38 protein-coding genes, 1 rRNA gene and 2 pseudogenes are annotated in these 44,336 nt (G+C 71.5%); 9 read left to right on the top strand and 32 right to left on the bottom strand.

Going from position 1 to position 44,336, the window contains the following annotated elements; all coding sequences use genetic code 11:
• Positions 1-92, bottom strand: a 16S ribosomal RNA gene (locus ACFRMQ_RS06055); the annotation flags it as partial.
• Between the two features lie 736 nt (positions 93-828).
• Here ACFRMQ_RS06055 and ACFRMQ_RS06050 point away from each other — a divergent pair.
• On the top strand, positions 829-1,323 hold the full coding sequence (locus ACFRMQ_RS06050) for a hypothetical protein (protein WP_380727415.1): 495 nt from the start codon (positions 829-831) through the stop codon (positions 1,321-1,323).
• Positions 1,324-1,349: 26 nt separating this feature from the next.
• Here the strand turns inward: ACFRMQ_RS06050 and ACFRMQ_RS06045 are convergent, their stop codons facing one another.
• Positions 1,350-2,771, bottom strand: a complete 1,422-nt coding sequence (locus ACFRMQ_RS06045; RefSeq protein WP_380727413.1) for a BTAD domain-containing putative transcriptional regulator — start codon at positions 2,769-2,771, stop codon at positions 1,350-1,352.
• A 133-nt stretch (positions 2,772-2,904) separates the two neighbouring features.
• On the opposite strand from ACFRMQ_RS06045, the gene ACFRMQ_RS06040 reads away from it, so the two are divergent.
• Positions 2,905-5,850 carry a BTAD domain-containing putative transcriptional regulator gene (locus ACFRMQ_RS06040; RefSeq protein WP_380727411.1) on the top strand — a complete coding sequence of 982 codons (2,946 nt, stop codon included), beginning with the start codon at positions 2,905-2,907 and terminating at the stop codon, positions 5,848-5,850.
• Between the two features lie 29 nt (positions 5,851-5,879).
• Here ACFRMQ_RS06040 and ACFRMQ_RS06035 read toward each other — a convergent pair whose 3' ends face one another.
• Positions 5,880-6,536 carry a TetR/AcrR family transcriptional regulator gene (locus ACFRMQ_RS06035; RefSeq protein ID WP_380727409.1) on the bottom strand — a complete coding sequence of 219 codons (657 nt, stop codon included), beginning with the start codon at positions 6,534-6,536 and terminating at the stop codon, positions 5,880-5,882.
• Positions 6,537-7,034: 498 nt separating this feature from the next.
• Between ACFRMQ_RS06035 and ACFRMQ_RS06030 the strand changes: the two genes are divergently transcribed.
• Both ACFRMQ_RS06030 and ACFRMQ_RS06025 read left to right on the top strand, forming a co-directional pair.
• Positions 7,035-7,361, top strand: a complete 327-nt coding sequence (locus ACFRMQ_RS06030; protein ID WP_380727407.1) for a DUF6542 domain-containing protein — start codon at positions 7,035-7,037, stop codon at positions 7,359-7,361.
• Positions 7,354-8,976: an LCP family protein gene (locus ACFRMQ_RS06025; RefSeq protein ID WP_380727405.1), complete on the top strand. Its 1,623-nt coding sequence runs from the start codon at positions 7,354-7,356 to the stop codon at positions 8,974-8,976. Before ACFRMQ_RS06030 ends, ACFRMQ_RS06025 begins: the two co-directional genes overlap by 8 nt.
• 96 nt (positions 8,977-9,072) lie before the next feature.
• Here the strand turns inward: ACFRMQ_RS06025 and ACFRMQ_RS06020 are convergent, their stop codons facing one another.
• The 4 genes from ACFRMQ_RS06020 to ACFRMQ_RS06005 are packed head-to-tail and all read right to left on the bottom strand — an operon-like array spanning position 9,073 to position 12,103.
• Positions 9,073-9,555: a hypothetical protein gene (locus tag ACFRMQ_RS06020; RefSeq protein WP_380727403.1), complete on the bottom strand. Its 483-nt coding sequence runs from the start codon at positions 9,553-9,555 to the stop codon at positions 9,073-9,075.
• Positions 9,556-9,567: 12 nt separating this feature from the next.
• Positions 9,568-10,161, bottom strand: a complete 594-nt coding sequence (locus ACFRMQ_RS06015) for a hypothetical protein (protein WP_380727401.1) — start codon at positions 10,159-10,161, stop codon at positions 9,568-9,570.
• 26 nt (positions 10,162-10,187) lie between these two features.
• Positions 10,188-11,780 carry a DUF2515 family protein gene (locus ACFRMQ_RS06010; protein ID WP_380727399.1) on the bottom strand — a complete coding sequence of 531 codons (1,593 nt, stop codon included), beginning with the start codon at positions 11,778-11,780 and terminating at the stop codon, positions 10,188-10,190.
• A gap of 26 nt (positions 11,781-11,806) precedes the next feature.
• On the bottom strand, positions 11,807-12,103 hold the full coding sequence (locus tag ACFRMQ_RS06005; RefSeq protein WP_380727397.1) for a type VII secretion target: 297 nt from the start codon (positions 12,101-12,103) through the stop codon (positions 11,807-11,809).
• Between the two features lie 180 nt (positions 12,104-12,283).
• Here ACFRMQ_RS06005 and ACFRMQ_RS06000 point away from each other — a divergent pair, with 180 nt between their 5' ends.
• Positions 12,284-12,670, top strand: a complete 387-nt coding sequence (locus tag ACFRMQ_RS06000) for a VOC family protein (RefSeq protein ID WP_380727395.1) — start codon at positions 12,284-12,286, stop codon at positions 12,668-12,670.
• Positions 12,671-12,739: 69 nt separating this feature from the next.
• Here ACFRMQ_RS06000 and ACFRMQ_RS05995 read toward each other — a convergent pair whose 3' ends face one another.
• The 19 genes and pseudogenes from ACFRMQ_RS05995 to ACFRMQ_RS05905 form a co-directional block, all read right to left on the bottom strand.
• Entirely contained in the window at positions 12,740-13,795 is a 1,056-nt protein-coding gene (locus tag ACFRMQ_RS05995) for a 2-oxoacid:ferredoxin oxidoreductase subunit beta (protein ID WP_380727393.1), read from the bottom strand.
• Positions 13,792-15,789, bottom strand: a complete 1,998-nt coding sequence (locus ACFRMQ_RS05990; protein ID WP_380727391.1) for a 2-oxoacid:acceptor oxidoreductase subunit alpha — start codon at positions 15,787-15,789, stop codon at positions 13,792-13,794. The genes ACFRMQ_RS05995 and ACFRMQ_RS05990 overlap by 4 nt, the downstream gene beginning before the upstream one ends.
• A 264-nt stretch (positions 15,790-16,053) precedes the next feature.
• On the bottom strand, positions 16,054-16,716 hold the full coding sequence (locus ACFRMQ_RS05985) for a response regulator (RefSeq protein WP_380727389.1): 663 nt from the start codon (positions 16,714-16,716) through the stop codon (positions 16,054-16,056).
• A gap of 113 nt (positions 16,717-16,829) precedes the next feature.
• Positions 16,830-17,840: a polyprenyl synthetase family protein gene (locus ACFRMQ_RS05980; RefSeq protein WP_380727387.1), complete on the bottom strand. Its 1,011-nt coding sequence runs from the start codon at positions 17,838-17,840 to the stop codon at positions 16,830-16,832.
• A 347-nt stretch (positions 17,841-18,187) separates the two neighbouring features.
• Positions 18,188-19,810 carry an NADH-quinone oxidoreductase subunit NuoN gene (gene nuoN / locus ACFRMQ_RS05975; protein WP_380727424.1) on the bottom strand — a complete coding sequence of 541 codons (1,623 nt, stop codon included), beginning with the start codon at positions 19,808-19,810 and terminating at the stop codon, positions 18,188-18,190.
• Between the two features lie 11 nt (positions 19,811-19,821).
• Complete coding sequence (locus ACFRMQ_RS05970) at positions 19,822-21,441, bottom strand: NADH-quinone oxidoreductase subunit M (RefSeq protein WP_380727385.1); 1,620 nt, start codon at positions 21,439-21,441, stop codon at positions 19,822-19,824.
• A 34-nt stretch (positions 21,442-21,475) separates the two neighbouring features.
• Positions 21,476-23,389 carry an NADH-quinone oxidoreductase subunit L gene (gene nuoL / locus ACFRMQ_RS05965; protein ID WP_380727383.1) on the bottom strand — a complete coding sequence of 638 codons (1,914 nt, stop codon included), beginning with the start codon at positions 23,387-23,389 and terminating at the stop codon, positions 21,476-21,478.
• 13 nt (positions 23,390-23,402) lie between these two features.
• A complete protein-coding gene (gene nuoK / locus ACFRMQ_RS05960; protein WP_380727381.1) occupies positions 23,403-23,702 on the bottom strand; it encodes an NADH-quinone oxidoreductase subunit NuoK in 300 nt (99 codons plus the stop codon).
• Positions 23,699-24,664 (bottom strand): NADH-quinone oxidoreductase subunit J, encoded by a 966-nt coding sequence (locus tag ACFRMQ_RS05955; RefSeq protein WP_380727422.1) that lies wholly within the window; start codon positions 24,662-24,664, stop codon positions 23,699-23,701. Before ACFRMQ_RS05955 ends, nuoK begins: the two co-directional genes overlap by 4 nt.
• Positions 24,664-25,272, bottom strand: a complete 609-nt coding sequence (gene nuoI / locus ACFRMQ_RS05950) for an NADH-quinone oxidoreductase subunit NuoI (protein ID WP_380727379.1) — start codon at positions 25,270-25,272, stop codon at positions 24,664-24,666. Before nuoI ends, ACFRMQ_RS05955 begins: the two co-directional genes overlap by 1 nt.
• A 6-nt stretch (positions 25,273-25,278) precedes the next feature.
• Positions 25,279-26,607, bottom strand: coding sequence for an NADH-quinone oxidoreductase subunit NuoH (gene nuoH / locus ACFRMQ_RS05945; protein WP_380727377.1), 1,329 nt, complete (start codon positions 26,605-26,607; stop codon positions 25,279-25,281).
• A gap of 146 nt (positions 26,608-26,753) precedes the next feature.
• Positions 26,754-29,210: pseudogene (locus ACFRMQ_RS05940) on the bottom strand (NADH-quinone oxidoreductase subunit G); the annotation flags it as partial.
• Entirely contained in the window at positions 29,207-30,568 is a 1,362-nt protein-coding gene (gene nuoF, locus ACFRMQ_RS05935; RefSeq protein WP_380727375.1) for an NADH-quinone oxidoreductase subunit NuoF, read from the bottom strand. The gene nuoF and the pseudogene ACFRMQ_RS05940, both read right to left, overlap by 4 nt.
• Positions 30,568-31,428 carry an NADH-quinone oxidoreductase subunit NuoE gene (gene nuoE, locus ACFRMQ_RS05930; RefSeq protein ID WP_380727373.1) on the bottom strand — a complete coding sequence of 287 codons (861 nt, stop codon included), beginning with the start codon at positions 31,426-31,428 and terminating at the stop codon, positions 30,568-30,570. The genes nuoF and nuoE overlap by 1 nt, the downstream gene beginning before the upstream one ends.
• Positions 31,425-32,765 (bottom strand): NADH-quinone oxidoreductase subunit D, encoded by a 1,341-nt coding sequence (locus tag ACFRMQ_RS05925; protein WP_380727371.1) that lies wholly within the window; start codon positions 32,763-32,765, stop codon positions 31,425-31,427. The genes nuoE and ACFRMQ_RS05925 overlap by 4 nt, the downstream gene beginning before the upstream one ends.
• Entirely contained in the window at positions 32,765-33,478 is a 714-nt protein-coding gene (locus ACFRMQ_RS05920) for an NADH-quinone oxidoreductase subunit C (RefSeq protein WP_380727369.1), read from the bottom strand. The genes ACFRMQ_RS05925 and ACFRMQ_RS05920 overlap by 1 nt, the downstream gene beginning before the upstream one ends.
• Complete coding sequence (locus tag ACFRMQ_RS05915; protein ID WP_380727367.1) at positions 33,475-34,029, bottom strand: NuoB/complex I 20 kDa subunit family protein; 555 nt, start codon at positions 34,027-34,029, stop codon at positions 33,475-33,477. Before ACFRMQ_RS05915 ends, ACFRMQ_RS05920 begins: the two co-directional genes overlap by 4 nt.
• A 128-nt stretch (positions 34,030-34,157) precedes the next feature.
• On the bottom strand, positions 34,158-34,517 hold the full coding sequence (locus ACFRMQ_RS05910) for an NADH-quinone oxidoreductase subunit A (protein WP_030060100.1): 360 nt from the start codon (positions 34,515-34,517) through the stop codon (positions 34,158-34,160).
• Between the two features lie 504 nt (positions 34,518-35,021).
• A pseudogene (locus ACFRMQ_RS05905) lies at positions 35,022-35,147 on the bottom strand (DNA-binding response regulator); the annotation flags it as partial.
• 84 nt (positions 35,148-35,231) lie between these two features.
• Between ACFRMQ_RS05905 and ACFRMQ_RS05900 the strand changes: the two are divergent.
• From ACFRMQ_RS05900 to ACFRMQ_RS05890, 3 genes are all read left to right on the top strand, one after another.
• The gene (locus ACFRMQ_RS05900) at positions 35,232-35,885 is read left to right on the top strand and encodes a TetR/AcrR family transcriptional regulator (RefSeq protein ID WP_380727365.1); all 654 of its coding nucleotides are present in this window, start codon (positions 35,232-35,234) and stop codon (positions 35,883-35,885) included.
• Positions 35,886-36,012: 127 nt separating this feature from the next.
• Positions 36,013-36,678, top strand: coding sequence for a peptidylprolyl isomerase (locus ACFRMQ_RS05895; protein WP_380727363.1), 666 nt, complete (start codon positions 36,013-36,015; stop codon positions 36,676-36,678).
• A gap of 113 nt (positions 36,679-36,791) precedes the next feature.
• Positions 36,792-37,205 carry a MazG-like family protein gene (locus ACFRMQ_RS05890; protein WP_380727361.1) on the top strand — a complete coding sequence of 138 codons (414 nt, stop codon included), beginning with the start codon at positions 36,792-36,794 and terminating at the stop codon, positions 37,203-37,205.
• On the opposite strand, the gene ACFRMQ_RS05885 is transcribed toward ACFRMQ_RS05890, so the two are convergent.
• The 6 genes from ACFRMQ_RS05885 to ACFRMQ_RS05860 form a co-directional block, all read right to left on the bottom strand.
• On the bottom strand, positions 37,202-38,491 hold the full coding sequence (locus tag ACFRMQ_RS05885) for a geranylgeranyl reductase family protein (RefSeq protein ID WP_380727420.1): 1,290 nt from the start codon (positions 38,489-38,491) through the stop codon (positions 37,202-37,204). The two genes, ACFRMQ_RS05890 and ACFRMQ_RS05885, sit on opposite strands and share 4 nt — an antisense overlap.
• Before the next feature lie 190 nt (positions 38,492-38,681).
• Complete coding sequence (locus ACFRMQ_RS05880; RefSeq protein WP_380727359.1) at positions 38,682-39,377, bottom strand: demethylmenaquinone methyltransferase; 696 nt, start codon at positions 39,375-39,377, stop codon at positions 38,682-38,684.
• 191 nt (positions 39,378-39,568) lie between these two features.
• The gene (locus ACFRMQ_RS05875; RefSeq protein WP_380727356.1) at positions 39,569-40,156 is read right to left on the bottom strand and encodes a hypothetical protein; all 588 of its coding nucleotides are present in this window, start codon (positions 40,154-40,156) and stop codon (positions 39,569-39,571) included.
• Between the two features lie 251 nt (positions 40,157-40,407).
• Entirely contained in the window at positions 40,408-41,112 is a 705-nt protein-coding gene (locus ACFRMQ_RS05870) for a hypothetical protein (protein WP_380727354.1), read from the bottom strand.
• Between the two features lie 5 nt (positions 41,113-41,117).
• On the bottom strand, positions 41,118-42,338 hold the full coding sequence (gene mqnC / locus ACFRMQ_RS05865) for a cyclic dehypoxanthinyl futalosine synthase (protein WP_380727352.1): 1,221 nt from the start codon (positions 42,336-42,338) through the stop codon (positions 41,118-41,120).
• Between the two features lie 249 nt (positions 42,339-42,587).
• A complete protein-coding gene (locus ACFRMQ_RS05860; RefSeq protein WP_380727417.1) occupies positions 42,588-43,424 on the bottom strand; it encodes a menaquinone biosynthetic enzyme MqnA/MqnD family protein in 837 nt (278 codons plus the stop codon).
• Between the two features lie 513 nt (positions 43,425-43,937).
• On the opposite strand from ACFRMQ_RS05860, the gene ACFRMQ_RS05855 reads away from it, so the two are divergent.
• Positions 43,938-44,141, top strand: a complete 204-nt coding sequence (locus ACFRMQ_RS05855; RefSeq protein ID WP_189920031.1) for a cold-shock protein — start codon at positions 43,938-43,940, stop codon at positions 44,139-44,141.
• Positions 44,142-44,336 lie beyond the last annotated feature (195 nt).

The raw sequence follows: 44,336 nt of genomic DNA, 5'->3' as shown, positions 1-44,336 counted from the left end.
CTGATCCACCCCGAAGGGCTTCACCGTTCGACTTGCATGTGTTAAGCACGCCGCCAGCGTTCGTCCTGAGCCAGGATCAAACTCTCCGTGAATGTTTACCCGACAGTGCTTAATGAAAAGCGCGGGTCCACACTCGCGTTGAGCGGCACGGCAACCACCGGAATAGGGCGGTCCCGCGCACTGCGTCCTCGCTAGTGTTTGTTTCAAAAGGAATCTCCAACCCCAGTCGCAATGACCGAGGCCGGGGATGTCAACATATCTGGCGTTGACTTTTGGCACGCTGTTGAGTTCTCAAGGAACGGACGCTTCCTTCGGACTGCCTTCCAGCAGGCCCTCCGGGCTTCGTTCTTTCGTGTTCCCAGCTTATCAGATGTTTTCCGCTCCGTTTCCGGGGCTTCGTTCATCCAACTCGCCGGTGTCTTCCGGGGCTTGACGCCCTGTCCGACGTTTCAAACTCTAGCCGATCCCCGCTCCGAAAAGCGAATCCGGCCGCAACCCAATAAAACGAGCACGCCGAATAAGCGCCAGGCCGCCACGCGAAAACGACGAAGCGACCCGGACCGAACCGGGAAGTGGTGTTTCAGAGGATTGGCCGCTCCGGGACCGTCCGCGCCGATGCGTGTCCGGTGCTCCCTGTCGAGCGACTAGAGAACAGTACTCCTCCGCCGGGCCCAAGCCAAACGGCCCGGGGAAGGCCGACCGCGCCAAGACGCGGCGTTCATCGTTTGTCTACCGCCGCCTCCCACCATCACTCCCATCGGACGCCACGGGGATCTCGTGGCCACCGACCGCACGAGCAGCACGAGCACAAGAGAGGGTTCACGGGGCATGAAGACCATGAAGACGATGAAGAAGGTCCGGCGACTGGCCGTCGGGACGGCGACCGCCGCGCTGGCGCTGACCGCGACGTTGGTCGGCGCGGGGAACGCGGCGGCCGACGGCTACCAGGAGGCCTGGATGAACGAACCGGGAATCCTCTACAAGAACCAGTGGCTCACCGCCGGCGACACCCAGCTGATCATGCAGGGCGACGGGAACCTGGTCCTGTACGTCACCGGCTCGAACGGCGTCACCACCGCCCCGTGGGCCACCCGCACGGCCGGCTGCGGCGACCGGGCGATCATGCAGGGCGACGGGAACTTCGTCGTCTACGGCGCCGGCAACAAGGTCTGCTGGACCAACAACGTCTTCAAGACCGGGCCCGGCGTGGCCTCCCTCCGCGTGCACAGCGGCGGCGGTCTCCACATCGAGCTGGGCCAGGGCAGCACCAACTTCTTCATGCACCAGCTCACCCTCCGGCTGGGCTCCTCGGACCCCTACTAAAGAGAGGCCCAAAGGAGAGGAAGCCCTCAGCCCCGCTCGGCGAGCCACCTGACGAGGTCGGCCACCGCCCAGCGCGGCCGGGCCGCGAGGCGCGTCGCCGCCGCTCGTAGCAGCACCGGCAGGTGGCCGCAGAGCGCGGCCACCTCCGCCACCGCGTCCGGCTCCTGCCGGACGCGTTCCGCGCCGACGATCCGGGCCAGCAGCTCGTAGGCGTCGTGAGGCTCCAGCGGTCCCACCGCCAGCCGCACGGCGTCCCCGGGCAGCGTGCCCGGTTCCGCTCCGGCGACCACCACCGCGCAACCCGCCGTGACGGGCAGCATCGGCCCGGGGTCCGCCACGCCGTCGAGCAGCACCAGCACCCGACGCCCGGCGAGCGCCTCCCGGTAGCGGGCGCCGAGTTCGTCGACGTCCGCGCCCGGCGCCGGCCGTTCCCCCAGCGCCCGCAGGAACCCGGCGAGCACCGCGCCCGTCCCGCCGCCGCCCGTGTACAGCTGTCCGTCCGGGAAGGCGTCCTGAACACTGTGCGCGACGTGTACCGCCAGCGCCGAGGCGCCGCTGCCCGCCGGCCCCGACAGCCCCAGTACCGGCGCACCGCCCGCCCGCAGCGCCCGCTCCGCCTCCCGCACCTGCGCCGCCCGCCCGACCAGGTCCGGGATGTCCGGCGGCAACTGTTGCGGCCTCGGCAGCCGCCGCAGGAGCACCGGTGCCTCGCCCCGCCTGATCCGCTCGGCCAGCTCGACCAGCGCCGGGGCGGGTTCCAGGCCCAGTTCCCCGTCCAGCCGCTCCCGCAGCGCCTCGTACCCCGCCAGAGCCTCCGCCGTCCGCCCGCAGCGGTGCAGCGCCAGCAGGTGCAGCCGGTGCACCTCCTCGTCCTGCGGGTGCGAGGCCGCCAGCCCGGCCAGCGGCTCCAGCGCCTCGGCGTGCCGGCCGAGCGCCAGGTCCAGGTCGAGCAGCGCCTTCACCGTCGCGAACCGCCCGGCCGCCAGCCGCTCCCGGACGCGCGCGGCGAACGCCCCGGGCACGCCGTCCAGCGCACGGGTCCCCTCCCAGGCCCCCAGCGCCCGTGCCAGCAGTTCGCGCGCCCGCTGCGGTTCCTGGTGACGCAGTGCGACGGCCTCCGTCACCTCGGCCTCGTGCCGGAAGAGGTCCACCGCCGTGCGCGGCACCTCCAGCCGGTATCCGCCGGACGCCCCGACCAGCAGCCCGGGTGCGCCCAGCGCACGTCGCAGCCGGTGGACGTGGGTGCCGATCTGCCCCACCGGATCCTTCGGCCAGCAGGTCTCGTCCGTCCCCCACAGGTCCTCGACCAGCCGATCCGTGGAAACCAGCTGCCCCGGCGGTATCAACAGCGCCGCGAGCACGGCCCGCTGCTGCGGTCGGCCGAGGTCGAGCTCCCGACCGTCGCACCGCGCCCGCAGCGGCCCCAGCAGGCTGAACACCAGGGCCACGGCCCACCCACTCCTCGAAGCCCGCCATCGGGTACACAATCCGTGACAGAGAATAGGCCGCCGGGGTACGGGGACCTCGCCGTCCGGACGGAAGTGGCGGGATCCCGGCGCAGAACGACTTTCGGGGACTGGCATGGGTGACATGGGGGGCACCGGACTGCGGTTCGGACTGCTGGGGCCGCTGCGGGCCTGGTACGGGGAGCGGGAACTGGAGTTGGGCAGACCGCAGCAGCGGGCCGTGCTCGCCGTGCTGCTGGACGCCGCCGGGCGGACGGTGGCCGTCCCGGTGCTGGTCGAGGGGGTGTGGGGCGGGGCCGCGCCGGCCGATCCGCGCAAGGCCGTCCAACTCGCCGTCTCCCGGCTGCGCAGCGCGTTCCGGCCGTACACCGGGGACGATCCCGACCGGATGCCGCTGGTCCGGATCGGCGACGGCTACGCGTTCAAGGCGGCCGGGGCCCGGCTGGACACGGCCGAGTGGGACGCCCTGCTCGCCGAAGCCGGACGGCTGCGCGAAGCGGACGCGCCGCCGCAGGAGGTCCGGGAGGTGCTGCGGCGCGCCCACCGGCTGTGGGTCGGCGAACCGCTGGCCGGGCTGCCCGGACCGCACGCCGAGGCCGTCCGCGCCCGCCTCACCGAGCAGCGGATCTCGGCCGACGAGACGGAACGGGAGCTGGACGCCGACCTCGGCGACCGCACCGACCTCACCGCGGCGATCGCCGCCTTCGCCCTGGAGCACCCCGGCCGCCCCCGGCTCACCGCCGTCCTGATGCGCGCCCTCTACCAGGCGGGCCGCAAGGCCGAGGCGCTCGCCGTGTACGAGGACGCCCGCGCCTGGCTCCCGCCCGGCAGGAGCGCCCCCGCCGACCTCCAGTTGCGCATCCTGCGCGAGGACGCCTCCCTGCTGCCCGCGCACGCCGCCACCGGCCCCACCGGCCCCACCGACGCCACCGCCACCGCCACCGCCACCGGCCGGCAGTCCCCCGACCAACTCCCCTCCGGCCTGACCGACTTCACCGGTCGCACCGAGGAGGTCGAGACCCTCGCCGACCAGCTCTCGGCGGCCGGCGGGCGCGCCGTCGTCGTCTCCGCCCTGGACGGCATGGGCGGCGTCGGCAAGACCACCCTCGCCGTGCACACCGCCCGGCTGGTCCGCGCCCGCTTCCCCGACGGGCAGCTCTTCGCCGACCTGCGCGGCGAGGACCGCACCCCGCCCGACCCGGGCACCGTCCTCGCCGGGTTCCTGCGCGCCCTCGGCGTCGACCCCGCGGACGTCCCACCGGACACCGGGGAGCGCAGCGCGCTCTACCGCTCCGCCCTGGCCGGCCGGCGCGTCCTGGTCGTCCTCGACAACGCCGCCACCCCCGGCCACGTCGAGCCGCTGCTGCCCGGCTCGGCCGGCTGCGCCGTCCTCGTCACCAGCCGCCACCGGCTGACCGGCCTCGCCGGAGCCCACCAGATGCGCCTGGACACCTTTCCCGCCGAGCACGCCCTCGAACTGCTCACCCGGATCGTCGGCGCCGAGCGCGTCGCCGCCGAACCCGCCGCCGCCGAGGAGGTCGTCCAGGCCTGCGGGCTGCTGCCGCTGGCGGTCCGGATCGTCGCCTCACGGCTCGCCGCCGACCCGGCCCTCACCCTCGCCGCCCTCGCCGAAGGGCTGCGCGACGAGCACCGGCTGGCCGAACTCAGCGACGGCGAACGCACTGTCGAAGCCACCTTCGCGCTCTCCTACCACCGACTCGATCCCGAACTCGCCCGAGCCTTCCGCCTGTTGGCGATGCCCGACGCGCCCGACATCCCGCTGTCCTGCGCCGCCGCCCTGCTCGACCGCACCGAGGCCGAGACCGACGACCTGCTCGAAACCCTGGTCGACCTCAACCTGCTGCACTCCCCCCGCTTCGGCCGCTACGGCTACCACGACCTCGTCCGCGCCTACGCCCGCGGCCGGCTCGCCGTCGAGGACGGCCCCGCCGGACGCACCGCCGCCCTCGACCGGCTGCTCGACTTCTGCCTCGCCACCGCCCGCAACGCCGACCGCGCCGCCCGCAAGGCCGACCAGGCCGAACTCAGCCTGCTCGGCGCCTCCGTCACGGCCCCGGGCCGGACCGTCGCGGACGGCTCCGAAGCCGTCCGCTGGATGCGCGACCAGGCCGACGTCCACGCCGCCGTCATCGCCCTCGCCTGTGCCGACCCGGCCCTGCCGCTCGACCGCGCCGCCGAACTCGCCGACCGGATGGGCGCCATCCTTCCCGAACGCACCCGGACCGGCGTCATCGTCGAGCTCGCCGGACACCTCGCCCGACAGGCCGCCTCCCGCGGCGAGCCCGGGCCGCTCGCCCTCGCCCGCTACCTGCGCGGCAGCATGCTCTGGCACATCAACCGCTACGCCGAGTCCGAGGAGGAGATCCGCCTGGCCGTCGCCCTGGCCGAACAGGACGAGCGCACCGAACGCGTCCTCGCCAAGGCCTTGATCACCCTCGGCAGCAACGCCCGGACGCACGGCCGCTACGCCGAGGCGGCCGAGCACGCCGGCCGCGCCGCCGACCTGTTCCACCGCCTCGACGCCCAGCGCGCCGAGGGCAGCGCGCTCGGCGAGTTCGCCTTCAGCGCTGCCCAGACCGGACGCCTCGACGAGGCCCGGGCCGCCGCCGAACGCAGCGCCCACCTGATGAGCCGCTCCGGCCCGGTCTCCGCCGCCACCGGCCGCTACTACCTCGCCCGGGTGCTGCGGCTGTGCGGCGACCCGGAGGAGGCGCTCGCCCACGCCGCCGCCGCCCGCGAGGAGTTCACCACCCTCCAGGTCACCGTCTTCGCCGCCGCGGCCGGCGACCTCGCCGCCCGCATCCACGCCGAGGCCGGGCGATGGCTGCTCGCCGTCGACGCCGCCGAGGCCGTCCTCCCGCTCGCCCGCCGCACCAGCGCCGCCCTGGAGGCCGCCCTGCTGCGCACCCTCGGCACCGCGCTCACGGGCCTCGGCCGGCCGCGCCAGGCCCGGGCCTGCCTGGCCGACTCCCTGGAGGTGTACGAGCGGCTGGGCCTCCGGGAGGAATCGGCGCAGGTCAGGGCGCTGCTGGAGCGGTAGACACGAGGTCGATGCCGGCCCCTCCCGTCTCAACGCCGCTGAGCGCCGTGAATCCGCAGGAAGGCGTCCACGCCGTCCGCCGCGATCCGCCCGGTCTCCCCGTCCGCCACCGGGAGCGCCCCCCAGAAGGAGCGCTCGGCGATGCCGTGGAAAGTCAGCAGCGTGAACCGCTCGGCGGCCAGCCCGGCGTCCTCGACCGTGAGCAGCCCGCGCTCGCCGAGCGCCTCGAAGTGCGCCGCGAGCTCACGCTGGGAGGCCACCGGCCCGGCTTCCAGCCAGGCTTCCAGGACGTCCGCCGGGATGTTGGCCACCTCGGCCCGGATCGCCCGGCCGAGCGCCCCGTGCTCACCGTGCTCACCGTGCTCACCGGCGGAGAGGACGACACGGGCCCGCTCGACGGCGAAGTCGATCAGCCCCTGGCGCAGGTCCACCACCCGAACGAGGTGCTTCGCCATCAACTCGCTGATCAGCTCGGCCAGTTCGGCCGAGTTCCGCAGAGCCACCGACAGGAAGAGGGTCTCCTTGTCGGGGAAGTGGTTGTAGACGGTCCGCTTGGACACCCCGGCCTCGGCCGCGATCGCGTCCATGCCGGCCCGGACGTACCCCTCGCGCCCGAACACCACCGCCGCGGCCCGCGTGATCGCCTCGCGCTTCTCCGGCCGTCCCGCTCCGCCCGTCGCCGCCACGGCCCTCTCCTTCTCCGTCGGCCCACCGGCCGACCCTCAAGTAAACTACTCGGTGTAGTTTATCCAGGCGCAGCGGACCCGGGCTTGCCACTGAACAGGCGTGCTCTATGCTGCGTACGACTTCTACACCCGTGTAGAGGCTAAGCGGAAGCGCCCCTCCCCGGCCGCGGCACGTCGAACCCCGCACCGGAACCGGCCGCCCCGAACCAGCGTCCAGAACTGGCAGCACCATGAGCGGACTTCCGGACAGCCGGACAGTCCGACTTGAGTGCAAAAGGACGTTCTGACCCAGGGACGACCGGACGACGAGCGGCACAGGCGCCACCGCGGCGCGCGGGACACGGGAACACCGGGGGTGAGGGCGTGGCGGGGCAGCGAGGACGGTCAGCCGACCAAGTAGCACGACGGCGGACGACGGACGGCGGACCCACCGGCCGCCCGCGCCCCCTGCGCCCCGGCCCCACGCTGCCCGCGGTCGTCGCCGTCGGACTGCCGGTCGTGGGCGCCGTGGTCGACGAACTCTCCGGCCCCGGCATGGGCTTGACCTTCGCGGTGAGCGCGGTGCTCGGCACCGGCCTGGCTGCGGCCCTGAGCGGCCGCAACGGCTGGTGGTGGGTGCTCACCGCCTCGCCGCTGGTCGTCCTGGGCGTGACGGCCGCCGTCGAGCTGGCCGCCCACCGCGACCGGTACCTGGGCAAGGGGCTGGCCACCGGCGCGGCGAAGTGGGTGGTGCACGGCTTTCCCGTGATGGCCGAGGCCGCCGCCGCGGCCGTCATCGTGATCGCGGTCCGGCTGGTCCGGGCGAGGAGGAGGCAGCATGGCTGACAACGCCGGGGACGCCCGCCGTACCAAGGCCCGCCGCCCCTCCCCCCTGCTGGTCGCGAGCCGGGTGGTGGCCTGCACCGTCGGGCTGGCGGTGTTCGCCGCCAGCGGGGTGGTCTGGTACGAGTACAAGCAGCTCACCGACGGGATGACCACCTCCAACGTCATCGCCGAGACCAAGAAGAACGCGCCCAAGCACCTGGACAACTCGGTCAACCTGTTGCTGATCGGCCTGGACAGCCGCAAGAACATGGACGGCACCGACCTCCCGCCCGAGTTCGTCCAGGACGAACTGCACGCCGGCCACAGCTCCGACATCGGCGGCTACAACACCAACTCCCTGATCCTGCTGCACATACCGGCGAACGGCGGCAAGGTGCAGGCCGTCTCGATCCCACGCGACGACTACGTCATGACCTACGGCGCCGACGGCAAGCAGGCCGGCATGCGCAAGATCAAGGAGGCGTACGGCGAGGCCAAGGACAAGGCCACGCCGGCCCTCCAGGCCAAGGGACTCAAGGGCGCGGACCTGGAGAAGGCCGGCCGCGACGCCGGGCGCGCGTCGACCATCCAGACCGTCCAGAAGTTCCTCGACCAGCCCATCGACCACATCGCCGAGGTCAACCTGATGGGCTTCTACGACATCGCCAAGGCCCTCCAGCCGATCGAGGTCTGCCTCACCCACGACACCAAGGACCCGGCCATGGAGGGCCAGGGCTCCGGGGCCGACTTCCACAAGGGCATCAACAAGCTCAACGCCTCACAGGCGCTCTCCTTCGTCCGTCAGCGCCACAACCTCGACGGCGGCGACGGCAACGACAGCGACTTCGCCCGCACCCACCGCCAGCAGGCCTTCATCTCCTCCGTCGTGCACAACCTGAAGCAGAAGGGCATCGTCGGCGACCTCGGCAAGATGCAGGAGCTGATGACCGTGGTGCAGAAGGACCTCGTCATCGACAACGAGTGGAACGTCCTGGACTTCGCCCAGCAGGCCCCCAACCTCACCGGCGGCAACGCGGAGTTCCGCACCCTCCCGGTCGCCGAGCTCAAGAGGGTCAACGGCCAGGACGTCAACATCGTCAGCCCGCCGCAGGTCCAGAAGATCGTCAAGCAGCTCTTCGGCTACGCGGACACCAGCCCCGTCCCGGCCCCGACCGACGAGAGCGCCGCCCCTGCGGCCCCCGCGTCCCCCGCAGCCCCCGCTCAGCCGGCCACGACCCCGCCCCCGGCCGCCGCCAAGCCCGTCACCGTGGACGTCTTCAACGCTTCCACGGCCGCCGGCGTCACCTCCGCCTCGGAGGCCAAGGCGCTGGTCGCGATGGGGTTCAAGGAGGGGAGGACCGGCCCGGCCGGCAGCAAGCAGAAGGCCACCACCGTCGTCTACGGCAAGGGCGCCAAGGAGGCCGCCGACCAGATCGCCGCCCGCTACGGCGTGACCGCCACCGAGTCCGCCGCCACCGGCGCCGAGCACGTCGTCGTCACCCTCGGCAGCACCTTCACCGGAGTCGCGGGCGACAAGCCCGCCGCCAGTGCCCCGCCCGCCCCGGACACCAACGTGGCCCAGCAGGGCCCCATGGTCGACGCGGAGTCCGACGGCGGCATCCCCTGCGTCTTCTGACCCGCATCCCGCCTGTTCCAGACCCGCCTCCGGCCTGCTTTCGATCCGTGCCTGCGCCGACCGCCCGGTGCCCCGCCGAACCCCGCGGGGCACCGGTCAGGACCACTCGAAGTACAGCGCGGGCCGCACCGGCCGCGGGCTGCCGGGCGCGAAGAGGAACACCAGGTTCACCGTCGGCCCGGACGGCTCCTCCAGTCGCGGACCCCGGATGCTCAAACCGAACCCGTTGATCCGCCGCCCCGCCGCCAGCCCCGCCCGGACCTCCCGGTACCAGACCTCCAGCGGCTCGGCCGGCAGCCCCCAGTACGCGGCCAGCTCACCCGACAGCCGGTAGGCGTCGTCCACCGTGGCGGCCGGGAAGGTCGCGCTGACCAGGTCGATCGCCTCCCCCTCGGCGGTGGCCAGCAGCTCCACCCGCCCGGTGAACCAGCGTCCGCCCGGCAGCGCGATGGTCGCGGCGACGGTGGGGATGCGCCAGCGGCGCCGGACGTTCCCGGGCCAGCCGACATCGCCGCGCAGGTGGCCGCCGCGGAGGTTCCAGGTGACGGCCGCCGACCGGACGGCTTCATCGTGGGACACGGAGGCTCCGAATCAGGGCGCGGTCGGGGACGGGGACTGGGTGGCCTGGTCCCGGAGTGTGAGTCGCAGGTTGTCGCCCCAGGCGAAACTGATCCTGACCGTCACAGGCTGGCCGTTGTTGACGGTCTCGTACCTGAGGCTGACGCCGACGAGTGGGCCGTTCGGAGTCAACAGCCGAACATCGGTCCCGCCGTCCTCCTCACCAAGCCGGACCCGGTCGCCCTTCGCCAGATCATCGAGCACGTTCCGGCGGAAGTCCTCGATCCTGTCGGACTTCAGACCGAACTGCCGGGCGAGCTCCAAGGCCGTCCGGTACCCCTTGTCGAGCGGCATCCCTGGATACCAGCCGATGAGTTCGTCGATGTTCTCGGCGTCGTCGTGGGTGGCCGCCACCATGAGCGCCATCCTGTCGGCATGAAAGCGTTGACCACCCGGCAGATCGATGTCCACCGGACCCAGGTTCGTGAAGTCGTGGCCGCTGTGCGGCTCCAGCTCGGCCCCGACATCGGCGCCTCGGTGCGAGTTCCGCAGATCCCAGTGGACCGGACGCGGTCGCTCGTTCACCAGGTAGCACCCACCGACGAGCAGCACCACCAGCAACGCCACCAGGAGCCGTCGACGGGCCTCCGATGTCACGGCAGCACCTCGTACTGGTCCGCCCGGTCGAGCAAGGGGGTGTCGATGAGCTTCTTCGCCTCCAGCGGATTCGCCAGGATCTGCTGGTACTTGGGCAGCATGTCCTTGCGGATCCAGTCCATCCGGTCGTTCGTGTCGGTCACGTACCGGTCGTCCCACCAGGTCGACCACTGGCCGCCGTAGTAGCCGTTGAAGGACTTGCCACCGGGTATCGGCGACTCGGTCATGCCCGACAGCACCTCGGAGAACAACTCTCCGACCGGACCGTGATGGCCCTCCACTTCCCCGTACGAGGTCGGCAGCACCTTGGTCTGCTCACGTTCCAGCAGGGCCGCGTTTCCCGCCGCCACCCGTTTGGGGTCGCCCGAGTCGATGTCCTTCCAGGCATCGACCAGTTCTTTCGGGTACTTGTCCGGCTTCTGCTGCCACAACGCCTCGATGCCCTCCACGCCGTACTGCTGGTACGCGGCGTGCATCGAGCCGACGTCGTCGAAGATGTCCTTCTGCATGTTCAGGAACTTGTTCTGGAACCACTGCACCTCGTCCGTGCCGAGGCCGCTCAGCAGCCCCGCCGGAGGAGGAAGGGTCAGCCCGCCGATGTCCGCGCCCTTGATGATCTCGTCGAGGTCGTGCAGTCCCCCGTACACCGGCGCCCCGGCCAGCTTGGCCATCCCGGCCCACTGGAAGTCCGGGTTCTCGTCCCACATCTTCTGGTACCAGGCGTAGACCTTCCGCACGGTCTCGTCGTTGAAGTCCAGGCCCTTATCCGGGTCCCACTTCGACGGGTCTATCCCGGCCCGTTTCAGGGCGAGTTGCTTGTAGTAGTCCTCCAGCGTCGGCACGCCGGGCAGGCCCTGGACCTTCCACGGCGCCGCGTCCAGGAACTGGTTGCGCTGGTCCGGCGTCAGCCCGCCCCACCAGGCTGCCCGGGCGGCCGGATCGGTGGGGATGGCGTCCCCCTCGACCGAGCCGGCGAGCCTGGTGGCCTCGCCGAGGTCCTTGGCGGCCGCTTGGACCGCGCCCACGAGTCCCGTCCGCCCCCAGCCGTCGAGGAGCTTGGACTCCCCCGCCAGTTTTCCGAGTTCGGCCGCGCACTTGGCGTCGGCCTGGGTGGCCGCCTGGACGGCGGCGGCGATGTCGGCGGTGAGGGTGACGGCGTAGGCGGACTCGGTCCGGTAGGAGTCCGCGGCTTCCTGGCGGAGCGCCGCGTTCTTCGGCAGCTGCTCCACCGGTGTCGGGGTCGCGGTGACCGTGCCGTTCGCGTCGACCGCGAGGCCGCGTCGGCTCGCCTCCGTCAGCGCGTACTGGAGTTCCTGCTGGGCGGTGATGACCGCCTGGACGAAGCCGGTCAGCACCCTTTCGACCGCCTGGAGTTCCAGCGCGGCCACCTGGAGCTGCAACTCCTGCTGGCCGAAGGAGTGCCGGGCGCCGGTCGCGGCCGGCCCCGTCCACGTCCCGAGCGGCCGCAGCACCGACTCCTCGATGTGCTGCCGCGCCTGGTCGAACGATTTGGCGACGGCCTGCCAGTCCTTGCCGGCTTCCGTCACCGGCTCCAGCTTCACGTCGCGCAGGCGCGCGAAGTCCACCACGGGAGCTCCCCCCTTCCCCTGTCGCCCTACTGGAACGCTCCGGCGTTCCCCTGCTCGGTCGTGCCGTAGTTGTCGGCCGCCTTGCGGAGCGATTCCTCGTCCGCCCCGAGCGCCGTGCGGATCTTCTCCACGCCCTGCGTCCAGGCGGTGACCACGGCGGCCAGTTGACCTGCCACCTGCCATCCCCCGAGGGCCGTCCCGGCCGCGCCCGAAGCCGTGCCGGCGGTCTGCACCGGCGCGGCCAGACCGGCGGCGATGGACGAGGCGTTGGCCGCCGCGGACCTCAACTGTTCCTGCGAGACCTCGAATCCGGTACCCGCCATCGGATCGCCCCCCAGTGCTCGATGCGGTGACCCGACCCTAACCGCGCCGTGCGGCTCGCCGCCGGGCTTTCTCGAACACGGGCGCGATCACGCGCGAATCCCCTGGCGATTTTCTCCGTACTATGTATAGTGTACTGCGTACGGGATAATCGTTACGGGTACCGACGAGAGGGTCCTTCCTTGCAGATCACCAAGACCGCCGTCTCCCTGACCGTCGAGGACGTCACCGCGTCCGCCGCCTTCCTCAAGCGGCACTTCGGCTACACCGAGGACATGTCCGCCGACGGCTTCGTCTCGGTCGTCCACCCCGGCGGCGGGGTGGCCGTCGCCTACCTGCGGCGCGGGCTCGACGTGCTGCCCGAGGAGCAGCGCCACCGCCTCGCGGACGGCGTGATCCTGGCGTTCGTCGTCGAGGACGTCGCCGCCGAGGAGCGGCGACTGCGCGAGGAAGGGGTCGCGATCACCCTGCCGCTGCGCGAGGAACCGTGGGGCGAGAAGCTCTTCCAGGTCACCGACCCGAACGGGGTGGCGATCGAACTGGTCGAGTGGGTCAAGCCCCAGCAGTAGGCGCGCAGAACGGCGCCCCCTCTCCCGACCGTCTGGAGAGGGGGCGCCGTTGTGCTTCGCCGGCGGCGGTCAGTCCACCGTCCAGGTGTCGTTGCCGCCGAGCAGGGCGGCGAGGTCGCCGGGCCCGCTCCGGCTGGTGGCCGCCGCCAGTTGATCGGCCATCAGCTCGTCGTAGACGGGACGCTCGACGCTGCGGAGCACACCGATCGGGGTGTGGTGGAGGGTGTCGGCGTCGGCGATGCGGGAGAGGGCGAAGGCGGTGGCGGGGCTGGCTGCGTGGGCGTCGTGGACCAGGACGTCCGCCTCGTTGTCCGCGGTGACGGGGGCGGTGATCAGTTCGCCGCCCGGGCCGCGGAAGACGCCGTTGGCCAGGTCGGCGCCGAAGCGGATGGGCCGGCCGTGGTCGAGCCGGATCAGCGCCTCGTCCCGGCTGCCCGGCTCCTTCAGGACCTCGAAGGCGCCGTCGTTGAAGATGTTGCAGTTCTGGTAGATCTCCACCAGGGCCGTGCCCCGGTGCCGGGCGGCCTCGCGCAGCACGGACTGGAGGTGCTGGCGGTCGGAGTCGATGGTGCGCGCCACGAAGGTGGCCTCGGCACCGATCGCCAGCGACAGCGGGTTGAACGGGGCGTCCAGGGAGCCCATCGGGGTGGACTTGGTGATCTTGCCGAGTTCGCTGGTCGGCGAGTACTGGCCCTTGGTGAGGCCGTAGATCCGGTTGTTGAACAGCAGAATCTTCAGATTGACGTTCCGCCGCAGGGCGTGGATCAGGTGGTTGCCTCCGATCGACAGCGCGTCGCCGTCCCCGGTCACCACCCACACGCTCAGGTCCTGGCGCGAGGAGGCCAGCCCGGTCGCGATCGCCGGCGCCCGGCCGTGGATCGAGTGCACCCCGTAGGTGTTCATGTAGTACGGGAACCGCGAGGAGCAGCCGATGCCGGAGACGAAGACGGTGTTCTCGCGCTTGATGCCGAGCTCGGGCATGAAGGACTGGACGGCGGCCAGGATCGCGTAGTCGCCGCAGCCGGGGCACCAGCGCACTTCCTGGTCGGTCTTGAAGTCCCTGGCGCTCTGCGGCCCTTCGGCCTTGGGGACGAGGCTCAGGGAGGGGAAGGCGTGCTCGCTCATCGGTGGTCCTCCTCGTCCAGGGTGCCGATCGCGGCCGACAGCACGTCCGCCAACTGGGCGGACTTGAAGGGCAGTCCGCGGACCTGGTTGTAGGACTCGGCGTCCACCAGGTACTTCGCCCGCAGCAGCAGGGCCAGCTGCCCCAGGTTCATCTCGGGCACGATGACCTTCTCGTAACTGCGCAGCACCGTACCCAGGTTGGCGGGGAACGGGTTGAGGTTGCGCAGGTGGGCCTGGGCGACCTCGCCGCCGTCGGCGCGCACCCGGCGCACCGCGGCGGTGATCGGCCCGTAGGTCGAGCCCCAGCCGAGCACCAGCACCCGGGCGTCGCCGCTCGGGTCGTCCACCTCCAGGGGCTTGACGGTGATGCCGTCGATCTTGGCCTGGCGGGTGCGGACCATGAAGTCGTGGTTGGCCGGGTCGTAGGAGATGTTGCCGGTGCCGTCCTGCTTCTCGATGCCGCCGATCCGGTGTTCGAGACCGGGCGTACCGGGTAGTGCCCAGGGCCGGGCCAGCGTTCGCGGGTCCCGCAGGTAGGGCCAGAAGGAGCCGTCCTCGCGGTTCGGTCCGGTCGCGAACTCCGGGTCGACCTGAGGAAGTTCATCGACGGCGGGGATGCGCCAGGGCTCCGAGCCGTTGGCCAGGTAGCCGTCGGAGAGCAGGAAGACCGGGGTGCGGTAGGTGACCGCGATCCGGGCCGCCTCCAGGGCCGCGTCGAAGCACTCGGCGGGCGTGGCCGGGGCGACGATCGGCACCGGCGCCTCGCCGTTGCGGCCGAACATCGCCTGGAGCAGGTCCGCCTGCTCGGTCTTGGTCGGCAGACCGGTGGACGGGCCTCCGCGCTGGATGTCCACGATCAGCAGCGGCAGTTCGAGCGACACCGCCAGCCCGATCGTCTCCGACTTCAGCGCGACCCCGGGCCCGGAAGTGGTCGTCACTCCCAGCGCCCCGCCGAACGAGGCGCCCAGCGCGGCCCCGATCCCGGCGATCTCGTCCTCCGCCTGGAAGGTGCGCACCCCGAAGTTCTTGTGCCGGCTCAGCTCGTGCAGGATGTCCGAGGCCGGGGTGATCGGGTACGAGCCCAGGTACAGCGGCAGGCCGCAGCGCTGCGCGGCGGCGATCAGCCCGTAGGACAGGGCGAGGTTGCCGGAGATGTTGCGGTAGCGCCCGGCCGGGAGCTTGGCCGGCGGCACCTCGTAGGAGACCGCGAAGGACTCGGTGGTCTCGCCGAAGTTCCAACCCGCCCGGAAGGCGCTGATGTTCGCCTCGGCGATCTGCGGCTTCTTGGCGAACTTGGTGCGCAGGAACGACTCCGTTCCCTGCGTCGGCCGGTGGTACATCCAGGACAGCAGGCCCAGGGCGAACATGTTCTTCGCCCGCTCCGCGTCCTTGCGGGCCAGGCCGCTGTCCTTGAGCGCTTCCAGGGTCAGCGTGGTCAGCGGCACCTTGTGCAGGTGGAAGGCGTCCAGCGAGCCGTCGCCGAGCGGATCCGCCGGGTAACCGACCTTGGCCAGGGCGCGCTTGGTGAACTCGTCGGTGTTGACGATGATCTCGGCGCCGCGCGGCAGGTCCGGCAGGTTCGCCTTCAGGGCCGCCGGGTTCATCGCGACCAGCACGTTCGGGGCGTCGCCCGGCGTCAGGATGTCGTGGTCCGCGAAGTGCAGTTGGAAGGACGAGACGCCCGGCAGCGTCCCGGCGGGTGCCCGGATCTCGGCCGGGAAGTTCGGCAGCGTCGACAGGTCGTTGCCGAAGGACGCCGTCTCCGAGGTGAACCGGTCACCGGTGAGCTGCATGCCGTCACCGGAGTCTCCGGCGAAGCGGATGATCACCCGATCGAGTCTGCGGATCGGCTTGCCGCCCTTCACCGGTGGGCCGCCCGGGGCGGCTGGACCGGCGGGCGCGGCCGTGCCGGGGCCGGCGTCGCCTCTCCCGCTCCGGGCCTCGTCGCCGTCCGAGCCGTCCACTGCCTCTGACTGATCGACCTGACTGGTCACTGCCGCGGACCTCCTCGTGGGCGCACCACCGCAGGCGCGGCCCCGTGCCCCGTCCGCTTGGTGCACCTCTCGCATCCTATGCGGGCTGACACGACGACGGCCGGAGCCACGGCAGATTTCACCGGCCCGCGACTGCACCGCACATGAATGTCAACACCCGCCCGGCGGAGATCATTCCGGCTCCGGAGGGCGGGCGCGAGGGCCCAGCGAACACATGGCCGAGATGCGCCCCCGCCCGTCACCCGGGAGCGCGGGCCGGCGCCCTCAGGAGTTGAGGTAGGTGAGCACCGCCAGCACCCGGCGGTGGTCCTCCGAACTCTGGGCCAGACCCAGCTTGAGGAAGATGTTGCTGACGTGCTTCTCCACCGCTCCGTCGGAGACCACCAACTGCTTGGCGACGGCGGCGTTGGTGCGGCCCTCCGCCATCAGTCCGAGCACCTCGCGCTCGCGCGGCGTGAGATTGGCCAGAACGTCGCCCTTGCGGCTGCGGCTGAAGAGCTGCTGCACCACCTCGGGGTCCAGCGCGGTACCGCCTTCGGCGACCCTGACCACCGCGTCGGCGAACTCGCGCACCTCGGCGACCCGGTCCTTGAGCAGGTAGCCGACGCCGCGGGTGGAGTCCGCCAGCAGCTCCGAGGCGTAACGTTCCTCCACGAACTGCGACAGCACCAGCACACCCAGCTGCGGGTAGCGGCCGCGCAGCTCGACGCAGGCGCGCAGGCCCTCGTCGGTGTGGGTCGGGGGCATCCGCACGTCGGAGACCACCACGTCCGGCAGGGCGTCGGCCGCGGCCAGCTCGTGGATCGTCTTCACGAGGGCGTCGCCGTCCCCGACCCCCGCGACGACCTCCAGGCCGCGGTCGGTGAGCAGCCGGGTCAGGCCCTCCCTCAGCAGTACGGAGTCCTCGGCGATGACGACGCGACGCATGGCGACCTTCCGGCAGGGGGTGCTGACGGGAGTCAGTCTCCCCCATCCCGGAGGTGCCGACAGCCGGGGCGCGGCCGCACCCCGGCCCCGGGAGGGACCGGGCCGGCCCCGGCTCACATGGTGCGGATCGCCACCGCGTCGCAGAGGCCCACCAGGGCCGTCTTCGCCGCGCAGTCCGGCAGCGGGGCGAGCAGCGCCCGGGCCTCCTCGGCCCGGCGCAGCGTCTCGGCGCGGGCGCGCTCCAGCGCGGGGTGGGCGCGCAGCAGGCGCAGCGCCTCGGCGTGCAGGTCGTCGTCGGCGAGGTCCCGGTCGAGCAGTTCGCGCAGCCGGGTGTCGTCCGGGTCGGACGGGTCGGCGGGCATCTGCCGGAGCAGCAGGGTCGGCAGGGTCGGCACGCCCTCGCGCAGGTCGGTGCCGGGGGTCTTGCCGGACTCGTGGCCGTCGCTGGCGATGTCGAGCACGTCGTCGGCCAGCTGGAAGGCGATGCCGATCCGCTCGCCGAACTCGCCGAGGGTGTCCACCAGGTCGCGCTCGGCACCGGCCATCAGCGCTCCTATCCGGCAGGAGACGGCGATCAGCGAGCCGGTCTTGCCCTCCAGGACGTCCAGGTAGTGCAGCAGCGGGTCCGTCTCCGGGCCGGGGCCGCGGGTCTCCAGGATCTGGCCGGTGACCAGCCGCTCGAAGGCCTCGGCCTGCATCCGCACGGCCTCCGGGCCGAGGTCGGCGAGCACCTGGGAGGCGCGGGAGAACAGGAAGTCGCCGGTGAGGATGGCGACCGAGTTGTCCCAGCGGGAGTTGGCGCTCGGGGCGCCCCGGCGCACCGGCGCCTCGTCCATGACGTCGTCGTGGTACAGCGTGGCCAGGTGGGTCAGCTCGACCACCACGGCGGCGGGCACCACGCCGGGCGCACCCGGGTCGCCGAACTGGGCGGCCAGCAGCAGGAGCAGCGGACGGAAGCGCTTGCCGCCGGCCTCGAGGAGGTGGCTGGCGGTGACGGTGATGAACGGGACGTCGCTCTTGACGGCCTCGCCGAGCGCCGCCTCCACCGCGTCCAGTCCGGCCTGGACGTCCCGGGTCAGGTCGCGGTCCTGCACGCTGAGCCCGAAGGGTTCCACGACGGTCACGAAGACCACTCCTCTGTCCCTGGTCGATCTAGCGGCCTGGTCCCTGAGTGCCGCCGCTGGCCATACAGGCAGGGTATCCGGTCGTGAGTGGATCACTGCACGGGCGTGCGGATCCTGTCATGATCGGGCTTGATGCCCTGGTCAGGACGGATGTACGGGTCGGACGGCGGTGGGGGCGAATTCGGCTGGAAATAAAGGCGGGAGAGCCCCCGGAGCTCCCCCCGTGCGGGCCCCCGACAAAGAGCCGTCCGGACCGCGCGAACGGAGCGCGGCCCGGACGGGTCCCCGATCTGGAGCCGTGGACACAAAGGCCGGAGGAAAGACCGGCCCGGGAATCGGCAAAAAGGTCAGCGCACGAACAGTGAGGCCTTGGATGCCAGGTCGAGGAAGTACTGCGGGAGCAGTCCGAGGCCCAGCGTGACCAGTACCCCCACCCCGATCGCGGTCGCCGTGAAGGCGCTCGGGATCGCCACCGTGGGGCCGCCCGGCTGCGGGTCCGAGAAGAACATCAGCACGATGACCCGGATGTAGAAGAACGCCGCCACCGCCGAGCTCAGCACACCGACGACCACCAGCGGGGTGGCCCCGCCGCTCGCCGCGGCCTGGAAGACCGCGAACTTCCCGGTGAAGCCCGAGGTCAGCGGAATCCCGGCGAAGGCCAGCAGGAACAGCGCGAACACCGCCGCCAGCAGCGGCGAGCGCCGTCCGAGCCCGGCCCAGCTGGACAGGTGGGTCGCCTCGCCCTTGGAGTCGCGCACCAGGGTGACCACGGCGAACGCGCCGAGCGTCACGAAGGAGTACGCCAGCAGGTAGAACAACACCGAGGAGATGCCCTGCTTGTTGACGGCGATCACGCCGGTCAGGATGAACCCGGCGTGCGCGATCGAGGAGTACGCCAGCAGGCGCTTGACGTCCTGCTGGGTCACCGCGAGGACCGCGCCGACCACCATGGTGAGGATCGCCACCCCCCACATCACCGGCCGCCAGTCCAGCCGCAGACCCGGGAAGGCCACGTAGAACAGCCGCAGGAAGGCGCCGAAGGCCGCGACCTTGGTGGCCGCCGCCATGAAGCCGGTCACCGGGGTCGGCGCGCCCTGGTAGACGTCCGGGGTCCAGGAGTGGAACGGCACCGCGGCGACCTTGAACAGCAGGCCGACCGCCAGCATCGCCAGGCCGGTGAGCACCAGCGCGTCGCTCTGGGTGGTGCTCAGCTGCGCCGGGGTGGTCATCGCCTTGCCGGAGATGACGTCGCCGATGTCGCCGAGCTTCACGCTGCCCGCGTAGCCGTACAGCAGCGCGGTGCCGAACAGGAAGAACGCCGAGGCGAAGGCGCCGAGCAGGAAGTACTTGACCGCCGCCTCCTGGGAGAGCAGCCGGCGGCGCCGGGCCAGCGCGCACAGCAGGTACAGCGGCAGCGAGAAGACCTCCAGCGCCACGAACATGGTCAGCAGGTCGTTGGCGGCGGGGAACAGCAGCATGCCGGCGACCGCGAACATGGTGAGCGGGAAGACCTCGCTGGTGGCGAAGCCGGCCCGGATCGCGGCCCGCTCCTGCTCGCCGCCGGGGGTGGCGGCGGCCTGGGCGGCGAAGGCGTCGGCGGGCAGGCCGCCGGCCTTGGGCTCCAGCTTCCGCTCGGCGTAGGTGAGCACCGCGACCACCGAGACCAGCAGGATCACGCCCTGGAGGAACAGCGCCGGGCCGTCCATCGCGACCGTCTCCATGGCCAGCAGGTCGATCCGGGTGAAGCCGTGGCTCCGCACGGCCAGCACCACCACCGCGACGAAGGCGCCGACCAGCCCGGCCAGGGCCAACGACACCTGGGTCCAGTGCCGGTACCGGCGGGGCACGAAGGCCTCGACCAGGACGCCGGCCACGGCGGCGGCGAACACCACGATCATCGGGGACAGTTGGCCGTACTCGATGTGCGGCGCCGGGATGCTGGCGGTGTTGCCGCCCGCGGCGGCGAGCATGGCGGTGGCGCTCACTTCCGCTCACCTCCTGAGGTGGCGGCGACCGGGTGGGCCGGCGCCGGATCGGTCTGGTGGACCTGCGAGAGCGTCGCGTTCACCGAGGGGTTGACCAGGTCGGTGAGCGGCTTGGGGTAGACGCCGAGCAGGATGGTCAGCGCCACCAGCGGGGTGACGACGGCGAGTTCGCGGGCCTTGAGGTCGGGCATCGTCCGCACCCCGTCCCGCACCGGGCCGGTCATGGTGCGCTGGTACAGCAGCAGGGCGTACAGCGCCGCCAGCACGATGCCGAAGGTGGCCACGACACCGATCGCCGGGTAGCGGGTGAAGGTGCCCACCAGCACCAGGAACTCGCTGACGAACGGGGCGAGGCCGGGCAGCGACAGGGTGGCCAGGCTGCCGATCAGGAACGTCCCGGCGAGCACCGGGGCGACCTTCTGCACGCCGCCGTAGTCGGCGATCAGCCGCGAACCGCGGCGCGAGATCAGGAAGCCGGCCACCAGCATCCAGGCCGCCGTGGACAGGCCGTGGTTGACCATGTAGAGGGTGGCACCGCTCTGGCCCTGGCTGGTCAGGGCGAAGATGCCCATGATGATGAAGCCGAAGTGCGAGATCGACGCGTACGCCACCAGGCGCTTGATGTCCTTCTGGCCGATCGCCAGCAGCGCGCCGTAGACGATCCCGATCAGCGCCAGGACCAGGATCGCCGGGGCGAAGGTCTTCGAGGCGTCCGGGAACAGTCCGAGGCAGAAGCGCAGCATCGCGAAGGTGCCGACCTTGTCCACCACGGCGGTGATCAGCACCGCGGTGCCGGCGGTGGACTCGCCCATCGCGTTCGGCAGCCAGGTGTGCAGCGGCCACAGCGGGGCCTTCACCGCGAACGCGAAGAAGAAGCCCAGGAACAGCGCCTTCTCGGCGGTGCCGCTCAGCTGGAGCCGGCCGTCGGCGATCGCCGAGGTGAGGGTCGGCAGGTCGAAGGTGCCGAAGCCCTGGTCCTGCGCGATCACGTACAGGCCGATCACGGCGGCCAGCATCACCAGGCCGCCGAGCAGGTTGTAGAGCAGGAACTTCACGGCCGCGTAGGAGCGCTGGCGTGCCGAATCGGGGCCGCCGGCCCGGTCGCCGAAGCCGCCGATCAGGAAGTACATCGGGATCAGCATGGCTTCGAAGAACACGTAGAACACGAAGAGGTCGACGGCGTAGAAGGAGACGATCACCATCGCCTCCACCGCCAGGATCAGGGCGAAGAAGCCCTGGGTCCGGCGCGCGTTCTCGAAGGTGCCGTCGGGCCCGGCGGCGCCCGGATCGGCGTCGTGCCAGGAGGCGAGGATCACCATCGGCACCAGCACCGCCGTGAGCAGGGCGAGGACGGCGCCGATGCCGTCGACCCCGAGCGAGAAGGTGATGCCGAAGGAGCGGATCCAGCTGTACGACTCGGTCAGCTGGAAGCGGTCGCCGTGCGGGTCGAACCGCGTCGCCACCACGGCGGCCAGCACCAGGGTGACGGCCGAGACGCCCAGCGCGACGGCCTTGGTGGTCCTGCGCCGGGTCTCGTTCGACCCGGCCGGCAGGGCGGCGGTCAGCACCGCGCCGGCCGCCGGGACGGCGCAGGTGACGGTCAGCAGCGCACTCATGGCCTGACCTCCCAATGCGATTCAGGACGAGTCATCAGACGGACCTCATCAGGAGAGTCATGGCGACCAGCACCAGCGTGCCGCCGAACATGGAGAGCGCGTACGAACGGACGAAGCCGTTCTGGACCCGCCGCAGCCGGCCGGAGAGACCGCCGATGGCGGCGGCCAGGCCGTTCACCGCGCCGTCCAGGCCGCGGCTGTCGAAGAACACCAGCGTCGCGGCGAGCGCCGAGCCCGGCCGCACCAGCACGGCGTGGTTGAAGTCGTCCTGCAGCAGGTCGCGACGGGCCGCCCGGGTGAGCGGGGAGCCGACCGGCGCCACCACCGGGACCGGCGAGCGCCCGTACATCAGGTACGCGAGGCCGACGCCGGCCAGCATGCAGGCCGTGGTCAGCCCGGTGACGGTCCACGCGCCGAGCGGCGAGTCGCCCTCGCTGTGGCCGGTGACCGGCTCCAGCCACTTCAGGAACCTGTCGTTGACGTCGAACAGCATGCCCGCGCCGGCCGAGCCGACGGCCAGGACCACCATCGGGATCAGCATGGTCTTCGGCGGGTCGTGGGGGTGCGGGAGGTTGCCCTCGGCGTCCGGCTGCCAGCGCTTCTCGCCGAAGAAGGTCAGCACCACCACGCGGGTCATGTAGAACGCGGTGACCGCCGCGCCGACCAGCGTGCACAGCCCGAGGATCCAGCCCTCGGTGCCGCCCTTGGCGAAGGCCGCCTCGATGATCCGGTCCTTGGAGTAGAAGCCGGACAGGAACGGGAAGCCGATGATGGCGAGGTAGCCGACGAAGAACGTGCCGAAGGTCCACGGCATGTACGTGCGCAGGCCCCCGTAGTGACGCATGTTCACCTCGTCGTTCATGCCGTGCATGACCGACCCGGCGCCGAGGAACAGCCCGGCCTTGAAGAAGCCGTGGGTCACCAGGTGCATGATCGCGAAGACGTAGCCGATCGGCCCCAGGCCCGCCGCCAGCACCATGTAGCCGATCTGCGACATGGTCGAGCCGGCCAGCGCCTTCTTGATGTCGTCCTTGGCACAACCGACGACCGCACCGAACAGCAGCGTGACCGCGCCGACCACCACCACGGCGGTCCGGGCGTCCGGCGCCAGGTCGAAGACCGCCGCGGAACGGGTGATCAGGTAGACCCCTGCGGTCACCATGGTGGCCGCGTGGATCAGGGCCGAGACCGGGGTCGGGCCCTCCATCGCGTCCCCGAGCCAGGACTGCAACGGCACCTGCGCCGACTTGCCGCAGGCCGCCAGCAGCAGCATCAGGCCGATCGCCGTCAGCTTGCCCTCGCTCGCCTCGTGCACGCCCCCGACCGTGCCCGCCGACCCGAGGACCGGGCCGAAGGCGAAGGAGCCGAACTCCGTGAACATCAGCATGATCGCGATGGACAGGCCCATGTCGCCGACCCGGTTGACGATGAAGGCCTTCTTGGCCGCCGTCGCCGCGCTCGGCTTGTGCTGCCAGAAGCCGATCAGGAGGTACGAGGCCAGGCCCACGCCCTCCCAGCCGAAGTACAGCAGCAGGTAGTTGTCGGCGACCACCAGCAGCAGCATGGCGGCCAGGAACAGGTTCAGGTACGCGAAGAAGCGGCGACGGCGCTCGTCGTGCGCCATGTAGCCGACCGAGTAGAGGTGGATCAGCGTGCCGACACCGGTGATCAGCAGGACGAAGGTCATCGACAGCTGGTCGAGCCGGAAGGAGATGTCGGCCTGGAAGCCGTTCACCGGGATCCAGCTGAACAGGTGCTTGGTGACCGCCCGGTGCTCGGCGTCACGGCCGAGCATGTCCGAGAACAGGACCAGGCCGAAGCCGAACGAGAGCGCCGCGAGCGCCGTGGCCAGCCAGTGGCCGTACCGGTCCAGCGCCCGGCCGCCGAGCAGCAGCAGGGCGGCGCCGGCCAGTGGAGCCGCCACCAGCAGCGGAATGAGAGAGTTCACCGAGGGCCTCCGCCTACAGCTTCATCAGGTTGCTGTCGTCGACCGAAGCGGAGTGCCTGGTCCGGAAGATGGAGACGATGATGGCGAGGCCGACCACGACCTCGGCCGCCGCGACCACCATCGTGAAGAACGCGATGATCTGGCCGTCCAAGGTCCCGTGCAGCCGGGAGAAGGTCACCAGGGCGAGGTTCGAGGCGTTCAGCATCAGCTCCACGCACATGAACAGCACGATCGCGTTGCGCCGCACCAGCACCCCGGCCGCGCCGATGGTGAACAACAGGGCCGCCAGGTAGAGGTAGTTGACCGGATTCACTCCGCGCCCTCCTCGTCGGCCGGGTGCTTCACGTGGTTCGCCGGCACCGGTTCACCGTTCACCGGGACGCGCCCGCGCCCGTTGTTCGCCGGGGCCCGCTCGCCGTTCGCCGGCACCGGCTCCAGCGACTTGCGCGGAGCGGCCACCGCCGGCCGCTCCGAGGACGGACGGCCCAGCCAGTCCGCCGTGGTGTTCTCCAGCTCCGCCATCCGCCGCAGCATCGCCTGGCTGACGTCCCGGACCTGACCGCGCTCGCGCAGCGTCGCCATCACCGAGTCCTCGGCGATCGTGCCGTCCGGCAGCAGCGCCGGGACGTCCACCGCGTTGTGCCGCGCGTACACGCCCGGCGCCGGCAGCGGCGGCACCTGGATGTTGTCCATGACCCGCTGCGCCGCCAGCTCTCGCTGGGTCTTGGGAGCCGTCACGTGCTCCCGGTGGGTCAGCACCATCGCACCGATCGCCGCCGTGATCAGCAGCGCGCCGGTGACCTCGAAGGCCCACACGTACCGGGTGAAGATCAGCCGGGCCAGGCCCGGCACGTTGCCCTCGGCGTTCGCCTCGGCCAGCCCGGTGAAGTGGTTCAGCTTCGCGTTGGCGATCCCGGCGATCAGCAGCACCCCGAAGCCCAGCCCGCACAGCGCCGCGGCGAACCGCTGGCCCTTCAGGTGCTCCTTCAGAGAATCCTCGCTGGTGACGCCGACCAGCATCACCACGAACAGGAAGAGCATCATGATCGCGCCGGTGTAGACCACGATCTGCACCACGCCCAGGAACACCGCGCCCTGGGCCATGTAACAGACCGCCAGCGCCAGCATGGTGGACGCCAGGCAGAGCGCGCTGTGCACGGCCTTGCGCATCGACACCATGCCGAGAGCGCCGCCGACCGCGATCACCGCGAGCACCCAGAACTGGACGGCCTCACCCGTGGAGGTCGTCCCGGTCGCTTCCGCCAGCCGCGCGATCACTGCCGCACCTCCTTCTCCCGGTCGGTGCGCTCCTGCTGGACCGTCCCCGGCGCCGCCGCGATGACCTCGCCCCGGTAGTAGGCGCCCTCGTCGGTGCCCGGGAAGATCTCGTGCGGGGTGTCGACCATGCCCTCGGACAGGCCCACCAGCAACTGCTCCTTGGTGAAGATCAGGTCCCGGCGGGAGGAGTCGGCCAGCTCGTACTCGTTGGTCATGGTCAGCGCCCTGGTCGGGCAGGCCTCGATGCACAGCCCGCACAGGATGCAGCGGGCGTAGTTGATCTGGTACACCGCGCCGTAGCGCTCTCCCGGGGAGTAGCGCTCCTCGTCCCGGTTGTCGGCGCCCTCCACGTAGATCGCGTCGGCCGGGCAGGCCCACGCGCACAGCTCGCAGCCGACGCACTTCTCCAGGCCGTCCGGGTGCCGGTTCAGCTGGTGGCGGCCGTGGAAGCGCGGAGCGGTGGGCTTCTTCTGCTCCGGGTACTGCTCGGTGAGCCGCTTCTTGAACATGGCCTTGAAGGTCACGCCGAAGCCGGCGGCCGGGCCGAGGATCGACGGGCGGTCGCCCCGCTCGGGGCGGTCCGTACGGTCGGACTGGTCGGACATCTCGGTTCAGCTCCCTTCGGAATGGTCGGCCCCGTTGAGGGCGTCCTGGAGTTGCTTCGGGGCGCGGCTGGGGCGGCGCGGCACCGGCGGGACCACCTGACCGGGCATCGGCGGGACCGGGTAACCGCCCGCCATCGGGTCGAACTCCTTCTCGGGTGGGGCCTCTTCGGGCTCCGGCTGCTTCTTCACGAAGTCCCGCAGCAGCGCCAGCAGCAGGATCACGCCGACCGGGGCGCCCACGTACAGCACCACCTCGCCGAAGCCGTAGCCCTCGTTGCGCAGCGCCCGCACGCTCGCGATCAGCACCAGCCACACCAGCGAGACCGGGATCAGCACCTTCCAGCCCAGCTTCATGAACTGGTCGTAGCGGAACCGGGGCAGCGTGCCGCGCAGCCAGATGAAGAAGAACAGCAGCAGCTGGATCTTCAGCGTGATCCAGAGCATCGGCCACCAGCCGTGGTTGGCGCCCTCCCAGAACGTCGACACCGGCCACGGGGCCCGCCAGCCGCCCAGGAAGAGGGTCGAGGCCACCGCCGAGACCGTCACCATGTTCACGTACTCGGCCAGCATGAACATCGCGAACTTCAGCGAGGAGTACTCGGTGTTGAAGCCGCCGACCAGCTCGCCCTCGGCCTCCGGCAGGTCGAACGGCGCCCGGTTGGTCTCGCCGACCATCGCGATGACGTAGACGATGAACGACACCGGCAGCAGGGCCGCGAACCAGGTCGGCTGCTGGTGCGCCACGATCTCCGAGGTCGACATCGAGCCGGAGTAGATGAACACCGCCGCGAAGGCCAGGCCCATCGCGATCTCGTAGCTGACCATCTGCGCGGCCGAGCGCAGCCCGCCCAGCAGCGGGTACGTCGAACCGGACGACCAGCCCGCCAGCACGATGCCGTAGATCCCGATCGAGGCCGTCGCCAGGATGTACAGCAGGGCCACCGGGAAGTCCGTCAGCTGGAGCGGCGTCCGGGTGCCGAAGATCGACACCTCGTTGGCGGCCGGGCCGAACGGGATCACCGCGAAGGCCATGAACGCGGGGATGGCGCAGACGATCGGGGCCAGGATGTAGACCACCTTGTCCGAGCCCTTGACCACCAGGTCTTCCTTCAGCGCCAGCTTCACGCCGTCCGCCAGCGACTGCAGCATGCCCCACGGGCCGTGCCGGTTGGGCCCGATGCGCAGCTGCATCCAGGCCACCACCTTGCGCTCCCAGACGATCGCGATCAGCACCGTCAGGACCAGGAAGGCGAAGCAGAACACCGCCTTCAGCAGCACCAGCCACCACGGGTCCTGCCCGAAGAAGTGGAGCGTCTCGTACGGCTGCGAAGTCATCGGTCCTCCCCTTCGCCCGCGGCTTCGTCCGCAGTGTCGGCTGGAGTGTCGGCTGGGGTGTCGGCGGCTTCGTCCGCGATGTCGGGGGCGGCCCCGGCCGTGGTCCCCGGCTCGGGCGCGGGTTCGGCCGTGGTTCCGAGTTCGGGCCCGGGCTCCGGCTCGGCCGCGGCGATCGAGACCAGGTGGCCGACGGTGGTGCCGAGCGCGCGGTGGGCGCCGCCCGGGGTGGAGTCGAGCGGGACCCAGACCGTGCGGTCCGGAACCGAGTCGGTGACCTCCAGCGGCAGGGTCAGCGAGCCGGCCGGGCCGGTCAGCCGCAGCGCGGCGGCCGCCTCGGCACCGATCTCCCTGGCCGTCTCCGCCGAGATCCGGGCCACCGCCCGGTGCCGGGTGCCCGCCAGGTGCGGATCCCCCTGCTGCAGCACGCCGTTGTCCAGCAGCAGGCGCCAGCCCGCCAGCACCGCCTGGCCCTCGGCCGGCCGGGGCAGCACCGCCGGGTGCTCGGCCGGATCGGCCGTGCGGTCGCCCTCCCAGGGGACGAACCGGTCCAGCTCCAGCCGGGCCGCCCGGACGTCCGGCAGGCCCAGCCGGTGGCCCAGGGCGTCCGCCAGCATGCTCAGCACCCGCAGGTCCGACTGGAGGTGGCGGCCCATCTGCTGGTCCGGCTTGAGCGCGGCCTCGAACATCCGCACCCGGCCCTCCCAGTCCAGGAAGGTGCCCGCCTTCTCCGCCACCGCCGCCACCGGCAGCACCACGTCCGCGTGCGCCGTCACCGCCGAGGGCCGCAGCTCCAGCGACACCAGGAACGGCACCGCCGCCAGCGCCTCGTCGGCCAGCGCCGGATCCGGCAGGTCGTCCGGGTCCACGCCGCCGACCAGCAGCGCGTCCAGCTCGCCCCGCACGGCCGCCGCCAGGATGCCGCCGGTGTCCCGGCCCGGCCGGGACGGCAGCTCGGCCCCGCCCCACACGGCGGCCGCCTCCGCCCGGGCCGCCGGAACGGCCACCGGACGGCCGCCGGGCAACAGGCCCGGCAGCGCGCCGGCCTCCACGGCCCCGCGCTCGCCCGCCCGGCGCGGCACCCAGGCGAGCTTCGCGCCGGTCGCGTGCGCCAGCCGCAGCACCGCCGTCAGCGCGCCCGGGACGGCGGCCAGCCGCTCACCCGCCAGGATCACCGCGCCCGGCGTGCGCAGCAGCTCGGCCGCCCGGCCCGCGTCGTCGTTCAGCGGCTCGTCCGCCGCCAGCGCCGCGAGCCACTCCGGCTCGGTGCCGGGCGCGGCCGGCAGCAGCGCACCGCGCAGCTTCGCCAGGCCCCGGGAGCCGTACGCGGCCACCGAGAACACCTTCAGACCCGCCGCCCGGGTCGCCTTGCGCAGCCGCAGGAAGACGATCGGCGACTCCTCCTCCGGCTCGAAGCCCGCCAGCAGCACCACCGGCGCCCGGTCGAGGTCCTCGTACGCCACCCCCGAGCCGTCCAGGTCGACGCCCCGGCCGGCCACCGCCGCGGCCAGGAAGTCGGCCTCCTCGCCGCTGTGCGGGCGGGCCCGGAAGTCCACGTCGTTGGTGCCCAGCACCACTCGCGCGAACTTCCCGTACGCGTAGGCGTCCTCGACCGTCACCCGGCCTCCGGCCAGCACCCCGGTCCGGGCCTCGCGCAGTCCTTCGGCCGCCCGGGCCAGCGCCTCCGGCCAGGAGGCCGGCACCAGCTCACCGTCCACCCGCACCAGCGGGGTGGTCAGCCGGTCCCGCAGCTGGGCGTAGCGGAAGGCGAAGCGGCCCTTGTCACAGTTCCACTCCTCGTTCACCGCCGGGTCCTCGCCGGCCAGCCGGCGCAGCACCTTGCCGCGCCGGTGGTCGGTGCGCTGCGCGCAGCCGGAGGCGCAGTGCTCGCACACGCTCGGCGAGGAGGTCAGGTCGAACGGGCGCGAGCGGAACCGGTACGCCGCCGAGGTCAGCGCCCCCACCGGGCAGATCTGGATGGTGTTCCCGGAGAAGTACGACTCGAAGTCGTCCCCCTCGCCGGTGCCGACCTGCTGCAGCGCCCCGCGCTCCACCAGGTCGATGAACGGGTCCCCGGCGATCTGCTGCGAGAAACGGGTGCAGCGCGCGCACAGCACGCAGCGCTCGCGGTCCAGCAGCACCTGGCTGCTGATCGGCACCGGCTTCTCGTAGGTGCGCTTCATGCCCTCGAAGCGGGAGTCGGCGGCGCCGTTGCTCATCGCCTGGTTCTGGAGCGGGCACTCACCACCCTTGTCGCAGACCGGGCAGTCCAGCGGGTGGTTGATCAGCAGCAGCTCCATCACGCCGCGCTGCGCCTTCTCGGCCACCGGTGAGCTGAGCTGGGTGCGCACCACCATGCCCTCGGCCACCGGGATGGTGCAGGAGGCGACCGGCTTGCGCTGGCCCTCGATCTCGACGATGCACTGGCGGCAGGCGCCGGCCGGGTCGAGCAGCGGGTGGTCGCAGAAGCGCGGGATCTGGGTGCCGATGGTCTCGGCGGCCCGGATCACCAACGTTCCCTTGGGGACCCGCACTTCGACGCCGTCGATGGTGAGCGTGACCAGTTCGACCGCGGTCTCGGAGGCGGTTGGCTCTGTGATCGTCACGCGTGCACCTCCCTTTCGGTGGCGGACTGGTGGCCGGGGCGGGGGCCGTCGGCCCAGACGGTGGAGGCGGCCGGGTCGAACGGGCAGCGGCGCTCGGCCAGGTGCTGCTCGTACTCGGCCCGGAAGTGCTGGAGCGAGGAGACGATCGGGCTGGCCGCGCCGTCGCCCAGGGCGCAGAAGGACTTGCCGTTGATGTTGTCGGCGATGTCGAGGAGCTTCTCCAGGTCCCCGTCGACGCCCTCGCCCGCCTCGATCCGCTTGAGCAGCTGGACCAGCCAGTAGGTGCCCTCGCGGCAGGGGGTGCACTTGCCGCAGGACTCGTGGGCGTAGAACTCCGTCCAGCGGGTGACCGCGCGCACCACGCAGGTGGTCTCGTCGAAGACCTGGAGCGCCTTGGTGCCGAGCATCGAGCCCGCCGCGCCGACGCCCTCGTAGTCCAGCGGGACGTCGAGGTGCTCGTCGGTGAACATCGGGGTGGAGGAGCCGCCCGGCGTCCAGAACTTCAGCCGGTGCCCGGCGCGGACACCGCCGCTGAGGTCGAGCAGCTGGCGCAGCGTGACGCCGAGCGGGGCCTCGTACTGGCCGGGGTTGGTGACGTGCCCGGAGAGCGAGTAGAGCGTGAAGCCGGGGGACTTCTCGGTGCCCAGGGCCTTGAACCACTCCTTGCCGCGGGCCAGGATCGGCGGCACCGAGGCGATCGACTCGACGTTGTTGACCACCGTCGGGCAGGCGTACAGGCCGGCGATCGCCGGGAACGGCGGCCGCAGCCTCGGCTGGCCCCGGCGGCCCTCCAGCGAGTCCAGCAGCGCCGTCTCCTCGCCGCAGATGTAGGCGCCGGCGCCGGCGTGCACGGTGATGTCGAGGTCGACGCCCGAGCCGAGGATGTTACGGCCCAGCAGCCCGGCGGCGTACGCCTCGGCGACGGCGGCGTGCAGCCGGCGCAGTACCGGGACGACCTCGCCGCGCAGGTAGATGAAGGCGTGGTCGCAGCGGATCGCGTAGGAGGCGATCACCATGCCCTCGATCAGCGCGTGCGGGTTGGCGAACAGCAGCGGGATGTCCTTGCAGGTGCCCGGCTCGGACTCGTCCGCGTTGACCACCAGGTAGTGCGGTTTGCCGTCGTTCTGCGGGATGAACTGCCACTTCATCCCCGTCGGGAAGCCGGCGCCGCCGCGGCCGCGCAGCCCCGAGTCCTTGACCAGGGCGATCACGTCGTCCGGCGGCATGGCGAGGGCCGCTTTGAGGCCCTCGTAGCCGTGGTGGCGCCGGTAGGTGTCGAGCGTCCAGGGGCGGGTGTCGTCCCAGGAGTCGGACAGCACCGGGGTGAGCAGCTTCTCGGCCGGCTCGGCAGAGGTCATCACGCCCCGCTCCCTTCGTGGCCGGCGCCCGTGGTGCCGTTGCCGGTGGCGCCATTGCCCGTGGCGCCGTTGCCCGTGGCGCCGTTGCCCGTGGCGCCGTTGCCCGTGGTGCCGTTGTCGGCCTGGCCGTTACCCTCGTGGCGGGGGGAGACCACCCTGGTGCCGGGGGTGCCGGGCAAGGCCTCGCCGCGGGCCAGCCGCAGGCCGGCCAGCGAGGGGGCGCCGCCGGCGCCGGACTCGTCGTTGGCGCCGGGGCGCTCGTCCGGGAAGCCGGCCAGGATCCGGGCGGTCTCCTTGAAGCCGCACAGCCGGGCGCCGCGGGTGGGCCTGACCTCGTGTCCGGCGCGCAGGTCGTCGACCAGCTGCCGGGCGCTCTCCGGGGTCTGGTTGTCGAAGAACTCCCAGTTGACCATCACCACGGGGGCGTAGTCACAGGCCGCGTTGCACTCGATGTGCTCGATCGAGACCTCGCCGTCCTCGGTGGTCTCGTTGTTGCGGATGCCCAGGTGCTCCTGGAGGTCGGCGAAGATCTGGTCGCCGCCGAGCACCGCGCACAGGGTGTTGGTGCAGACCCCGACGTGGTACTTCCCGGCGGGGCGGCGCCGGTACATGGTGTAGAAGGTCGCGACCGCGGTGACCTCGGCGGTGGTGAGGTCCAGTTGCTCGGCGCAGAAGCGGATCCCGGTCGGGCTGACGAAGCCCTCCTCGGCCTGCACCAGGTGGAGCAGCGGCAGCAGCGCCGAGCGGGACCGGGGGTAGCGGGCGATCAGCTCGGCGGCGTCGGCGGCCAGCCGGGCGCGCACCTCCTCGGGGTACGGTGCGGCCGGCAGTGCCGGCAGTCCGAGTTCGATGTTGGTCACCGGTCCACGCCTCCCATCACCGGGTCGATCCCGGCCACCGCGACGATCACGTCGGCCACCTGGCCGCCCTCGCACATCGCCGCCATCGTCTGCAGATTGGTGAACGACGGGTCCCTGAAGTGGACCCGGTACGGGCGCGTCCCGCCGTCGCTGACCACGTGCACGCCCAGCTCGCCCTTGGGCGACTCGATCGCCGTGTACGCCTGGCCGACCGGGACGCGGAAGCCCTCGGTGACCAGCTTGAAGTGGTGGATCAGGGCCTCCATCGAGGTGCCCATGATCTTGCGGATGTGGTCGAGGGAGTTGCCCATCCCGTCCGGACCGACGGCCAGTTGGGCGGGCCAGGCGATCTTCTTGTCCGCCACCATGACCGGGCCCGGCCGCAGCCGGTCCAGGCACTGCTCGACGATCCGCAGGGACTGCTTCATCTCCTCCAGCCGGATCAGGAAGCGGCCGTAGGAGTCGGCGCTGTCGGCGATCGCGACCTCGAAGTCGTAGTCCTCGTAACCGCAGTACGGGTCGCTCTTGCGCAGGTCGTGCGGCAGGCCGGTGGCCCGCAGGATCGGACCGGTGGCACCGAGGGCCAGACAGCCGGCCAGGTCCAGGAAACCGACGTCGACCAGCCGGGCCTTGAACACCGGGTTCCCGGTGGCGAGTTTGTCGTACTCGTGCATCCGGGAGCGGAAGACCTTGACCGCCTCGCGGATCTGGTCGACGGCGCCGGGCGGCAGGTCCTGGGCGAGGCCGCCGGGGCGCACGTACGCGTGGTTCATGCGCAGGCCGGTGACCAGCTCGAAGACGTCCAGGATCAGTTCGCGGTCCCGGAAGCCGTAGATCATCAGCGTGGTGGAGCCGATCTCCATGCCGCCGGTGGCCAGGCAGACCAGGTGCGAGGCGATCCGGTTGAGCTCCATCATCATCACGCGGATGACACTGGCCCGTTCCGGGACTTCGCCGGTGATGCCGAGCAGCTTCTCCACCGCCAGGCAGTAGGCCGTCTCGTTGAACAGCGGGGTCAGGTAGTCCATCCGGGTCACGAAGGTGGTGCCCTGGACCCAGCTGCGGAACTCCATGTTCTTCTCGATGCCGGTGTGGAGGTAGCCGATGCCGCAGCGGGCCTCCGTCACCGTCTCGCCGTCGATCTCCAGGATCAGCCGCAGCACCCCGTGGGTGGACGGGTGCTGGGGGCCCATGTTGACGATGATGCGTTCGTCGTCGGCCCGGCCGACCGCCTCGACCACCTCGCCCCAGTCGCCGCCGGTGACGGTGAAGACCCGGCCCTCGGTGGTGTCGCGGACGTCCGCCGCCTCGGTCTCGCCATAGTGCTGGGTGTTCATCAGCTGTACGACCTCCGCTGGTCGGGAGCCGGGATCTGGGCGCCCTTGTACTCGACGGGGATGCCTCCGAGCGGGTAGTCCTTGCGCTGCGGGTGACCCAGCCAGTCGTCCGGCATCATGATCCGGGTGAGCGCCGGGTGGCCCTCGAAGACCAGGCCGAAGAAGTCGTAGGCCTCGCGCTCGTGCCAGTCGTTGGTCGGGTAGACGCTCACCACGGACGGGATCCGCGGGTCGGCGTCCGGCGCGGTGACCTCCAACCGGATCAGCCGGCCGTGGGTGATCGAGCGCAGGTGGTAGACCGCGTGCAGTTCGCGGCCCTTGTCCCCGGGGTAGTGCACTCCGCTCACGCCGAGGCACAGTTCGAAGCGCAGCGCCGGGTCGTCGCGCAGGATCCGGACGGCCCTCAGCAGGTGGGCGCGGTCGATGTGGAAGGTGAGCTCTCCGCGGTCGACCACGGTCTTCTCGATCACCTCGACCGGGTCCAGGCCCTGCTCCTCCAGGGCGCCCTCCAGCTCGTCGGCGACCTCGTCGAACCAACCCCCGTAAGGGCGTTCGCTCGGACCGGGCAGCACGATCGGGGCGGCCAGGCCGCCGAAGCCGGAGGTGTCGCCGCTGCCCTTGGCCCCGAACATGCCCTGGCGGCGGCCGACCACCTCGACCGGGATCTCACGGGACGGCTGCTCGCGGCGGGTCTCGGGCACCTGCTCGTTCATCGCAGCTGCCCCCGCATCTCGCTGACCGGGGTGGCCTTGAGGGCGAGCGCCTCGCCCAGTTCCTCGGCCCGGCGCCTGTTCACGCCCAGTGGCTCGTGCTGGATCTTGTCGTGCAGCTTCAGGATGGCGTCCATCAGCATCTCCGGACGGGGCGGACAGCCGGGCAGGTAGATGTCCACCGGGACGATGTGGTCGACGCCCTGGACGATCGCGTAGTTGTTGAACATCCCGCCGGAAGAGGCGCAGACGCCCATCGAGATGACCCACTTGGGATTGGGCATCTGGTCGTACACCTGGCGCAGCACCGGGGCCATCTTCTGGCTCACCCGGCCCGCCACGATCATCAGATCCGCCTGCCGGGGGGAGCCCCGGAAGACCTCCATGCCGAACCGGGCCAGGTCGTAGCGACCGGCGCCGGTGGTCATCATCTCGATCGCGCAGCAGGCCAGACCGAAGGTGGCCGGGAAGAGTGACGCCTTGCGCACCCAGCCGGCGGCCGTCTCCACGGTCGTGAGCAGAAAGCCGCTCGGCAGCTTCTCCTCGATTCCCATCAGATCCCTCTCAATGCCCTCAAGTCGGCTGATACGTGGGCCGGTTCTGGCTTGTCCGCTCGTTCACAAGCGGGCGCGCAGCCGGCGGACGGGCGGCGTGGCCACCCCGCGCTCGGACCACCCCGCGCTCAGTCCCACTCCAGGCCGCCGCGACGCCACACGTAGGCGTACGCGACGAAGACGGTGGCGATGAACAGGAGCATCTCGACCAGCCCGAAGATCCCCAGGGCGTCGAAGGTCACCGCCCATGGGTAGAGGAAGACGATCTCGATGTCGAAGACGATGAAGAGCATCGCCGTCAGGTAGTACTTGATCGGGAACCGACCGCCGCCCACAGGCTGCGGGGTCGGTTCGATGCCGCACTCGTACGCCTCCAACTTGGCCCGGTTGTAGCGCTTCGGGCCGGTGAGTGAGGCCATCACGACGGAGCCGACCGCGAACGCCGCCGCGATGGCACCGAGTACGAGGATCGGCGCGTAGGCATTCATAGCCCCCGCTCCCTCCGTCCAGTCGTCCTTGACTGCAGATCGGAACCGGCAGGTCACCCTGCGGTGAACCCGCGTTCCAGTTCCCGAGATCCACCTCATGTGAGGCAGTTCACAAAGCCTGGAACGAGCGCATCCTATGCCCGTCCGCTTGTGATCTGCGACACGCAGTTCACCGCCATCTTTGTGATCTACGACACCATGTGAATGGTGCCGAACGCAGGCATGCCCAGATCTTTCAACGCAAAGCAGTCAAATGATCACAAGCAGTCGCATTTATCTGCGAAGCAGCTGGTCAGGGGCGCGTTCCTATATCAACTAGGCGACCGGCCAAGCAAATTTCCTGGCGTCATGTTGACGTGTTATAGCGGCTCACTCGCAGGGGTGGCGGGGGGTTGAACGCTCGCTTGACCCTTCGTTCACAAGCGCGCGAGCTCGGGGTGCGGTGGGGGTTCTCTCCCTCTCCCCCACCCGCCCGCACGCCTCCTCCTCCGCCCCCGCGCCGCCTCCGGCTGCCCCGTGCCGCAATGCCGTGTGGACGTACTCGTCCAGGTCGAAGGTGGTCACCACGATCACCTTGCACTGGTCGGCCGGCTGTCGGGTGACCTCCAGACCGTCGAGCTTCGGCGTTCTCCTTTAACGCGACATCTGTCGCATTAAAATGAGGACGAAAGGGCCGCCACCCCCCGGCCGGCCTCGACACGAGTGGAGCCGACCTTGCCCGAAGCCGCCCACCCCGAACCTGAGCCCCGCACCCCGGCCGTCTCCCGCCCCGGCGGCCGCAGCGCCCGGGTCCGGGCAGAGGTGGTCGCCGCCACGCTCGCCGAGGTCACCGAGCGCGGATACGACGGCCTCACCGTCGAGGCGGTCGCCTCCCGCTCCGGCACCCACAAGGCGACGCTCTACCGACGGTGGGGCGGGGTGGACGGCCTGGTCGCCGATGCTCTGGCGGCCTCCGCCGACCAACCCTGGCCGGTACCCGACGCCGGAGATCTCCAGCAGGACCTCCGCCTGATCACCCAGGAGGTCTTCACCGCCTTCACCGACCCGGAGCTCGGCCCGACGCCGACCGCGCTGATCTCCGCCGCCCAGCGCTCGGACACCGGAGCTGCCGCCCTGCGCTCCTTCTTCGCGGCCCGCCACCGCCAGGCCGCCGAGGTGGTCGAACGGGCCGTCACCCGGGGCGAGTTGTCCGTCGGAACGGACGGTGCCGAGGTGATCCGGGCCGCCACCGCACCGCTCTACTACCGGCTGTTCGTCTCCGGCGAGCCGCTGGACGCCCGCACCGCCCAGCGGGCAGCCGACGCCGCCGCCCTGGCCGCCCGAGCCGGGCTCTTCACGCCCACCTCGACTCCCCCGGAGCAGAACTGACGAATCGTCACGACACCACCGGTCCGAGGAACCACAGCCGCCCCACCCCCTACCGCATCCCCAACCGGACGTGGATGATTCCTCCATGACAACCCCGCCGTCCACCACCCCTCGGAAGGCCCGTCCCGTGAAGCGCACGCACTGGGCGCTGGTCGCCGCCGCCACCGTCCTCCCGCTCGTGGCGAGCACCGGCACCGCCATCGCGGACACCCCCGCGGCCGCCGCTCCCGCCGCCGGCTGCACCTACACACCGGCCGTCCCGGCGGACAACTTCAAGGGCATCCCGGTCTTCAACGCCAAGAAGGCGGCGAAGCCCTACAGCGCGACCTTGCGGACCAGCCAGGGCCAGATCACCTTCGAGGCGCTGACGGACAAGGCGCCGTGCACCACCTTCTCGTTCCGATTCCTCGCCGAGCACGACTACTTCGACCGCAGCCACTGCCACCGCCTCACCACCCAGCGGATCTACGTCCTCCAGTGCGGCGACCCGACCGGCACCGGCAGCGGCGGGCCCGGCTACTCATTCCCGGACGAGAACCTGACCGGCGCCACGTACCCGGCCGGCACCGTGGCCATGGCCAACGCCGGCCCCAACACCAACGGCAGCCAGTTCTTCTTCGTCTGGAAGGACACCAAGCTCTCCCCCGCCTACACCCCGTTCGGCCGGGTCACCGCCGGTCTGGACGTCCTCCAGAAGATCGCCGCCGGGGGCGAGGACGACCAGAACAACCCGGGCGACGGCTTCCCCACCCTCCCGGTGAACATCCGCAACGTGAAGATCAGCGCCCGCTGACCCGGGCGGGCCGGACAGCCCCGGCCCGCCACCACCGGCCGGCGCCCCCACCACCCGCGCTCCCGTACGGTGGCAGCACCAACGACGCCACACGGGAGCAGGAGCGACACCGCATGGACAGCCGGATCTGGGAGAGCGTCGACCACCTGGTCGCATGGCTGGACGAGCAGGGCACCCAGTCACCCCAGGAGGAGCGCCTGTTGCGCATCCTCAAGCTCTCCGAGGAGGTCGGCGAGGTCGGTGCGGCGGTGATCGGCGCCACCGGCCAGAACCCGCGCAAGGGCGTCACCCATACCTGGGAGGACGTCCAGCACGAGCTCTGCGATGTCGTCTTCTCCGCCCTCGTCGCCCTGCGGACCCTCACCCCCGACGCGGCCCGGGTCTTCGCCGAGCGCCTCGCCTACGTCGAACAGCGCTCCGCCGCCTCCCGCCAGGACCCCACGGGGCAGCAGCAGGAGGCAGCCGCGAAGGGGACGGCGACGCCGGAGACGATGTCGCCGGAGACGGCATCTCCAGAGTCGGACTAGGCGTTCGGCGCGACCTTGGCAAGGCCGTTGATCACGCGGTCCATCGCGTCGCCGCCCTGCGGGTCGGTGAGGTTGGCGAGCAGCTTCAGGGTGAAGCGCATCAGCATCGGGTGGGTGAGACCTCGCTGGGTGGCGAGCTGCATCACCTTGGGGTTGCCGATGAGCTTCACGAAGGCGCGGCCCAGGGTGTAGTAGCCGCCGTACACGTCCTTGAGGATGCGCGGGTAGGCCTGGAGGGCGCGCTCACGACCGGCGTCGGTGACCCGGGCGAGGGCCTGCACGATGACACCGGCGGCGATCTGGCCGGATTCCATCGCGTAGGCGATGCCCTCGCCGTTGAACGGGTTGACCATGCCGCCCGCGTCGCCGACGAGCAGCAGGCCGCGGGTGTAGTGCGGCTGCCGGTTGAAGGCCATCGGCAGTGCGGCGCCCCGGATCGGCTCGGTCATGTTCTCGGGGGTGTAGCCCCACTCCTCCGGCATGTTGGCGCACCAGGCCTTGAGCACCTCGCGCCAGTCCAGCTCGCCGAACGCCGGCGAGGAGTTGAGGATGCCGAGGCCGACGTTGGAGGTGCCGTCTCCCATGCCGAAGACCCAGCCGTACCCGGGAAGCAGCTTGCGCTGGCCCTCGCGGGTGTCCCACAGCTCCAGCCAGGACTCCAGGTAGTCGTCGTCGTGGCGCGGCGAGGTGAAGTACGTGCGGTAGGCGACGCCCATCGGGCGGTCCTCGCGCCGGTGCAGGCCCATGGCGAGCGAGAGCCGGGTGGAGTTGCCGTCGGCGGCGACCACCAGCGGGGCGCGGAAGGTGACCGGCCGCTTCTCCTCGCCGAGCTTGGCGGTGACACCGACGATCCGGCCGGTGCGCTCGTCCAGGACCGGACCGCTGACGTTGCAACGCTCGTAGAGCCGGGCGCCCGCCTTCTCGGCCTGACGCGCCAGCAGCTCGTCGAAGTCGGCGCGCTTGCGCACCAGACCGTAGTCGGGGAAGGAGGACAGCTCCGGCCAGTCCAGTTCCAGTCGGACGCCGCCGCCGATGATGCGCAGGCCCTTGTTGTGCAGCCAGCCGTTCTCGGTGGAGACGTCGATGCCCATGTCCACCAGCTGCTTGGTGGCGCGCGGGGTCAGGCCGTCGCCGCACACCTTCTCGCGCGGGAAGGCGGTCTTCTCCAGCAGCAGCACGTCCAGCCCGGCCTGGGCCAGGTAGTACGCGGTGGCGGAGCCGGCCGGGCCCGCACCGACCACGATGACGTCGGCCGTGCTCTCCACGGGGCTGTCCGGCTTCGTCAGATCGGCTGCGGTCTCGGACACCTGGACACACTCCTGGAACTGCGGCGGGGGGCGGATTCGTCTCCGGCAGTCTAGTTCCGCTCACTTCACCGGATGGGCACCCGCCCCCGACCGGGCATCCCGGCCCCCGCCCCCTGACCACGTTCTCCCGGCACCGGTCCCATCGGAGCCCGGTGCCGGCCGAGGACGGCTACGCGACCTTGTACGCCCGGTGCAGCGCGACGATCCCGCCGGTCAGGTTCCGCCAGGCGGCCTTCGACCAGCCGGCCTCCTGGAGCTTGGCGGCCAGCCCCGGCTGGTCCGGCCAGGCCCGGATGGACTCGGCGAGGTAGACGTACGCCTCCGGGTTGCTGCTGACGGCGGTGGCCACCGGCGGCAGCGCGCGCATCAGGTACTCGGTGTAGACCGTCCGGAACGGCGTCCAGGTCGGGGTGGAGAACTCGCAGATCACCAGCTTGCCGCCGGGCTTGGTGACCCGCAGCAGCTCGCTCAGCGCCGCGTCGGTGTCCTGGACGTTGCGCAGCGCGAAGGAGATCGTCACCGAGTCGAAGGTGTCGTCCGCGAACGGCAGCCGGGTGGCGTCGCCGGCGGTGAGCGCCAGCTCGGGGTGGCGGCGCTTGCCCTCGGTGAGCATGCCGACGGAGAAGTCGCACGGGACGACCGTCGCCCCGGCCTCCGCGAAGGGCAGCGAGGAGGTGCCGGTGCCGGCCCCGAGGTCGAGCACGAGGTCCCCCGGTCCGGCGGCCACCGCCTCGGCCACCGCCCGGCGCCAGGCGCGGGCCTGGCCGAGGGAGAGCACGTCGTTGGTGCGGTCGTACTTGGCCGCGACGTCGTCGAACATGGCGGCGACTTCGTGCGGCTGCTTGTCCAGAGAGGCTCGGGTCACGCCCCCATTGTTCACCCTCGCACGGACGCCCCGGCCAACGGGGCACGCCAACCCCGACCGCACCCTGACCTCACGCCCCGACCGCACAGCCCGACCGCACCCCGACCAAGCCCCGGGCCACGCCCACCAGCCGCACCCGCACGGCGCGGCCCCCACAGCGCGGCCCCGGCGGCACCCACCGGCGGCACCTTTCAGTGCTGGGCGCGCCGCCCGCCCGCCCGGCGCTTACGGCGGGACCGCTTGCCGTGCGTTATCGCCGGCATCCCGTCCGCCAGCGCCCCCGTCGCCAGGGCGATGTTCGCGGCCAGCTTCCCCTGCCCGCTGCGGACCGCGAGGGCCTTGTGGTGCCGCCGGATGCGCAGCACGCAGATCACGAAGAGCACGACGGCCACCGGCACGCTGAACCTGGCCAGGCCCACGCCGACCGGCTGCGGGTAGGTGTCGCCGCAGATCCGCACCGCGTTCGGGTCGTCGGCGGCGTGCTCCAGGCAGACCGCGTCGCCGACCTTGACGTGGTCCGAGAGCGGCAGCGCGGCCGCGGTGCGCGGCTGGCCCCCGGCCCGGTAGCTGACGGCGCTGTAGGTTCCGCCGCCGGTCGGGAGCTGGGTGACGACCCCCTCGGTTCTCACCGGGTGTGCCGCGATCCGGTCGGCCTGGTCGGCCTGGCGCCAACCCAGCAGGCACATGCCGACGGCCAGCACGGCGCTGAGCACGGCGGCGAGGTACCAACCACGGCCCATCCGCGGGGTGCGCGGCGGGGGAACGGTCGCGGTTCGCATGGTTCCTGTCCTGGCTTGCCGTCGGGACCGGGGACACGGCCCCGCCGCCCGCGGGGCACGGGCGGTGGTGTGGTGAGGGTACGGAGTGAGCTGTCCGGGATCGTATCCGCTGGCGGCCCCTCAGGTCACGACGAAGGCACAATCACTCTCCGGAACCGGCCTCGGACTTCGACCGCACACGAAGGAAGTCCCGTGCACCGCAAGGGAATCCGGCTACCGGCGAGTAAGTCGCACGCGCCGTGGCAGTGGCTTCACCGCCGCCGGTACACCAACCGCCCGCCCAGCACGGTGGCCAGGCACCCGCCCGCCGCCGGCACCGCGCTCCCGCCACCGGCAGCCCCGGCAGCCCCGGCGTTCCCGTCCCCCGCACTCACACCCACACCCACACCCCCGACCCCGCGAACCGCGAACACCGCGAAGTCCGCCCGCCCACCGGCCGCCACCCGCCCGTACACGGCCTCCGCGAACGGCAGGACGGCCAGCGGGTCCAGCGGCCCCTCAGTACCCGCAGGCCCCGCGGCACCCGGCAGCCCCACGACCCCCGAGCGCGCCACCGCCGTCCGCACCGAGGCCCGTTCGAAGGGCCCGGCCACCGCCGTCACCCCGTACCCGAGCATCCGCTGCAGCCCCCGCCGCGCGCTGGCCCCGCACCGCGTCTCGTCCGTGGACCCGGCCAGCCCGCCCGCCACCGGCTCGACACCGATCTCCTCCCGGGGGTCCGGGTGGTACGCCCGTTCCAGCAGCCAGTGCCCGTACGGATTGCGCAGCCCCGGGGCGAGCACGGCCGTGCCCCAGTCCCGCACCCGCGCGCCCGGGTGCGCGGCCGCCAGCTCCGCGTACGGCCCGACCGCCTCGATCAGCTCGCCACGCACCACCACCGCCCCGTCCACGATGGACGGGGCGGTGGGACCGGCCGGGTCGGGCAGCACGAACGCCGCCCGGTGCAGGGTCAGCACGGGACTCAGTTGTCCAGGATCTTCAGCTCCGGGTGCGCGGTGCCGCCCTCGATCGCCGTGGAGGAGATGTGCGAGGACACCCGCGCGTCGACCGGGTCGTCGGCCGGGTCGTCCAGCACCCGCAGGTGCTCGTACGTGGTCGAGCGCTGCGCCGGGACGCGGTCGGCGGCCCGGATCAGGTGGATCAGCTCGGTGAGGTTGGAGCGGTGCTTGGCGCCCGCCGCCGAGACGACGTTCTCCTCCAGCATCACGGAGCCGAGGTCGTCCGCGCCGTAGTGCAGCGACAGCTGGCCCGCCTCCTTGCCGGTGGTGAGCCAGGAGCCCTGGATGTGGGCGACGTTGTCGAGGAACAGGCGGGCGATCGCGATCATCCGCAGGTACTCGAAGACGGTGGCCTGGGTCGAGCCCTTCAGGTGGTTGTTCTGCGGCTGGTAGGTGTACGGGATGAAGGCCCGGAAGCCGCCGGTGCGGTCCTGGACGTCGCGGATCATCCGCAGGTGCTCGATCCGCTCGGCGTTGGTCTCGCCGGTGCCCATCAGCATGGTGGAGGTGGACTCGACGCCGAGGCCGTGGGCGATCTCCATGATCTCCAGCCAGCGCTCGCCCGACTCCTTCAGCGGGGCGATCGCCTTGCGCGGCCGCTCCGGCAGCAGCTCGGCGCCGGCGCCCGCGAAGGAGTCCAGGCCCGCCTTGTGGATCCGGGTGATCGCCTCCTCGACGGAGACGCCCGAGATCCGGGACATGTGCTCGACCTCGGAGGCGCCCAGCGAGTGGATCACCAGCTGCGGGAAGTCGGCCTTGATCGCCGAGAACGCGCGCTCGTAGTACTCCACGCCGTAGTCCGGGTGGTGGCCGCCCTGGAACATGATCTGGGTGCCGCCCAGCTCGACCGTCTCCGCGCAGCGGCGCAGGATCTCGTCGAGTTCGCGGGACCAGCCCTTGTCGCTCTTCGGCGGCACGTAGAAGGCGCAGAACTTGCACGCCGTCACGCAGACGTTGGTGTAGTTGATGTTGCGCTCGATGATGTACGTCGCGATGTGCTCGGTACCCGCGTAGCGGCGGCGGCGCACCGCGTCGGCGGCGGAGCCGAGCGCGTGCAGCGGCGCCGAGCGGTAGAGCTCCAGCGCCTCCTCCGGGGTGATCCGGCCGCCGGCGGCGGCCCGGTCGAGCACGGCCTTCAGGTCGGTGCTGGACGCATCGAGGGTGGTCGCTGCGAGCTCGGTCACCTGGCGGCCTTCTCTCTCTCAAGTGCTACTGGGGTACGGCCGAACCAGCCTACGCCAGCACATTCCGCCGCCTGCTCCAGCCCGCTGAACTGCGGCCGGACCACGCCGGCCCCCACCACGCCGGCCCCGCCGCACCGAGCCCCACCGCACCAGGCCCGGCCGCACCGAGCGCCGCCGGGCCCACCGCGCCGGGCCCGGCCGGCCCACCCCGCCGAGCGGTGGATCCGGCCGGGCCCCGGCTCCTGGTCCCTACTGCCCCACCGGCAGCGCCACCGGCTCCAGCAGCCGCACCGCCACGTCCGGAGCGAACCCGCTGTCGTGCGCGACCCGCCGGGCGAACTCCGCGACGCCGTCCAGCTGCCGCTCGCCGAGCGAGAAGTCGAGCGCCTCGCTGAAGTACCGCTCCAGCACGTCCGCCCCGAAGGTCTCCCAGCGGGCGGCCTGCTCGGCGACCTTGGCGGCCTCCACCAGCGACAGGTCGCGGGACTCCAGGAAGGCCCGGTGCACCGCGGCGGTCAGCTCCGGGGCCCGTTCGGCGAACTCGCGCCGCACCGCCCAGACCGCGAAGACGAACGGCAGGCCGGTCCACTCCTTCCACATCTCGCCGAGGTCGTGGACGGTCAGTCCGAGGTCGGCGGCCTGACCGAGGTAGGCGCGCAGCGCCGGGTCGCCGATCAGGACGGCGGCGTCCGCCTCGGCGAGCATCGCGCTGAGGTCCGGCGGGCAGCTGAAGTAGTCCGGGCGCACGCCCTCGCGCTCCTCCAGGAGCAGCCTGGCGAGCCGGACGGAGGTGCGGCTGGTGGAGCCGAGGGCGACCCGGCGGCCGTCGAGGTCGGCGAGCGGCACCTTGCTCACGATCAGGCAGGACATCACCGGGCCGTCGCTGCCGACCGCGATGTCCGGAAGGACCAGCAGGTCGTCCGCGTTGCGCAGGTACTCCACGCAGGTGATCGGACCGATGTCCAGGGCCCCGTCGACGAGCTGGTCGCTCAGCTTCTCCGGGGTGTCCTTGGTGAGGTCCAGATCGAGCAGGTTGCCGGTCCTGGCGAGCCCCCAGTAGAGGGGAACGCAGTTCAGGAACTGGATGTGGCCGACCCGCGGCCTGGCCGGGGTGTCCGTCGGCCTGGCCGGGGTGTCCGTCGAGCCGTCCGGACCGTGCTCCTGGGGCTCCCGCGTCCGCGCGTCCGGTGTTGGTGCTTCCGGTGCTGCCACTGCGCCGCTCCCTTGCTGTTCGTGCCTCCCCGCAGCGTATGCCCGCTGTCCGCGGCGGCTCGCACCGGCCGTCCGGACACGCCCGTTCAGGCTCCCCGGAGGGGTCTTTCCACGCCCGCTCCCGCCCTTGCGACACGCCTTACGACACGCGCCTTCCACACCGCAAATGACCTCTGGTCGTCACAGCGGCCGCATGCTAGCGTTGCCCTCAGTTGCAGTTTGATTCCCCTTGCAGTACTTGAAGCCTGCGGAGCATGTAACCGCAGGCTTTTTGTAGTTTTTCAGCAATATCGAAAAATTTCGGACTCGTCCGGAGGCAGGGCGATCAGCGCAGCGGACCGGGTGTCACACGGTGTGGCCCCCGACACGCATCGCAAGGAGAACGGCATGGCTCAGGGAACCGTCAAGTGGTTCAACGCTGAGAAGGGCTTCGGCTTCATCGCCCAGGAGGGCGGCGGCCCCGACGTCTTCGTTCACTACTCCGCCATCAACGCGAACGGCTTCCGTTCGCTGGAGGAGAACCAGACGGTCACCTTCGACGTCACCCAGGGCCCCAAGGGCCCGCAGGCGGAGAACGTCACCGCTGTCTGACGATCCTCTGATGATCTGATCGCTCGGGACCCGCACGGGTCCGTCGGCGGCTCCCGACAGCCGCCACCATGAGCACAAGAGCAGTACCCAAGGGGGCCCGCCGATCCGGCGGGCCCCCTGCCTTTTCGAGTCGCGCTTCGAACGGGAAGTTCGGACACGGATCGAGGGAATGCGGAAAGGGCCCTCTCCCGGCAC

This window comes from Kitasatospora sp. NPDC056783 (genome assembly GCF_042789895.1).
Classification (GTDB): Bacteria; Actinomycetota; Actinomycetes; order Streptomycetales; family Streptomycetaceae; genus Kitasatospora.
This window is presented reverse-complemented; position numbering and strand designations above follow the sequence as displayed.

Coding starts and splice junctions, on each gene's coding strand:
- ACFRMQ_RS05910 (WP_030060100.1), bottom strand. CDS start 34,517: ATGAATGCCTACGCGCCGATCCTCGTACTCGGTGCCATCGCGGCGGCG.
- ACFRMQ_RS05925 (WP_380727371.1), bottom strand. CDS start 32,765: ATGAACACCCAGCACTATGGCGAGACCGAGGCGGCGGACGTCCGCGAC.
- nuoN (WP_380727424.1), bottom strand. CDS start 19,810: ATGCTCGCCGCCGCGGGCGGCAACACCGCCAGCATCCCGGCGCCGCAC.
- ACFRMQ_RS05920 (WP_380727369.1), bottom strand. CDS start 33,478: ATGAACGAGCAGGTGCCCGAGACCCGCCGCGAGCAGCCGTCCCGTGAG.
- nuoI (WP_380727379.1), bottom strand. CDS start 25,272: ATGTCCGACCAGTCCGACCGTACGGACCGCCCCGAGCGGGGCGACCGC.
- ACFRMQ_RS06040 (WP_380727411.1), top strand. CDS start 2,905: ATGGGTGACATGGGGGGCACCGGACTGCGGTTCGGACTGCTGGGGCCG.
- nuoH (WP_380727377.1), bottom strand. CDS start 26,607: ATGACTTCGCAGCCGTACGAGACGCTCCACTTCTTCGGGCAGGACCCG.
- ACFRMQ_RS06005 (WP_380727397.1), bottom strand. CDS start 12,103: ATGGCGGGTACCGGATTCGAGGTCTCGCAGGAACAGTTGAGGTCCGCG.
- ACFRMQ_RS06050 (WP_380727415.1), top strand. CDS start 829: ATGAAGACCATGAAGACGATGAAGAAGGTCCGGCGACTGGCCGTCGGG.
- ACFRMQ_RS05915 (WP_380727367.1), bottom strand. CDS start 34,029: ATGGGAATCGAGGAGAAGCTGCCGAGCGGCTTTCTGCTCACGACCGTG.
- ACFRMQ_RS05890 (WP_380727361.1), top strand. CDS start 36,792: ATGGACAGCCGGATCTGGGAGAGCGTCGACCACCTGGTCGCATGGCTG.
- ACFRMQ_RS05985 (WP_380727389.1), bottom strand. CDS start 16,716: ATGCGTCGCGTCGTCATCGCCGAGGACTCCGTACTGCTGAGGGAGGGC.
- ACFRMQ_RS05970 (WP_380727385.1), bottom strand. CDS start 21,441: ATGAGTGCGCTGCTGACCGTCACCTGCGCCGTCCCGGCGGCCGGCGCG.
- ACFRMQ_RS06025 (WP_380727405.1), top strand. CDS start 7,354: ATGGCTGACAACGCCGGGGACGCCCGCCGTACCAAGGCCCGCCGCCCC.
- nuoF (WP_380727375.1), bottom strand. CDS start 30,568: ATGACCTCTGCCGAGCCGGCCGAGAAGCTGCTCACCCCGGTGCTGTCC.
- ACFRMQ_RS05855 (WP_189920031.1), top strand. CDS start 43,938: ATGGCTCAGGGAACCGTCAAGTGGTTCAACGCTGAGAAGGGCTTCGGC.
- ACFRMQ_RS05995 (WP_380727393.1), bottom strand. CDS start 13,795: ATGAGCGAGCACGCCTTCCCCTCCCTGAGCCTCGTCCCCAAGGCCGAA.
- ACFRMQ_RS05875 (WP_380727356.1), bottom strand. CDS start 40,156: ATGCGAACCGCGACCGTTCCCCCGCCGCGCACCCCGCGGATGGGCCGT.